61 protein-coding genes and 1 riboswitch (2 of these 62 only partly in view) are annotated in these 56,644 nt (G+C 43.0%); of the genes, 8 read left to right on the forward strand and 53 right to left on the reverse strand.

Translation table 11 applies throughout. From position 1 onward, the window contains the following. The 3 genes from WKT08_RS03170 to WKT08_RS03180 form a co-directional block, all read right to left on the reverse strand. Positions 1-253 carry the start of a phosphatase PAP2 family protein gene (locus WKT08_RS03170; protein WP_201089534.1) on the reverse strand. It extends 398 nt beyond the left edge of the window, so 253 of the gene's 651 nt are visible here — the first part of the coding sequence; its start codon is at positions 251-253; its stop codon lies off the left edge, out of view. Beyond that, a complete protein-coding gene (locus WKT08_RS03175) occupies positions 243-815 on the reverse strand; it encodes an ECF transporter S component (RefSeq protein WP_324252899.1) in 573 nt (190 codons plus the stop codon). The genes WKT08_RS03170 and WKT08_RS03175 overlap by 11 nt, the downstream gene beginning before the upstream one ends. Before the next feature lie 202 nt (positions 816-1,017). After that, a riboswitch (FMN riboswitch) is annotated at positions 1,018-1,167 on the reverse strand. Between the two features lie 80 nt (positions 1,168-1,247). Then, complete coding sequence (locus WKT08_RS03180) at positions 1,248-1,790, reverse strand: tRNA (cytidine(34)-2'-O)-methyltransferase (protein ID WP_024055209.1); 543 nt, start codon at positions 1,788-1,790, stop codon at positions 1,248-1,250. A 333-nt stretch (positions 1,791-2,123) separates the two neighbouring features. Between WKT08_RS03180 and trkA the strand changes: the two genes are divergently transcribed. Both trkA and WKT08_RS03190 read left to right on the forward strand, forming a co-directional pair. Next, positions 2,124-3,479, forward strand: a complete 1,356-nt coding sequence (gene trkA / locus WKT08_RS03185) for a Trk system potassium transporter TrkA (RefSeq protein ID WP_340279964.1) — start codon at positions 2,124-2,126, stop codon at positions 3,477-3,479. Between the two features lie 5 nt (positions 3,480-3,484). Continuing rightward, positions 3,485-4,924 carry a TrkH family potassium uptake protein gene (locus WKT08_RS03190; protein ID WP_201089530.1) on the forward strand — a complete coding sequence of 480 codons (1,440 nt, stop codon included), beginning with the start codon at positions 3,485-3,487 and terminating at the stop codon, positions 4,922-4,924. A 223-nt stretch (positions 4,925-5,147) separates the two neighbouring features. Here WKT08_RS03190 and yidD read toward each other — a convergent pair whose 3' ends face one another. The 14 genes from yidD to WKT08_RS03260 all read right to left on the reverse strand — a co-directional run bounded on the left by yidD (position 5,148) and on the right by WKT08_RS03260 (position 14,591). After that, on the reverse strand, positions 5,148-5,390 hold the full coding sequence (gene yidD / locus WKT08_RS03195) for a membrane protein insertion efficiency factor YidD (protein WP_049486129.1): 243 nt from the start codon (positions 5,388-5,390) through the stop codon (positions 5,148-5,150). Then, entirely contained in the window at positions 5,387-6,118 is a 732-nt protein-coding gene (locus WKT08_RS03200) for a pseudouridine synthase (protein WP_003005375.1), read from the reverse strand. The genes yidD and WKT08_RS03200 overlap by 4 nt, the downstream gene beginning before the upstream one ends. Then, complete coding sequence (scpB, locus tag WKT08_RS03205) at positions 6,108-6,677, reverse strand: SMC-Scp complex subunit ScpB (protein WP_009731504.1); 570 nt, start codon at positions 6,675-6,677, stop codon at positions 6,108-6,110. The genes WKT08_RS03200 and scpB overlap by 11 nt, the downstream gene beginning before the upstream one ends. Continuing rightward, complete coding sequence (locus tag WKT08_RS03210; RefSeq protein ID WP_024055478.1) at positions 6,661-7,380, reverse strand: segregation/condensation protein A; 720 nt, start codon at positions 7,378-7,380, stop codon at positions 6,661-6,663. Before WKT08_RS03210 ends, scpB begins: the two co-directional genes overlap by 17 nt. Next, positions 7,380-8,111: a site-specific tyrosine recombinase XerD gene (xerD, locus tag WKT08_RS03215; RefSeq protein ID WP_009731506.1), complete on the reverse strand. Its 732-nt coding sequence runs from the start codon at positions 8,109-8,111 to the stop codon at positions 7,380-7,382. The genes WKT08_RS03210 and xerD overlap by 1 nt, the downstream gene beginning before the upstream one ends. Beyond that, positions 8,108-8,569 carry a cyclic-di-AMP-binding protein CbpB gene (cbpB, locus tag WKT08_RS03220; protein WP_003008353.1) on the reverse strand — a complete coding sequence of 154 codons (462 nt, stop codon included), beginning with the start codon at positions 8,567-8,569 and terminating at the stop codon, positions 8,108-8,110. The genes xerD and cbpB overlap by 4 nt, the downstream gene beginning before the upstream one ends. Next, positions 8,566-9,087, reverse strand: a complete 522-nt coding sequence (locus WKT08_RS03225) for a metallophosphoesterase (RefSeq protein ID WP_003008356.1) — start codon at positions 9,085-9,087, stop codon at positions 8,566-8,568. Before WKT08_RS03225 ends, cbpB begins: the two co-directional genes overlap by 4 nt. Further along, a complete protein-coding gene (locus tag WKT08_RS03230; protein ID WP_340279972.1) occupies positions 9,060-10,040 on the reverse strand; it encodes a nucleoside-triphosphate diphosphatase in 981 nt (326 codons plus the stop codon). Before WKT08_RS03230 ends, WKT08_RS03225 begins: the two co-directional genes overlap by 28 nt. Continuing rightward, complete coding sequence (racE, locus tag WKT08_RS03235) at positions 10,037-10,831, reverse strand: glutamate racemase (RefSeq protein WP_070595334.1); 795 nt, start codon at positions 10,829-10,831, stop codon at positions 10,037-10,039. Before racE ends, WKT08_RS03230 begins: the two co-directional genes overlap by 4 nt. 77 nt (positions 10,832-10,908) lie before the next feature. Next, complete coding sequence (locus WKT08_RS03240; protein WP_003013425.1) at positions 10,909-11,154, reverse strand: YneF family protein; 246 nt, start codon at positions 11,152-11,154, stop codon at positions 10,909-10,911. Positions 11,155-11,209: 55 nt separating this feature from the next. After that, a complete protein-coding gene (locus WKT08_RS03245; protein WP_155167434.1) occupies positions 11,210-12,460 on the reverse strand; it encodes a diaminopimelate decarboxylase in 1,251 nt (416 codons plus the stop codon). Positions 12,461-12,555: 95 nt separating this feature from the next. Further along, a complete protein-coding gene (locus WKT08_RS03250) occupies positions 12,556-13,242 on the reverse strand; it encodes a Bax inhibitor-1/YccA family protein (RefSeq protein WP_003008369.1) in 687 nt (228 codons plus the stop codon). Between the two features lie 28 nt (positions 13,243-13,270). Next, on the reverse strand, positions 13,271-13,762 hold the full coding sequence (locus WKT08_RS03255; protein WP_003005617.1) for an HDIG domain-containing metalloprotein: 492 nt from the start codon (positions 13,760-13,762) through the stop codon (positions 13,271-13,273). Between the two features lie 82 nt (positions 13,763-13,844). Then, positions 13,845-14,591 (reverse strand): TrmH family RNA methyltransferase, encoded by a 747-nt coding sequence (locus WKT08_RS03260; RefSeq protein WP_155167432.1) that lies wholly within the window; start codon positions 14,589-14,591, stop codon positions 13,845-13,847. A gap of 73 nt (positions 14,592-14,664) precedes the next feature. On the opposite strand from WKT08_RS03260, the gene WKT08_RS03265 reads away from it, so the two are divergent. Together WKT08_RS03265 and yidC are read left to right on the forward strand one after the other, a co-directional pair. Then, on the forward strand, positions 14,665-14,943 hold the full coding sequence (locus WKT08_RS03265; RefSeq protein ID WP_023918900.1) for an acylphosphatase: 279 nt from the start codon (positions 14,665-14,667) through the stop codon (positions 14,941-14,943). Positions 14,944-15,020: 77 nt separating this feature from the next. Beyond that, positions 15,021-15,938: a membrane protein insertase YidC gene (gene yidC, locus WKT08_RS03270; RefSeq protein ID WP_340279980.1), complete on the forward strand. Its 918-nt coding sequence runs from the start codon at positions 15,021-15,023 to the stop codon at positions 15,936-15,938. A gap of 154 nt (positions 15,939-16,092) precedes the next feature. Here yidC and greA read toward each other — a convergent pair whose 3' ends face one another. The 18 genes from greA to WKT08_RS03360 form a co-directional block, all read right to left on the reverse strand. Then, entirely contained in the window at positions 16,093-16,575 is a 483-nt protein-coding gene (gene greA, locus WKT08_RS03275) for a transcription elongation factor GreA (protein WP_003005389.1), read from the reverse strand. A 57-nt stretch (positions 16,576-16,632) separates the two neighbouring features. Next, positions 16,633-18,162 carry an endolytic transglycosylase MltG gene (gene mltG, locus WKT08_RS03280; protein WP_445330258.1) on the reverse strand — a complete coding sequence of 510 codons (1,530 nt, stop codon included), beginning with the start codon at positions 18,160-18,162 and terminating at the stop codon, positions 16,633-16,635. Between the two features lie 59 nt (positions 18,163-18,221). Beyond that, complete coding sequence (locus WKT08_RS03285; RefSeq protein WP_340280105.1) at positions 18,222-18,731, reverse strand: GNAT family N-acetyltransferase; 510 nt, start codon at positions 18,729-18,731, stop codon at positions 18,222-18,224. A 12-nt stretch (positions 18,732-18,743) separates the two neighbouring features. Beyond that, positions 18,744-19,160 carry a GNAT family N-acetyltransferase gene (locus WKT08_RS03290; protein WP_201088017.1) on the reverse strand — a complete coding sequence of 139 codons (417 nt, stop codon included), beginning with the start codon at positions 19,158-19,160 and terminating at the stop codon, positions 18,744-18,746. 81 nt (positions 19,161-19,241) lie between these two features. Continuing rightward, the gene (gene murC, locus WKT08_RS03295; protein ID WP_155167426.1) at positions 19,242-20,576 is read right to left on the reverse strand and encodes a UDP-N-acetylmuramate--L-alanine ligase; all 1,335 of its coding nucleotides are present in this window, start codon (positions 20,574-20,576) and stop codon (positions 19,242-19,244) included. 9 nt (positions 20,577-20,585) lie between these two features. Next, complete coding sequence (locus tag WKT08_RS03300) at positions 20,586-21,236, reverse strand: cystathionine gamma-synthase (protein WP_155167424.1); 651 nt, start codon at positions 21,234-21,236, stop codon at positions 20,586-20,588. A 55-nt stretch (positions 21,237-21,291) separates the two neighbouring features. Beyond that, positions 21,292-24,390: an SNF2-related protein gene (locus WKT08_RS03305; RefSeq protein ID WP_340279988.1), complete on the reverse strand. Its 3,099-nt coding sequence runs from the start codon at positions 24,388-24,390 to the stop codon at positions 21,292-21,294. Between the two features lie 598 nt (positions 24,391-24,988). Continuing rightward, positions 24,989-26,299 (reverse strand): ribosome biogenesis GTPase Der, encoded by a 1,311-nt coding sequence (der, locus tag WKT08_RS03310; protein ID WP_003005632.1) that lies wholly within the window; start codon positions 26,297-26,299, stop codon positions 24,989-24,991. A 57-nt stretch (positions 26,300-26,356) separates the two neighbouring features. Further along, positions 26,357-27,070 carry a nitroreductase family protein gene (locus tag WKT08_RS03315; RefSeq protein WP_340279991.1) on the reverse strand — a complete coding sequence of 238 codons (714 nt, stop codon included), beginning with the start codon at positions 27,068-27,070 and terminating at the stop codon, positions 26,357-26,359. Next, the gene (gene dnaI, locus WKT08_RS03320; RefSeq protein WP_340279993.1) at positions 27,067-27,966 is read right to left on the reverse strand and encodes a primosomal protein DnaI; all 900 of its coding nucleotides are present in this window, start codon (positions 27,964-27,966) and stop codon (positions 27,067-27,069) included. Before dnaI ends, WKT08_RS03315 begins: the two co-directional genes overlap by 4 nt. Continuing rightward, entirely contained in the window at positions 27,967-29,145 is a 1,179-nt protein-coding gene (locus WKT08_RS03325; RefSeq protein ID WP_340279995.1) for a DNA helicase, read from the reverse strand. Further along, positions 29,146-29,619, reverse strand: a complete 474-nt coding sequence (gene nrdR, locus WKT08_RS03330; RefSeq protein WP_003005476.1) for a transcriptional regulator NrdR — start codon at positions 29,617-29,619, stop codon at positions 29,146-29,148. A gap of 164 nt (positions 29,620-29,783) precedes the next feature. Next, positions 29,784-30,596: an endonuclease/exonuclease/phosphatase family protein gene (locus tag WKT08_RS03335; RefSeq protein ID WP_340279997.1), complete on the reverse strand. Its 813-nt coding sequence runs from the start codon at positions 30,594-30,596 to the stop codon at positions 29,784-29,786. Positions 30,597-30,681: 85 nt separating this feature from the next. Next, entirely contained in the window at positions 30,682-32,874 is a 2,193-nt protein-coding gene (locus tag WKT08_RS03340) for a PTS transporter subunit IIBC (RefSeq protein ID WP_223142067.1), read from the reverse strand. Positions 32,875-33,110: 236 nt separating this feature from the next. Beyond that, positions 33,111-33,809 (reverse strand): response regulator transcription factor, encoded by a 699-nt coding sequence (locus tag WKT08_RS03345; protein WP_070595357.1) that lies wholly within the window; start codon positions 33,807-33,809, stop codon positions 33,111-33,113. 9 nt (positions 33,810-33,818) lie between these two features. Continuing rightward, positions 33,819-35,243, reverse strand: coding sequence for an NADP-dependent phosphogluconate dehydrogenase (gene gndA / locus WKT08_RS03350; RefSeq protein ID WP_003004949.1), 1,425 nt, complete (start codon positions 35,241-35,243; stop codon positions 33,819-33,821). A gap of 168 nt (positions 35,244-35,411) precedes the next feature. Further along, positions 35,412-36,890 carry a flotillin family protein gene (locus WKT08_RS03355; RefSeq protein WP_003005145.1) on the reverse strand — a complete coding sequence of 493 codons (1,479 nt, stop codon included), beginning with the start codon at positions 36,888-36,890 and terminating at the stop codon, positions 35,412-35,414. A 123-nt stretch (positions 36,891-37,013) separates the two neighbouring features. Next, complete coding sequence (locus WKT08_RS03360) at positions 37,014-37,553, reverse strand: YceD family protein (RefSeq protein WP_251457882.1); 540 nt, start codon at positions 37,551-37,553, stop codon at positions 37,014-37,016. A 204-nt stretch (positions 37,554-37,757) separates the two neighbouring features. Here WKT08_RS03360 and WKT08_RS03365 point away from each other — a divergent pair, with 204 nt between their 5' ends. The 3 genes from WKT08_RS03365 (at position 37,758) to WKT08_RS03375 (ending at position 40,119) form a co-directional block, all read left to right on the forward strand. After that, positions 37,758-38,618, forward strand: coding sequence for a helix-turn-helix domain-containing protein (locus WKT08_RS03365; protein ID WP_251457879.1), 861 nt, complete (start codon positions 37,758-37,760; stop codon positions 38,616-38,618). Positions 38,619-38,728: 110 nt separating this feature from the next. Next, complete coding sequence (locus tag WKT08_RS03370; RefSeq protein WP_162837396.1) at positions 38,729-38,905, forward strand: hypothetical protein; 177 nt, start codon at positions 38,729-38,731, stop codon at positions 38,903-38,905. Next, positions 38,902-40,119 (forward strand): MFS transporter, encoded by a 1,218-nt coding sequence (locus tag WKT08_RS03375; protein WP_340280005.1) that lies wholly within the window; start codon positions 38,902-38,904, stop codon positions 40,117-40,119. The genes WKT08_RS03370 and WKT08_RS03375 overlap by 4 nt, the downstream gene beginning before the upstream one ends. A 298-nt stretch (positions 40,120-40,417) precedes the next feature. Here the strand turns inward: WKT08_RS03375 and htpX are convergent, their stop codons facing one another. Further along, positions 40,418-41,314 carry a zinc metalloprotease HtpX gene (gene htpX / locus WKT08_RS03380; RefSeq protein ID WP_340280007.1) on the reverse strand — a complete coding sequence of 299 codons (897 nt, stop codon included), beginning with the start codon at positions 41,312-41,314 and terminating at the stop codon, positions 40,418-40,420. 1 nt (position 41,315) lies between these two features. Further along, entirely contained in the window at positions 41,316-41,876 is a 561-nt protein-coding gene (locus tag WKT08_RS03385; protein WP_023918932.1) for a LemA family protein, read from the reverse strand. 70 nt (positions 41,877-41,946) lie between these two features. On the opposite strand from WKT08_RS03385, the gene rsmG reads away from it, so the two are divergent. After that, the gene (gene rsmG, locus WKT08_RS03390) at positions 41,947-42,660 is read left to right on the forward strand and encodes a 16S rRNA (guanine(527)-N(7))-methyltransferase RsmG (protein WP_340280010.1); all 714 of its coding nucleotides are present in this window, start codon (positions 41,947-41,949) and stop codon (positions 42,658-42,660) included. 329 nt (positions 42,661-42,989) lie between these two features. Here rsmG and WKT08_RS03395 read toward each other — a convergent pair whose 3' ends face one another. The 16 genes from WKT08_RS03395 to WKT08_RS03470 all read right to left on the reverse strand — a co-directional run. Beyond that, positions 42,990-43,892, reverse strand: a complete 903-nt coding sequence (locus WKT08_RS03395; protein WP_049488424.1) for a carbohydrate kinase family protein — start codon at positions 43,890-43,892, stop codon at positions 42,990-42,992. Between the two features lie 83 nt (positions 43,893-43,975). Next, complete coding sequence (locus tag WKT08_RS03400; RefSeq protein WP_045759779.1) at positions 43,976-44,728, reverse strand: SDR family oxidoreductase; 753 nt, start codon at positions 44,726-44,728, stop codon at positions 43,976-43,978. A 4-nt stretch (positions 44,729-44,732) separates the two neighbouring features. Continuing rightward, entirely contained in the window at positions 44,733-45,563 is an 831-nt protein-coding gene (locus tag WKT08_RS03405; RefSeq protein ID WP_049485614.1) for an energy-coupling factor transporter transmembrane component T family protein, read from the reverse strand. Next, positions 45,535-47,238 carry an ABC transporter ATP-binding protein gene (locus tag WKT08_RS03410; RefSeq protein ID WP_340280016.1) on the reverse strand — a complete coding sequence of 568 codons (1,704 nt, stop codon included), beginning with the start codon at positions 47,236-47,238 and terminating at the stop codon, positions 45,535-45,537. The genes WKT08_RS03405 and WKT08_RS03410 overlap by 29 nt, the downstream gene beginning before the upstream one ends. After that, complete coding sequence (locus WKT08_RS03415; protein ID WP_129299790.1) at positions 47,239-48,012, reverse strand: nucleoside phosphorylase; 774 nt, start codon at positions 48,010-48,012, stop codon at positions 47,239-47,241. Positions 48,013-48,169: 157 nt separating this feature from the next. Then, a complete protein-coding gene (locus WKT08_RS03420; RefSeq protein WP_129299791.1) occupies positions 48,170-49,075 on the reverse strand; it encodes a DUF4299 family protein in 906 nt (301 codons plus the stop codon). 99 nt (positions 49,076-49,174) lie between these two features. Next, the gene (gene trhO, locus WKT08_RS03425; protein WP_129299792.1) at positions 49,175-50,158 is read right to left on the reverse strand and encodes an oxygen-dependent tRNA uridine(34) hydroxylase TrhO; all 984 of its coding nucleotides are present in this window, start codon (positions 50,156-50,158) and stop codon (positions 49,175-49,177) included. Positions 50,159-50,309: 151 nt separating this feature from the next. Then, the gene (locus WKT08_RS03430) at positions 50,310-50,801 is read right to left on the reverse strand and encodes a DUF6773 family protein (protein ID WP_340280022.1); all 492 of its coding nucleotides are present in this window, start codon (positions 50,799-50,801) and stop codon (positions 50,310-50,312) included. Positions 50,802-50,811: 10 nt separating this feature from the next. Continuing rightward, entirely contained in the window at positions 50,812-51,294 is a 483-nt protein-coding gene (locus WKT08_RS03435) for a DUF6773 family protein (protein WP_340280024.1), read from the reverse strand. A 28-nt stretch (positions 51,295-51,322) separates the two neighbouring features. After that, positions 51,323-51,517: a helix-turn-helix transcriptional regulator gene (locus WKT08_RS03440; RefSeq protein ID WP_003005328.1), complete on the reverse strand. Its 195-nt coding sequence runs from the start codon at positions 51,515-51,517 to the stop codon at positions 51,323-51,325. Positions 51,518-51,656: 139 nt separating this feature from the next. Further along, complete coding sequence (locus WKT08_RS03445; RefSeq protein ID WP_340280026.1) at positions 51,657-52,208, reverse strand: ECF-type riboflavin transporter substrate-binding protein; 552 nt, start codon at positions 52,206-52,208, stop codon at positions 51,657-51,659. 13 nt (positions 52,209-52,221) lie between these two features. Further along, positions 52,222-53,070, reverse strand: a complete 849-nt coding sequence (locus tag WKT08_RS03450) for an SAM hydrolase/SAM-dependent halogenase family protein (RefSeq protein WP_340280028.1) — start codon at positions 53,068-53,070, stop codon at positions 52,222-52,224. Continuing rightward, positions 53,060-53,656 (reverse strand): MptD family putative ECF transporter S component, encoded by a 597-nt coding sequence (locus WKT08_RS03455; RefSeq protein ID WP_340280030.1) that lies wholly within the window; start codon positions 53,654-53,656, stop codon positions 53,060-53,062. The genes WKT08_RS03450 and WKT08_RS03455 overlap by 11 nt, the downstream gene beginning before the upstream one ends. 12 nt (positions 53,657-53,668) lie before the next feature. Next, on the reverse strand, positions 53,669-54,361 hold the full coding sequence (locus WKT08_RS03460) for a methionine ABC transporter permease (protein ID WP_129299796.1): 693 nt from the start codon (positions 54,359-54,361) through the stop codon (positions 53,669-53,671). Next, a complete protein-coding gene (locus WKT08_RS03465; RefSeq protein ID WP_340280034.1) occupies positions 54,358-55,425 on the reverse strand; it encodes a methionine ABC transporter ATP-binding protein in 1,068 nt (355 codons plus the stop codon). Before WKT08_RS03465 ends, WKT08_RS03460 begins: the two co-directional genes overlap by 4 nt. Next, positions 55,418-56,644 carry the 3' portion of a M20/M25/M40 family metallo-hydrolase gene (locus WKT08_RS03470; protein WP_340280036.1) on the reverse strand. 147 nt of this gene lie beyond the right edge of the window, so the window shows 1,227 of its 1,374 coding nt (coding positions 148-1,374); the start codon falls outside the window, past its right edge; its stop codon occupies positions 55,418-55,420. The genes WKT08_RS03465 and WKT08_RS03470 overlap by 8 nt, the downstream gene beginning before the upstream one ends.

A 56,644-nucleotide genomic window follows, 5' to 3' on the forward strand; every position in this document is an offset into this window, starting at 1 on the left:
TGTACCATTTCTTGTAACCAAAGACCGCTAGCAGAAGACACACCCAGATGACAATGATCTTGGTATCCATGACGTGGGTCACCTTGGTAAAGAAGGCCGTCAGTGCTGCAGGCAGATCGCCTCGAATAGCAGATTGAATGGTGCTATCAAAGCCTGTTAATTGTTGCGGGTAAAAGCGAATCACATACCCGAGAATCACAAAAATGAGAAGGGCGAAGCTTGCCTTCGCCCAATGTTGTTGTTTATTTTTCATATTTTTTCAAAATCGGTTGCAATAAGGTATAGATCAACCCAAATGCGATGGCCCAAATCACCCCTTCGATCAGGTTAAACGGTGCAACCATTGCGGCTAAATAGTGGACAAGCCCTAGTGTTTTCGAAATATCATAGTTCATAAAACGAGCATACAAAGGGATTGCATAGACATAGTTCACCAACACCATCGTGATACTCAAGCTGATCGTTCCAACAATCGTTGCCAGGACAAATCGACCATGGGTCCGTTCTTTGTTCCAAATCCAAGCAAAAGCAAGGACAAAAACAAGAACACCAATGATATTGATTGGTAATCCGATCAAGGTTTCAAGCCCCTTATTATTAAGGGCTAATTTAAGAACAGATCGGATCAAGGTCACCCAAACGGCACTTTTAAAGTCCAACAGGACCAAGGCCAACAAAATGGCGATGATACTCAAATCAATTTTGAAGAAATCTATCAAGAAAGAAAATTGATAGAACATCAAAATAAAAGATAAAGCGGATAAAACAGCCACTAGGGTCAGTTTACGTGTATTTGTCATAACAGGTTCCTCCAATTTTTTAAAAATTAGAGAAGCTGGAAAGACGTCTACTCCATCATTCTACTCTAAACTATTTAAACAAAGCTTAAACTAGAAACTATTCTAGTTACTTTAGCTGGTCTCCATCGAAACATGCCGTTAGTCAGTCTTAGACTCCAAGGTACTATTCCCATGCATCAACTCTAAACAGATCAGAATAGCTGTCAGTCTATTCGTCTCTCGTCTTCTCCCATCCAGACTATACTGTCGGTTGTGGAGTCACACCACATCAGCTTGCGCTCGCGGACTTCTTTTAGAGTATGGAAAAGAACATTTCCTCGTAAAAGTCACCGCCGGTCGGGAATTACACCCTGCCCTGAAGACCCTTTTATGATAACAAAAAAAACTTGCCTAGGCAAGTTTTTGTAACGTCATGGATTACATCGTTCGGGTTTTAATTTTTCGTTCTTATTTGAGCTTGTCGTGCTCATAACGATGGCTCAACTCCAGCCCCTTAAAACCTTGCTGGCGGAGTGCCTCATAGACAATCATACAGACGGTATTGGAGACATTTAAACTACGGACATGCTCATCATTCATCGGAATGCGAATGGCCTTCTCTTCGTGCTGGCGCATAAATTCTTCCGGCAATCCTTTATCCTCGCGTCCAAACAAGAAATAATGGGACTTCCCATCCTGATAAGAAACGTCCGAATAGGTCTGATTTGCAAACTTGGACACTAGGTGTACCTGACCATCGCTCGCTGCTTCCATAAACTCTTCTAGGCTATCATAAAAACGGACATCCAGCTTGTCCCAATAATCGAGTCCTGCTCGCTTCATTTTGCGATCATCGATCGGAAAAGCCATGGGTCGTATGATATGCAAGGGGGAATTGGTCGCCGCACAAGTCCGTGCAATATTTCCCGTATTTTGTGGAATCTGAGGTTGGAACAAGACGATGTGGTTTTGAGCAGCTGACTCTTGGTAGTCCAGTTCTTCAATATTCATACTCGATCTCTTTCTGATAAAAAAATAGCCACACTGCCCGGAGTCAAGCTCAGCAAACAGCGTGGTTACAGCTTCATTAACTTAACTCACAACAGGTTTGAGGTAAATCAACGAAGGTACTTTCTAAGTATAACACTTTTGAAGCTCCTGTCAATAGTTTTTTTAGATTTTTTTAAGAAACTTTACCAAAGTTTTCAATCCCTCCTCGTTCTACTCTTTTGACGATTTTTCCTACTTGTTCTTAGCTTCTCAAAATTCCACCAGAAAATCCTTAAAAAAGATGAATTTTTCTTGAAAATAGAGTATGATAGAAGCATACTCTGGAGGTATTCTATGAAAATTATTGTTGTTGGTGGAGGAAAGGTCGGAACGGCCCTTTGTCGTTCTCTCGTTGCTGAAAACCACGATGTTATTTTGATCGAAAAAGACGAATCCGTTCTTAACCATATTACCAAACGATTTGATATCATTGGAATTTTAGGAAATGGGGCAAATTTCAAGATCTTGGAGCAAGCGGATGTTGAAGACTGCGACATCTTCATTTCCATGACCGAGTACGATGAAGTGAATATGGTCTCTGCTGTTTTGGCTAAAAAAATGGGAGCCAAAGAGACCATCGTTCGGGTACGGAATCCGGAATATTCTAATTCCTACTTCAAGGAAAAAAATATCTTGGGCTTCTCCCTAGTTGTCAATCCGGAATTGCTGACAGCACGTTATATTGCCAATATCATTGACTTCCCAAATGCCCTTTCTGTGGAGCATTTTGCCAATGGTCGGGTAGCCTTGATGGAATTTAAGATCAAGCCAGATAGCAATCTCTGCAATATGAGCCTCTCCCAATTCCGGAAGAAATACGGAAATGTCATTATTTGCGCAATCGAGCGTGGCAACGAACTCACCATTCCAAACGGGGATTTTGTCTTGCAACCTCAAGACAAGATTTTCGTAACAGGTAACCGGATCGAGGTCGTTCTTTTCCACAACAATGTTCGTCCTCAAGTCATTAAGAGCATGATGATCATTGGTGCTGGGAAAATTGCCTACTACCTACTCAATATTCTTCAAGATGTGCGCCGCAAGATCGATCTCAAGGTTTTAGAAGTCAATCGTGAACGAGCGGAATTCTTTAGCCAGGAATTTCCTGATCTCTATGTCGTCCATGGAGACGGAACTGCTAAAGACATTCTTTTAGAAGAGAGTGCCAATAACTTCGATGCTGTGGCTACTTTGACAGGGGTCGATGAAGAAAACATCATCACCTCCATGTTCTTAAATTCTGTCGGAGTCAAAAAGAACATTACCAAGGTCAACCGAACTAGTCTGTTGGAGATCATTGGCGATCAAGATATGACCAGTATCGTTACGCCAAAACGCATCGCTGTAGATACCATTATGCACTTTATTCGTGGACGCTACAATGCACAGTTCTCAAACCTAGAAGCCTTGCACCATGTCGCAAACGGCCGGATTGAAACCTTGCAGTTCCAAATTAAGGAAGACAATAAACTAACCCAATATCCCCTCTCTGAATTGAAATTGAAAAAAGGCGTCTTGATCGCTGCCATTATTCGAGACGGCAAGGCTATTTTCCCAAATGGAGATGACCGTTTGATGGTAGGAGATCGGATTATCGTAACCACCTTGATTCAAAATGTCACTAAAATCTACGATTTAGTTGAGAGGTAAACCTGATGAATAGAAGCATGATTCGTTACCTCTTGTCCAAGCTCCTCTTAATCGAGGCAGCGCTCCTGATCGTTCCCTTAGTGGTCGCTGCAATCTATCAGGAACCTGCCAAGGTTTTTGTCTCAATTGGGGCAACCATGGCCATCTTACTTGGGCTGGGGCTCCTTGGTAGTTTTCACAAACCAAAGGACTTTCACATCTATGCTAAAGAAGGAGTCCTGATTGTAGCACTCTGTTGGATCCTCTGGTCCTTCTTTGGTGCCCTTCCCTTTGTCTTTTCGGGGCAAATCCCCAACATTATCGACGCCTTTTTTGAAGTCAGCTCTGGCTTTACAACAACAGGGGCAACGATTTTAGATGATGTAGGTGCCCTCAGCCATTCTCTCCTCTTTTGGCGCAGTTTCACCCACTTAATTGGAGGGATGGGAGTATTGGTCTTCGCCCTTGCCATTATGGACAATAATAAGAACAGCCACCTTGAAGTCATGAAGGCGGAGGTTCCTGGTCCAGTGTTTGGCAAGGTCGTTTCCAAATTAAAAAACACAGCTCAAATCCTCTACTTCTTGTACTTGGGCTTGTTCTTCCTTTTTGTGGTTCTTTATTTCCTTGCTGGCATGCCCCTTTATGATAGTTTTGTCATCGCCATGGGGACGGCTGGAACCGGGGGCTTTACCGTTTTTAACGACGGAATTGCCCACTACAATAGTAGTTTAATCACCTATTTGGTCAGTATCGGGGTTTTAGTCTTCGGGGTTAACTTTAACCTCTACTACTTCCTCATGATCCGAAAATTCAAGGCCTTCTTTAAAGATGAGGAATTGCGGACCTACATCACCATCGTCCTCGTGTCCAGTGTCTTGATCGCCTACAATGTCCTTCATCTCTATGCCAATGTCGCTAAGAGTTTTGAGATTTCCTTCTTCCAAGTTTCCAATATCATCACCACTACCGGTTTTGGTTATGGAACGACGGAAAAATGGCCTCTCTTTTCTCAGTTTATCCTCTTGATGCTGATGGTCATCGGTGGTTCTGCTGGATCGACCGCTGGGGGGCTTAAAGTCATTCGGTGCTTGACCTTATGGCGAATCGCAAAAAATCAGGTTCTTTCGACCTTGTCTCCGAATCGCGTTCTGACCTTGCATGTCAATGATACGGTATTGGATAAGGATACACAGCATCAGATCCTCAAGTACTTTACAATATACAGTTTTATCACGATCGGCCTACTCTTTGTAGTCAGTCTAGACAATAATAACTTCATGACGGTTGTCAGCGCTGTCTTTAGTTGTTTCAACAACATTGGACCTATGATTGGAACAGGTCAAACCTTCTCCATCTTTAGTCCGATTTCAAAACTGTTACTTTCCTTAGCCATGATTGCCGGACGGCTTGAAATCTATCCAATGATTCTACTCTTCCTCCCTAAAACATGGTCTAAACGCTGATAGACAACTCTAGTACAAAATCAACGAGAGTGGGACAGAAATCGGTAATTCGTTAGAATTCGATTTCGTCGTCCCACCTCCGCACAGTTGAGTAGGGCTGTAAAAGCTGATGAAATTAGCGTAGTAGAGCCCACTCAACCACTGCGTCTTGCTCGACAATCCAAAAATAATTGAGAGGCTAGGACTTTTGTCCCAGCCTCGTTTCTGTTTATTTGCGATCGTCCTATTTTGATTCTTCATTTCGCTTCAGACTAAAATGGTCTGGCAAGGGGTCCGGTCCTGCTTTGGTTCCAGGATGGCAACGTAGAATCCTCGCAATCCCCATCAAGACACCTTTCACACCAAAACGTTCAATCGCTTGGATCATATAATTGGAACAGGTCGGTTGAAAGCGACAAGAAGGCGGAAATAGGGGAGAAATCCATTTTTGATAGCCTCTGACCAGTGCAATTAGGATTGTTTTCATGCTTTTTTAGATTTAGTTACTGCTAGATTGTGCAGTTGGCTGATTTCTTTTTTGTTCAAGCGACGGTATTCACCCGGACGTAGCCCTGAGACGTCCAAATTTCCAAACTGGGTCCGGGAGAGTTTATCCACTAAAAGTCCCACCGCTTCAAACATCTTTTTAACCTGGTGGTTACGCCCTTCATGAATGGTCAACTGAACCACTGAACGGTTCTTTTCAACATCGACTTTTAAAATCTCGTAAGTCGCTGGCTTGGTTTTCTTTCCATCAATGGTCACCCCTCGCGTCAAGGGACGCAAGTTTTCCTTATTGGCAATCCCTTTGACACGCGCCACATAGACCTTATCAATTTCATTGCGCGGGTGAATCATCTCATCTGTAAAATCACCATCATTGGTCAAAATCAAGACACCAGATGTATCCCAGTCCAAACGTCCCACTGGGTAGATGCGCTCTGGTACTTGAGATAAAAGGTCAACGACTGTTGTCCGCCCTTTATCATCTGATACACTAGAGATGACGCCACGTGGCTTATTTAAAAGATAATAGACCTTTTCTTCGTTATAGATTGGAGTCCCTTCTACTTCAACCTGATCACCGGTTTTAATGATAGTCGCTAATTCACGCACAACTTGGCCATTGACCGTCACCAAGCCTTGCTTGATCAGTTCTTCGGCCTTGCGACGACTAGCCACGCCTGCATGGGCAATATATTTGTTAATTCTCATCTAGTTCCTCTGTTCTCTCTGAAAATAATTGACCTTCTTCTGGATCGATATCCACTTCCTCAACCTTTGGCAATTCCTCCAAATGATTGATCCCCATATAATCCAAAAAATACTCCGTCGTGACATACAAATTAGGACGCCCGAGGACTTCTTTTTTTCCATCTTCGCGGATCAGATCAAATGACAGTAGTTTGGTAATGGCCCCACTGGAATTGACGCCTCGAATATCATCGACCTCCACGCGGGTGATCGGTTGCTTATAAGCAATGATTGATAAGGTTTCAAGGGCAGCCCGAGACAAACTTTGGTTCATAGGCGTTCTAGAATAGTCTCGTAAAACCGAAGCGTAGTCTGCCTTTGTCACCAATTTATAACGGGAAGCTGTCTCCATCAAACAGAGACTGGTATCTGTATCCTCCTGGTATTTTTGGCTTAATTTTTCTAAACTTTGCACCACACCTGTTGGGGGTAAAGAGAGAAGATCTGCGATTTGTCTGGCAGTAATTCCTTCTTCACCCGCTACAAATAAGAGTGCTTCAATTTCAGCTAATTTGCTCATGTTCAATCCTATTTAAGTAAATTTCTCCAAAAGCCCTATCCTGTACCACCGTGACCTCTTGAATCTTGATTAATTCAAGGGTTGCAAGAAATAAGGTAATGACCTCTTGGAGATCCGCTGCTTCTAGAAACAAGTCCTGCAAGAGAACTTGTGAGCGATCGTGGAATCGGTGACGCAGCTGGTCCATCAGATCCTCAATCTTGTATTCATCCTTTACAATGGTTGTATGGTTCTGGCGGAATTCTTCTTTTTTCTTGGTCAATAGTTTTGAGAAAGCCAAGAAGAGATCCACCGTGGTGCGATCATGAAGTAATTCGGTATCGTCATAGACCAATTCCATCTTTGGTTTCGAATAATAGAGGGCGCGCTCCTCGTGCTGCGAGGCCATCAACTCTCCTAATTGCTTGTAAGTACGGTACTCTTCCAATTGAGAAAGGAGGTCCTGCTCTAGATCCTCTGCTTCATCCATCTCCTCTGCGACCTTAGGAAGAAGTCTACGACTCTTGATCAGGGTTAATTGACTAGCCATCAGCATGTATTCCCCAGCTACCTCTAGTTTCATAGCTTGGAGAGTCGCTAGATAAGCCAGGTACTGTTCGATCACCTCAATCAAGGGGACCTCATAGATATCCATCTGGTATTTAGAGACCAAGTGGAGCAAGAGGTCCAAAGGCCCTTCAAAATCTTTAATTTTAATATCCATTATTTATATTTTTCTAATGTCACCATGGTTTTTAGGCCCAATTCACGCGCAATACTAAAGAGATCCACACCGAGTTCCCGTTGTTTCAAAATATACTGCTCACGAATCGATTGTGCCGAAAGGTCTTGGTTGCCTTTTTCGATCAAGAAGGCTTCTAATTGTCGGAATCCCCACTGACGAGAGTATGATTTTCCTTTATTATCAAAGAGATAAATACCATCTAGGAAGAGTTGCAACTCATCCAGTAAAGGCTCTGGAACTTTTAAAACCCGTTTTTGGCCATCTTTGCCCACTCGAATGACATGAAAGTCCAGCTGAATATCTTCGACCTTGACTTGGAGGATCTCACTTGGCAATAAGCCCATCTCCAGAATCAATAAGGCCATCAATCGTCCCTGTGGATTGGTTGATTCTTCCCAAAAATGGGTCAGATCCAACAATTCACGATCATGGGTCTTGGCCGGTTGAATTTTAGGCAAGACCAAACGATGGTATTCAGAAATAAAGCGTTCTTGATACAAATAATATAAAAATTGGTTAACAGCGGATAATTTTCGTTTTTGAACCGCCGGTTTAAAATCTTTTATCGAAGCTTGGTAAATTCTCAAATTCGTCGGCGTCACTTTTCCATGAATTGATTCAATAAATTGGTCCAAATCATAGAAATAGGCTGACTGAGAATTTTCACTTAGTTCTTTTTGATCAATAAAACTTGCAATAAATTCTTTCATTTTGGAATCATCTCGTATTCATTTGAAAAATTATGCATGAGCGAATTGATGGCTTTGAGGATCGATTTCCGCGTAATAATCCCTTGGAAATACCCTTCTTCATCCACCACTGATAAGAAGGAGTCATCCACTAACTTGTGAAGGACTTCTGTCAAATTGAAGTCTAAGCCGATGACCCCGACCTCCTTCTTTGCAACGTCTACGATATCCATCGAAGCAAAAGTCTCCTCAGGAATCTCGTGTTTCAATTGATAAGATAGAATATCCGTTAGGGAGATCGTCCCCACAAACTTGCGTTCATCCGTTACTACTGGGATGCGACTATAGCTAATCTGGCTCAACAGCAAGACCGCATGGTCTACATTGTGGGTATCAATCAAGACCGCTAAATTTTTGGCAGGAGTTAAGAACGTCTCTTCCTGCGCCAGCAAGAAACGTTCAAATTCCTTTGCTATCATCTGCTAAACTCCTTTGTCAATTCAGGGTACAATTCATGATCTCGCGTATAATACTCTACCTTGAAGTTCGAATCGGTAATCTCTATCTTGGCATACAAACACTCTCGAATCAGACCACGTGGTTGACTAACGGATCCAGGATTCACAAAGAGGGTTCTTCCTTCCTTCCAAGCATCTGGGATATGAAGGTGGCCGTATAGACAGATATCTGCTTCCTCCTCTTGGGCCCACAGATCCAATTTTTGAAAACTAAAATTGATCTGGAAGAGATGCCCATGGGTCTGGATGATCCGTGTCGGCCCTAGTTGGGTCACCAAGCGTTCCGGATAGCCATCATAAAAATCCATATTTCCTTGGACAACGTGGATCCCTTCCCAGACAGGATCGTCACTTTTTAGTTCAGAATCCCCATTGTGAAAGATCCCATCGACCTGACCTAGGTATTTTTCTTTAATAGCTTCAACAATGGAGCGGTCTCCATGCGAGTCACTCATAACGATGATTGTTTGCTTTGCCATGATGGAAATACCTCCAATAACTTTTTAACAGCTAAAGCACGATGTGATTGTGTATTTTTTTCTTCTAGCGTTAATTCAGCAGCAGCACGGCCCGTTTCCCCAACTAAGAAGAGAGGGTCATAGCCAAAGCCATGTTCCCCTTTGGGCTCAAAATTAATATACCCTGGCCAATCTGCTTCCACCACTAGGCTTTCCTTGCCTGGTCTTGCAACCACCAAGGTCGTATGGAACTGAGCTGAACGATCTTTCAAGTCAAAAACCATGGCCAATTCGTGCAACAATTTCGCATTGTTTTCCGCATCTGTCGCACCAACTCCCGCAAAGCGAGCTGACCAAACTCCTGGTAAGCCTCCCAAGATATCCACCTTCAAACCTGAATCATCCGCTAAGACTGTTTTCCCAGTTAGCTCTGCAATGGTTTCAGCTTTTAGGCGGGCATTCTCTTCAAAGGTCATCCCTGTCTCTTCGACTTCTGGAAGCTCTGGGTATTGATTGAGATTTTCCACTTCAAAGCCCAGCTTTTCAAACATATTGCGGAATTCTTTGGTTTTTCCCTCATTTCGAGTCGCAATGAGAATCGTATCTTTGACCTTGTCTTGACCTAAGAAGGCTTCCACATCCACCCCATCACTTGGCAAATGCAAGTAAAGCAATTTCCCTTTTTCAACCAAGAGCAAGGCTCCTTGACGCTGTACGATCTCAAAAGCTCTTCCCTTGACTTCATTCAAGATTTCGGTCAAAAAGGTCAGAAAACGAAAGGCTGAACCATAGCGCATCACCGATAGATTGAGAGGGAATCCTTCAGGATCCTTGGCAAAGAGAAGTTCCAGCTGATCTAACAGAGTGGAAGCTTCCGCAGGTACTTGACTAAATTGGTTGTAGTCTGCATCATCTCCCCATTGGGCAATATACCAATCTTGGGGATCTTTGTATTCAAATAGTTTGTCACTCATAAATTTACATGCTCCACATTCACTGAACGTTCTAGCCATTTTTCGGCAATCGCTGCAAAGCTATTGGCATTTGCAGTGGTATAAAAGCTGTGGGTCTGCTCTAAGAGTTCGCGACTCTTATTGAGCTCAAAATAGTTTAATAAGACGGAAATATCCCGAACACACTCTGCCCCACTATCAATCAATTTGACATCCGGTCCCATCACATTTTGAATGATCGGTTTTAAAAGGGGATAATGGGTGCATCCCAAGACCAAGGTATCAACCTTTCCAACTAGTGGTTTTAGGGTTTCATAAACCACCTTTTTGGTCACACTGGATGCCAACTCGTTTGATTCCACTAAAGGAACAAACTTGGGACAAGCTAAACTGCTGACTTCCATGTCTGGTGCTAGACTTTGAATCTTCTCTTTATAAATTCCAGAAGAAACCGTCATCGGTGTCCCAATGACCCCAATTTTTTGATGGGTCGTCGATTTAATGGCTGCAGAAGCTCCGGGCAAGATCACTCCCAAAACGGGAATATCAAGTTTCTCCTTGACTTCTTCCCAAACCACTGCCGTCGCTGTATTACAGGCTAAGACAATCATCTTGACATTTTTGGTCAGAAGGAAGTTCACCATCTGCCAAGTATACTCGCGAATTTGGTCTGCTGGTCTAGGACCATAAGGTGCACGCGCTGAATCTCCAATATAGACGACATCTTCGTGAGGAAGCTGACGGAGCAATTCGCGGACAACAGTCAGGCCACCTACTCCAGAATCTAAAAAACCAATCGGTCGGTTATCCATATCTCTTCCTTCCAAAAGGAGGGACTAAGAAATTCCTCCAAGCCCCTCTCATTTATTATCGTGAGATTGCCCCACTCTTATTTTTTCTTGTTTTTCGCCATTGCTGATTTTTGTTGGTTCACAATTTGGCGATAGACTTGTTGAACTTTTGCTTCGCTTGGACGTTGGCCGCTGGCACCTAAAAGCGTACGGACTGCTTCAACATTCAAACGTGGGTTTGATGCAAATTCTTTTTCAAATTGACGACGAAGCAAGAACATTCCTGCAATCATCCCACCAAAGAAAGCTAAAATAATCAACAAAATTCCTAAAAAGAGATTCATAAAATTTTCTCCGATCCATTATTTTTACATAACTATCATTATATCAGACAATCGCTTATTTTTCAATGTCAAAGCCGTAGAGTGTCGCAAGATAATCTTCTGGTTTTTCTGCGCGACGAATCAAACGGGCCTGCCCATCTTCTTGAAGCAAAACTTCTGCTGAACGCAACTTAGCATTGTACTGATACCCCATTGAAAATCCATGGGCTCCAGTGTCATGGATCACGAGCAAATCTCCAATCTCCGTCACAGGTAGTTCTCGTTGTTTGGCAAATTTATCGTTATTCTCACAGAGACTTCCCACGACATCGACCACTTCAGTCAGTTCCTCTGGACGATCCATATTGGTAATATGGTGATAAGCACCGTACATAGCCGGTCTAAGAAGGTTCACAGCTGAAGCATCAACCCCGACATAAGTCCGGTAAGTTTTCTTTTTATGCGTCACTCTGGTTACTAAGAGGCCGTGTGAAGCCAGCATAAAGCGACCAAGCTCGGTATAGATTTTCACATGACCAAGTCCTGCCGGTTTGAGAATCGCATCAAAGACGCGGTGTACGCCCTCCCCAATAATGGCAATATCATTTGGTTCTTGCTCTGGCTTGTAATTGACCCCAACCCCACCAGAAAGGTTGATGAAGCCCAAGTGGACACCTGTTTTCTCGACGACTTCTACTGCTAATTCAAAAAGTTGACGCGCTAGCTCTGGATAGTAGTCGTTGGATACAGTATTAGAAGCTAATAAAGCGTGAATGCCAAACTCTTCCACACCTAGTTCTTTCAACTCGATAAAGGCTTGGATCAATTGCTCCTTGGTCATTCCAAACTTGGCTTCTTCAGGATTGTCCATAATATCGGTTCCCAGTTCAAAAACTCCACCAGGATTATAGCGGCAAGAAATGACCTTGGGAATGCTAGTCACAGACTTCAAGAAAGCAATGTCTTCATAGGCGTCCAGATTGATCGTTGCCCCTAATTCTCTAGCATAGACAAATTCATCTGCTGGCGTATTGTTAGAAGAAAACATGATCTCTTTTCCACTAAAGCCCAGTTTATCCGCCATTAACAATTCCACGTAGCTGGCGGTGTCGACACCACAGCCCTCTTCTTGCAAAATTTTTAGGATCGATGGGTTAGGAGTCGCCTTGATGGCAAAGTATTCTTTAAAACCTTCATTCCAAGCAAAAGCTTGATGGAGAGCACGAGCCGTTTCACGAATTCCTGCTTCATCATAGAGATGGAAAGGGGTAGGAAATTCTTGGGTCAGACTTTCTAATTGTTCACGGGTTACAAAGGGTGTTTTCATAAGCGCTCATTTCTATTCTTTAGTCACTATTAGTATAGCACAAGTCGAAAGACAAAAAAAGCCGAGGCAACTGCCCCAGCTCAATCTCTCTTTGATTAGTCGTTTCTTCCGAAGATACGAAGAAGGCTGATAAAGAGGTTGATAAAGTCAAGATAAAGTTCCAAAGCCATCGCTACTGCCCAACCTGTAGCAGGTTGACCATTTGTTTGATCATAGACATAGCGAATCTTTTGGTTATCCCAAGCTGTCAATCCTGCAAAGAGGAAGACAGAGATAATACTCAAGATATAGTCCATTCCAGAACTTCTCAAGAACATGTTCACAACAGAAGCAATGATCACACCGATCAAGACTCCCATCAAGGCACGTCCCATTCCAGACAGGTCTTTTTTCACGACGCGTCCGATAGCTCCCATGACAATAAACATCAAGGCACTGACCAAGAAAGCCTTATAGACAGTTGCTTGCATGTAGCGAGCAATGATAAAGCTCAAGGTAAAGCCATTCAAAGCTGAGTAGATCAAGAAGATCGGAAGAGCAGACGGGCTATTTTTAACAGCCTTCCCACTTGCAACAAAGACCAAGATCAATTCTACAACCACTGCTGCGTAGTAAACCATTGGTGCGGTTGTCAAGATTTGTACGAAGAAGTCTTGAAAGACTGTCATCATCAGGCCAGACACAAGGGCTGAAATCCCCACACCGATCCCAACTAATGAGTAGATTTTGTTATAAAAAGCATTCAATCCACTTTGTTCTTGGATTACTGAATCATTATACATATTAACAAGTTCCTTTCAAATTTGTTTACTACGATTTTAACATTTTTCGATGAAAAAATCTCCTTTTAGCCATCTTTTTACGCCATGGTTCTGAAGCTTCTTTAACAGCCCAGTATTTATCCACCATGGTCACTACGAAGGATTCTTTGTAGCGAGGCGGGGCAAGGGTAGCTCCCCACATGTGTTTAATGATGATGTCTTCTTCCTTGGCATTGAGATCTGTAATCTTTCGCGCATTTCTCACGGCGATGCGGGGATGGATCCAGGCGTGACTCTTGGTAAACTTGGTCTCGCGCCAATCATAGTAAAAGAGGTCATGCAAGAGCCCACCCCGAGCCGTACTTTTGGCATCCCAGCCAAATTTTTTTGCCAATTTATAACTAGTATAGCTAACATGAATGGAATGCTCCAAACGATTGGAATGAATATGGTGGGGAATGTCGGCTAATTTTTGAACCTTAGGATGCTGGATCAGATGGCCTACATAGGTCATGTATTCTTTGTCACGATGATATTGCATAAGATAACCACCTTTCGTTGATAAGCTCTCCCAATAAGATCTCCATCAACTTCTTCTTACAGGTTAAGTATACTTCTTTTTCTCAAAATTTCCTTAAAGAAAACATCAAAATTCCTGCTGCCACTGCAACATTCAAACTCTCGGCCCGACCTGGCATAGGAATATGAACCAGCTGGTCTGCTTGTGCCGCCATTTCCTGGCTGATGCCATTTCCTTCATTCCCCATAACCAGAATAAACTGATCGGTCTGAGAAAGCTGACGGTAGTCAATGGAAGCTTCTGAAAGCGTCGTTGCGAGAACTGCTAGATGAGATTGCGCAGCTCGCTCCAATAGTTCTTCTCGATCCAGTTTCCAGATAGGAATATGGAAATGACTGCCCTGCATGGATCGAAGGGTCTTGAGACTGTATAGATCTGCGGAGGCTTTCGAAAGCATGACGCCATCAAAACCTGCTGCATCTGCTGTTCGAATCATCGTCCCTACATTGCCAGGATCCTGTACATCCTCCAAATAGAGGAAGCGTCCTTGAAGCTGATCCGGAAGCTCTGGCTGATCCAGAGCGATCTCTGCGACAATCCCTTGCGGAGTCTTCGAATCTGCCAAGAGACTTAAGATCTCCGGAGTCACGACGGTGACTTTTTGGATGTCCTCTACCCGGTCTAAATAGGCTTCTAAAACAAAGACCTGCTGAATCTTCGCTTGATTTTCTACTGCTTCTTCAAACAGATGCCAGCCTTCAATGAGATAAGAATCTGTCCGGTATTTTTTTTGATGTAATTTTTTAGCATTTTTGATTACATTATTGGATTTAGACGTTATAATATTCATAGAACTATTATAGCACAAAGAAAAAGAAGAAATCATGCCTCAGATAGATTTCTTCGAGTCAAGGAGGTCGCACATGCAAAAGGTAAAAATGATTGCCCAAGGACGGGTTCAAGGGGTTGGCTTTCGCTGGGGAGTGTACAGTCTTGCTTTAGAGATCGGTGGGATTACTGGCCGTGTCTGGAATAATGACGACGGAACGGTTGGCATTCTGGCCCAGGCAGAGTCTAGTAGCCAAATGGCCAAATTCATTCAAGAAATTCGCAAAGGTCCTACACCTTTTGCACATGTAACTTATTTAGATGTTACGCTCGCAAACTTTGAAAACTATACAGACTTTAAAATTGCAAATTAAGACTAGAGAACTATTGTGTATTTTAAAAAAAAACAGTAGAATAGAAAGGTAACATTTTAAAAAAGAAGGAACTATTTGTGAAAAAAAATAAACTTGCATTACTTGCATCGATGGGACTAGCTTCGCTTGTCTTCTTGTCAGGATGCGTGAGTGTCGATCGGAAAACTGGAAATCCGACTGGATTGATCTGGAATCTTCTTGGCCGTCCGATGGGCGAAGCCATCAAATTCTTTGCCAACAACCTTGGCTTGGGCTTTGGGATCGGGATTATTATCGTCACCTTGATCGTGCGGTTAATCATCTTGCCACTTGGTTTGTACCAATCATGGAAGGCAACCTACCAATCTGAAAAGATGAACTACTTAAAACCTATCCTTGGGCCAATCCAAGAGCGCATGAAGAACGCTAGCACACAAGAAGAAAAGCTATTGGCGCAACAGGAATTAATGGCTGCTCAACGTGAAAATGGAGTTAGCATGTTTGGTGGAGTTGGGTGTTTGCCACTCTTGATCCAAATGCCATTCTTCTCAGCTCTCTTCTTTGCAGCTCAACACACCAAAGGGGTAGCAGATAGTAGCTTCCTTGGCATTGCTCTCGGCAAACCAAGCTTGCTCTTGACAGCAATCGTAGCAGTTCTTTACTATATCCAAAGTATGCTCTCTCTTCATGGAATTGAAGATGAAACCCAAAAGGAAAGCATGCGCAAAGCATCACTGATGAGTCCGATTATGATCGGTGTCTTCTCATTGATCTCTTCAGCCGGAGTGACTCTTTACTGGGTAGTCGGTGGGGTGATCCAAATTATCCAACAATTTGTCATCAACTACTTGATTCGTCCAAATCTTCGCAAGCGCGTCGCTGAGGAATACAAAAACAATCCTCCAAAAGCGACTAGTCACCGCGTGAAAAAAGATGTCACACCAACTGCGGCCACACAAATCCAACACAAACCAAAAAATAACCGCAATGCAGGAAAACAACGCAATAGAAAGTAGTACAAACTACTAATTCTAGCGGTATACAGTAGCACTTGAACCCAAGGTTCAAGTGCTTTTTTTGATATCGTTCAGTCAGCAAAGAATTTTCACTCTCACAAAAAGATTAAGAGCACAAAAAAACAAGCCCTCTTGGAGGGCTTGCGTTTTATAGTTACGCTGTTTTTTCTACGTTCAAAATTTTCACTTGGTAGCTTCCAGCTGGTGTCTCAACAGTGACAACGTCACCTGTCTTCTTACCAATCAAAGCGTGACCGATTGGGCTTTCGTTAGAAATCTTTCCTGCAAAGGCATCTGCCCCTGCTGAACCAACGATGCTGTATACTTCTTCATCTGTTTCGCCAACTTCTTGAACTGTAACGGTTTTTCCAATCGCTACTTCGTCTACTGCAACAGCGTCACTATCGACGATTTCCGCATAACGGATTTTTGTTTCCAAGCTAGAGATTTGACCTTCCACAAAAGCTTGTTCATCTTTTGCTGCTTCGTACTCAGAGTTTTCTGAGAGGTCACCATACGAACGAGCGATCTTAATCCGTTCCACCACTTCAGGTCGACGGACCAATTTCAATTCTTCTAATTCTTGTTCCAATTTTTCTTTTTCTGCTAGGGTCATTGGGTATGTTTTTTCTGCCATTATTCTTCTCTTTCTATTATTTGAATGAAAAAGCTGTGGACGCGCCACATGCTTTTTCTAGTTTGAACTTGCTTGTGTCAATTTACTATTGACATGTTCTTCAACATTTTTATTGTGTTCTTCGTATGTCTTAGCGAAGAAAACTTCACCATTTTCGACATTTGCGACAAAATACAAGTAATCGGTCTTACTTGGGTTCACCGCCGCTTCGATCGCTGATACTCCAGGGTTATCCACTGGGCCAGGCATCAAGCCGGTATTCTTATAAATATTATAAGGTGAATCCAGCTCTGTATTGATCGTTGCATCTTCTTTTAAGGTCGTCTTTTGACCAAGTTTCCCTTCTGCATAAAGAATTGCAATATTACTTTGCAAAGGCATGTCTTGGTTCAAACGGTTATAGAAGACACTCGCGATATCTTTGCGGTCCTGATCCGTCGCCCCTTCTTTTTCAACCAAGGAAGCAAGAGTCAATACTTCGTTTACATTGATGTTCTTGCTCTCAAGTGTTTCATAGTATGGGCTTAAGTTTTGATCCATTGCCGCAAGCATCTGATCGATCATCTCTTTCACTGTGGTATCTTTCCCATAGTTATAAGTTGCTGGGAAGAGATAACCTTCTAAACGGTAACGAACACCAGAATCCTTACTTGGCAGATTCGCCAAGAGCTTAGGATATTTGGCCACCATCTTCTCAATAAAGGCATCGTCTTGGACAGCCTTCAAGAAATCTTCTTTCTTAAATGGAGTCTTGCCTGCCTTCTTAGTGGAGACATCGGTGGTGATAGCCGTCGCAATCTGATCGATCGTATAACCTTCTGGAATCGTGACCTTTCCAAGAACTGGAGCCTGAGGAGTTTTGGTTCCCTCTTCTTGCAGTTTTTGGATGATGGTTTCTAGATCCATGCTCTTTTGCAAATTGAAATAACCAGATTTGAAATTGCTATAGTTCTTGAACTTGGTATAGTAGTTAAAGAACTGACCATTTTTCACGAGTCCTTTTTTCTCAAGGATCGCGCCAATCTCACGATTACTTGAACCTGCTGGAATCTCAACCGTTACGAATTCTGTTGCATTTTTATCCATCGGCTTGACAGCTGAATGGATATAGGTCACAGCAAAGATCCCTGTAGCCACGATCACAATCAGCAAAAGGCTGACCACTGTCCGCACAATTCGTTTAGCGATTTTATTTTGTTTCTTTTGTTTTTGTTGGCGCTGGTTACGAGAAGAGCGCGATAAGCTTTCCTCTACCGGTTCCTGACTTGGTTCTTTTTTAGCAGGCTTTGTAAGCTCACTCTTTTCTTCCACAGCAGGAGTCGCCTTTACCGGCTCCACTGGTTCTTCTTTGGGAGCCAACGCAGATTCTTCTACTTTTGGAGGTGGTGTTGCTTCTTCCTCCTCTTTCAGTGAAGAAGGGGTTTCAATGCTTCGATCAGGTAGATCATACTCTTTTTCGATCTTTAGAAGTTGCTCATTGGCCTCTTCTAAGTCTCTGAGGATCTGCTCTTTGAAGCTTAATAACTTCTCACTGTCTTGTGATTTATCAGTCAAATAATTGACCTCCCTCATCATAATCCTTAATATTATATCTTAAAAGATTTAGAAAAGCAATACAAATCGCCCTTCTTCTTCAAAATACCTATTTAATCAAGGTTTTCATTTTCCCAGACCAGATTGTACCAAACTTCACCCGCATATTGGGATTCTGAAAGACCTTCATTGGTAAATCCTTGCTTTTCGTAATAAGGGATCAAATAATCATGACAGGTCAAATTGATCCCTTGACGGCCATCCTTAATCGCAATCTCTTTCATCGCTTCAAGCAAAAGGGTTCCCACTCCCAGTCCTTGAGCTTCTTTAGCAATGGATAGACTCGTAATGGAAATAAAGCCCTGTTCTAACTGACTTAGATCTTCAACCTCTGAAAAAGAGGAATCGATCAAATAGCGCTCCAGTCTAACAGGTCCTTCTAAATAGCCTAAAATCTGACCTCGGCACTCTGCTACAAGAAATGTCGTTTGAATCTTTTCGATGTGATCTTTTAAAATCTCACGCGCAATCGCTTCTTCTTCTGAGAAATTTTCAAGCTCAATGCGCTCGATGGCATCCAAATCCTGCAGCTCTGCCTGTCTAATGTGAATCTTTTCTTTCATCATTTACTCCTTCTATCGTTCCCAAACCATATGGACACCTCGATCAGACTCAGCTTCATCTCGAAATCCTTGCTGGGAAAAATAAGATAGTAAGTCTTCTGGGCAATCGATCCAAATGGCTTCCTTTTCCTTTTGAACAGCTAGATCCTTTAAAGCAGCGATCAAAATAGAACCATAGCCTTGACCTTGAAAGGCTGGTCTCACTGCTAGTCGCAATACAATTAGGTCTCTTTTTAAAGGCTGGTCTTCTGTCGCCAACAAGTAAGCCACAGCATCCCCCGCCTGCTCTGCAAGCAAAGAAATGGCTTCCTTCGAACCTAGCGCTTCCTCAAGAGTGGCCCTGTGCTCCTTTCCTTCATTGTCATGAAGTTCTTCTTCTAGCAAGCCCAGCTGTTCTTGATCAGCTGGGGTGATTGATCGAATCATCATCCTGCTTTCCTCATCTCATACTCCTTCAGTGGACAGATAAATTTGAGTCTGGAACCAATCGATTCCAGACTCAATCATCTCTTATTGTACACTATGTGTCAAACTAGATAATAAACGCTCAAATGAGTATTCATAGGTTTGAATATCTCCTGCTCCCATAAAGACATAGACTGCATTATCATGGTCAAGAAGAGGAGAAACATTCTCAGCTGTAATAATCGCTGAGCGTTTGACAATTTTTGCTTCCAAATCTTCAACTTTCACATCGCCGTGATCAACTTCACGCGCAGAGCCATAGATCTGTGCCAAGTAAACAGCATCTGCTTGATTCAACGCTTCTGCAAATTCATCTAACAAGGCAATGGTCCGTGTAAAGGTATGTGGTTGGAAAATGGCCACAATCTCTTTGCTTGGGTATTTTTGACGGGCCGCATCCAAGGTTGCAATAATTTCCGTTGGATGATGCGCAAAGTCATCGATGATCACTGTTCCATTGACTACTTTTTCAGTGAAGCGACGTTTCACGCCAGCAAAGGTCTTCAAATGTTCGCGGACTAAATCTAAGTCAAATCCTGCAATGTAAAGCAAGCCAATGACAGCTGTGGCATTCATGATGTTGTGACGACCAAATGTTGGGATATGGAATTGCCCCAAGTCTTCTCCACGGAAATGAACGTTGAAGGTTGAACCAGTCGTTGAACGAAGCAGGTTGCTTGCCACAAAATCGTTCGTCTCCTTATCAAAACCATAGTAATAAATTGGTGCTGATGAGGTAATCCGACGCAATTCTTTGTCTTCTCCGTAGATGAAGAGGCCTTTACTGATTTGTTTGGCATAATCATTAAAGGCATTAAAGACATCTTCCAAGCTCGTGAAATAGTCTGGATGGTCGAAGTCAATATTGGTAATGATGCTGTATTCCGGATGGTAAGGCATAAAGTGGCGTTCATACTCATCTGATTCAAATACAAAGTATTTGGCTGCTGCAGAGCCACGACCTGTCCCGTCACCAATCAAATAACTGGTATCAGTGATATTTGATAAGACATGCGAAAGCATCCCTGTTGTTGAGGTTTTTCCGTGTGCTCCGGCAACCCCCATGCTGACGAAGTCACGCATAAATTCACCAAGGAATTCATGGTAGCGTTTATAGTTTAGGCCATGCTCATCTGCATAAGCAATTTCCACATTGTTATCTGGACGGAAAGCATTCCCAGCAATGAGGATCTTGTCGCCTTCCAAATTTTTCACATCAAATGGATAAATTTGAATTCCTGCTTGTTCCAAGCCACGTTGCGTAAAGTAATACTTCTCAACATCTGACCCTTGAACCGTATGTCCCATTTGGTGAAGCATGAGGGCTAAAGCACTCATCCCTGCTCCTTTAATTCCAATAAAATGGTATGTATTAGACATGTTTTCTCCTTATTCTTGATCTAGATGGGTTAAATCCAATTCTTGTTTGATTGGCTGTGGTTTCAACTTGTGCTGATCTTTATTGTATATTTGGCTAGTCTTTAAGAAATCATAATTGTTTTTCTTTTCAGTCGGTTCTGCCACTTCTGGTTCTCCTGCAGATTCGAACTCTGCAAGGATCAACTGATCTTGTCGTAATCGTTTGCTATATTTCAATAATTCACCCGGATTTTCCTTTTGGAAGGGAGCCGTTGGCTGACCAGGTTTCCGTTCTGAAATAAACGGTTTTTTCCGCTTACTTGTAGTAGCTGCTGGATCCGTTGTCAGATAGGGGGCTGTGCGTTTCTTTTTCAGATCTTCACGCGCACGCTCTCTCGCTTCCTCTGCATAACGGTTGGCAGGACTTTTTTTATCAATCGGCTCTTTAAAATCAGGTTTTCTTACTGGCCGTCTTTTCGGTAGGGGCTCTTCTAGTGGTTGATGGTAAGGATGCTTAGGTTTGGTGTTTTCAGCAATCGGTTGCCATTCCAAATAATTTTTATCCACATAGTCGCCTGTAATGTTACTAATCAAGTCTGTTTCATCATACAGGTTCATGTGGGGCATCTCTTTTAACATCAACTCATTATCCCCTACTTGAGGAAAATATTTTTCTGTCATGCTTTCTTCCTTTCGACACTCCATTAATTATAAACTATTCACAGAATTTTTCAAGCTATTCTGACTGAATTCCAAGAATCTCACGAATTTCCTCAACAGATAAGCTGGACCGTGTTTCCGTTCCATCTAAAATTGTTGAGACCAAGTGTCTTTTAGATGCTTGAAGTTCCTGGATTTTTTCTTCAATCGTGCCACGAGTAATCATACGGTAAACTTCAACATTTTGTTCCTGTCCCATTCGATGGGCACGTCCAATAGCCTGGTCTTCCACTGCAGGATTCCACCACAAATCGACTAGGATGACGGTATCGGCTCCCGTGAGGTTCAAACCGACTCCTCCAGCCTTCAAAGAAATGAGAAAAGCATTACGCTCACCTGCATTAAAGGCATTGGTCATTTCTTGACGATCTTTGGCCGGAGTGGATCCCGTGATTTTGAAGGAGGTCATGCCAAGCTGGTCAATTTCCTGCTCTAGGATATCCAGCATGCCTCTAAATTGAGAGAAGATCAAAACCCGGTGTTCGCCATCCTTGATTTGACCCAAAAGATCTCGAAGGCTCTCCAATTTCCCACTATCTCCTTGATAGTCTTCCATAAAGAGGGCGGGGGTATCACAGATTTGGCGAAGGCGCATGAGACCAGAGAGAATTTCCACCTTGCTCCGATTTAGTTCTTCCTCACTAGAGGTTCGAACCCGATCTTGAATTTGTTTTAATTGAGCCAAATAGATCGTTTTTTGACTTTCATCCAACTCATTGTGGTATGTTGTTTCAATTAAGTCCGGTAATTCTTGGAGCACTTCATCTTTTTTCCGTCTCATGACGAAAGGTTTGACAAAACGCGCAATGGTCTCAGGACTCAATTTTTGAAATTCTCTTTTAGCTGGGAAGAGCCCTGGAAGGACAATTTGGAAAATAGACCAGAGTTCACCCACATGATTTTCAATCGGTGTCCCAGATAAGGCAAACACATGCGGAACCTCAAAGCCACGTAAGTGTTGGGCAATCTTGGTTTGGGCATTTTTCATGACCTGGGCTTCATCTAGAATCAAGTACTCATACTGATTCTTCTGGTATTCCTCCACATCTTGACGGAAAGACGCGTAACTAGTGATAACTACCTGTGGATTGGTTGCGATGAGTTCATCTCGGTGCTGCTTGAGACCATAGACGACTTCCACTTCCATCTGAGGAGCGAATTTTGAAAATTCTTGTTTCCAATTGTAGATGAGACTAGATGGAGCTAGAATCAAGATTTTAGTTTCTTTTTTTGCAACACTGGTCAAGAAGGAAATAGTCTGCAGGGTTTTCCCAAGCCCCATATCATCCGCTAAAATACCACCAAAACCATAATGATTTAACATGGAGAACCATTTGACCCCTGTTTCTTGGTAATCCCTTAGGGTCGCTTGGATTGTCATCTGAGGGAGTTGGAAGTCTTCTGGATGAGTCAAATCATGAGCTAAATTTCGAAAGTCTTCTGAAAAATGAACATTGTCTTGATCTGCCAACAAATCAGATAGCTGATAAGCGGCAATCCGGCGGGCTTGTAGTTTCCCACCCTTGCTCATTTTCGCCCGCAGATCTGCTAAGGCTCGACTGATCTTCTTGGTTTCTTCATCAAAGACAAGAACTTTCCCTGTATGGCTGACAAAATAGTCTTTTTGCCCTACTAGAGCTTTGAGGACCTGGTCCACTTCGGCTGGATCCACACTTTCAAAGTCAAAACCGATCTCCAGTAGACTGCCATTGGTTTTAACATCAATTTTTGGACGCTCCACTTGATAAAGATCTAAAAGGCTATCAGAGAGGGTAACCTCTCCTAAGGCTTCAAAAGTCGGGATCTGTTGGTGAAAGAATGGATAGATTTGCTCACTTGATAAAGGACTTCTTTGGGAAGAAAAGTCGTCTGTAAAACCTGCTGCTAGCATGGTTGAAAGGACTTCTTGCTCCTTATCGAAATCACTGGAATAAGGAAGATTGAGGAGTTCCTCACGCGTGGTCACCACACGATCCTGGTATTGAAAGACAACATCCAGTAAAACAGTCTGGTCCTGTGCTAGATCAAAATGAAATTCTGGAGTGAAATCGTGGATTAAAAAGCTGGTCGGAGCTGTTATTTGCCCCAGTTTTTTGAACTCTTTTAAACTATAGGAAAGCTTTGTTTGATCCGTTGGATCAAAATGCAGGCGTTTTTTGCGATCCTGATCCATTGGAAGATCTTGGATGGCCTTCCATAGGGTTCGCTGTTGGGGCGTCAGGTGATAGAAAACACCATTTCGAAACAGGTAAACAGCAGACTCGACAACCTTCACTTGTGGCTCCGTAATGATCAATTCGTAAAAATCACCATGGTCTTCCACCTGAAAATGAAAGAGTTCTTCCTCCCCATGGACATCCTGAAAATAGACTTCAGAAAAATCGTACATGCTGTATTGCAAGAGGAAGGAATCCAAATTCATCAATAATTCTACAGCTTCTTCAAAGAGAGTCGGTGGAAAATAAAGATGGCGTCCAGCATTGGGAAAGAAATCTTGCTCTTTCGATCCACTATCTATGACCAAGCCTTGTAGGAAATTGATCACATCCTGACTAGACCCATCAAATTCTAAGTAAGAAATGGGTTCATAGTAACTTTTGCCAATTGCAAAATGGCCTTCTTTCTGAAGGGTCTGCAAAAAAGCTAGTACATCTCTGATCACATAAGAGCGCTCGTCTGGCAAGCGACGAATGCGAAGAGTCCACAAGAATTGACCAGAGTATTCATCCTCCTGCCCGACTGCTGATAAGACATAGCGTGTTTCTTTCTTTTCGATTTTTGGAAGGACCTGGTCTAAAAACAAACTTCCAAAAGAGACCTTCTCCTGCGTTTCTTCAGTCGCCGTGGCGTCTTCTTCAAGGCTTGTAAGAGCTGCTTTCCCACTGTCATCATTCTTCAAAAAAGCTTCTACAGCTGCTAGATGCGTACAGAATTTTTTCTTTTGAAAGAAAGCACAGCTACAAAAAACGGCATCGTCGTCCAAACTGTACCGCAAGCTTTCTTCTTCCACCCGAAAATACAGGTATTTTTCTTTTACTTCCTGAAGGGAAACTTTCCCAGCTTCATAGAGAAGGCTCCCTTGTGAACGAACCTTCCCAGGAATTAATTTTGCCATGTTTACCACCTTAGATTAATCCCTTTATTATACCATATTTAAGATAAAATTAGAAAAGATAATTTTACTATTAAAAGGATTTTAACTTACTTTTAGAAAAAACTGAGACAGTCTTGTCCCAGATTTTCACCTGATTTCGTAATAGAGTTACCTCAATCAGCTATCCATGATTTTTCTCTTTTAACCGTCTGAGCGAACAATAGACAGAATAGCTAAATAGAGAGGAGAAAGATCCCGATAGCCCACAAAAAATACGACCTATTTTTTAATAAAATCCCCAACAATAGGATCAAGAGCTCCAAGCTTACGATCGAACCGAGAAACAAGAGATACAGATAGATTTTAAATAATAAGTACACAAACCTAAAGCTCTCATGATCTTCATGAGTTTACTCTACTCATCCTTAAAAAAAGCATAAGGAATAAAGAATATCCGGACCATGATACTACGCATCTGACTATCCTCCACTTCATTTTACCAGCTTATTAAAAAAAGCAACGCTTATGCGCTACTTTTAGTTGTTTTCATAGTTGGAAGAATGAGCGTTTTATCATTTGAAATATCCTTCTCCACTTTGATCCATTTGTCTCGTATTCCCTACTTCCGTTTTCGCGCAATCAAATGGATTGGAGTTCCTTCAAAAACAAAGGCCTTGCGAATTTGGTTCTCCAAGAAACGGAGGTATGAGAAGTGCATCAGTTCTTCTTCGTTAACAAAGACCACAAAAGTTGGCGGCTTGGTTGCCACTTGTGTCGCATAGAAGATCTTGAGGCGTTTTCCTTTATCGGTCGGAGTTGGATTAATGGCAATGGCATCCATAATCACATCGTTCAAGACAGCTGAAGGAATCCGTGTATTTTGACTCTCACTGATCTGTTTGATCATCTCTGGCAACTTGTGCAAGCGTTGTTTGGTTAAGGCAGAGACAAAAACAATCGGCGCATAAGAAAGGTATTGGAATTGATCACGAATGTCATCTTCCCACTGCTTCATGGTATGGTTGTCTTTTTCAATAGTATCCCATTTGTTGACAACAATGATCATCCCTTTACCAGCTTCATGAGCAAAGCCAGCGATCCGCTTATCATACTCCCGAATCCCTTCTTCGGCATTGATAACCATCAAAACCACATCTGAACGGTCGATGGCACGCATGGCACGCATGACAGAATATTTCTCAGTGTTTTCATAGATTTTACCAGATTTGCGCATACCAGCTGTATCGATCATGGTAAATTCTTGACCATCTGCATCGGTAAAATGGGTATCGATGGCATCCCGTGTAGTTCCAGCAACCGGGCTTGCGATGACCCGGTCTTCCCCGAGAATCGCATTGATCAAGCTTGACTTCCCAACATTTGGACGACCAATCAAGCTAAATTTGATGATATCTGGATTTTCTTCTTCTGTTTCATTCGGAAGATTTTCAATGATGGCATCGAGCACATCCCCAGTTCCGATCCCGTGGACAGAGGATACCGGTAGTGGCTCACCCAGTCCTAAGGCATAAAAGTCATAGATATCATTGCGCATCTCTGGGTTATCCACCTTGTTGACTGCAAGAATCACCGGTTTATGGGTCTTATACAAGATACGAGTGACATATTCATCCGCATCCGTGATCCCTTCTTTTCCAGAAACAACAAAGACGATCACATCTGCTTCGTCCATAGCAATTTCTGCTTGATGCTTGATTTGCTCCATAAATGGGGCATCTACGTCATCAATTCCCCCCGTATCAATGATACTAAATTTTCGATTCAACCACTCAGCTGTTGCATAAATGCGGTCACGAGTGACTCCTTCTACATCCTCAACGATGGAAATCCGCTCACCGGCAATCCGGTTAAAGAGTGTAGATTTTCCGACATTGGGACGGCCTACAATCGCAATAGTTGGTAGGGCCATGATTTCCTCTTTTCTAATGAAAGGCGAGACTTCAGTTCAAGAACGCCTCTCTTCATTTCATAATAGTTTGTGTTTTTCTAGTAGTTTTTTGGTCTCTTCTTGTTCAGGTTGACCAAATTGAGCTGCAAGGCGCTCGCTCCAGCTATCTGTTGCACGCGCTCCAGCATAATCTGCCTGAACCTTGTCATAGGCAGTCACAACTGATAGGTCTTGTTCTTGGTATTCTTCTTCAAAAGCAACCTGCTCCAATGGCAAACGTGGTTTCACCGCATGTTGCTGGTTGGGTACTCCGAGAGCAATCCCAAAAACCGGATAGGTATAGTCTGGCAGACGGAAGAGTTCTGCGACTTCTTCTGAACAGTAGCGCAACATGCCGATGATCACTCCACCATAGCCGAGACTTTCAGCTGCCAATAGCGTGTTTTGAGCTGCCAGAGCCGCATCCACTGAGGTGATCAGTAAGTTGTCCACCCCTTCAGGATGGAAATCCTGCTCATGAAGTTTGACAGCTTTTTCAGCACGGTTTAAATCTCCAACAAAGAGGAGAAAGACATCTGATTGGCGAATCGCTTCTTGAGGAAGCAAGTCGTAAAGAGCTTCTTTCTTTTCCTTGCTTTTGACCACAATCACAGAATAAGACTGAAAGTTTTTCCAACTTGATGCCATCTGCCCAGCTGATAAAATTTCCATGAGGTCAGCTTCTTTGATGGCTTCTTCCTTAAAACGGCGAACAGAAAAATGAGATTTCATTAAACGGATGGTTTCATTCATCGGCGATTGACTCCTTCCAGATGGATTTCCTTGGCTAAAAATTTTACGCGCTCCATAACACGTTTGGCCTGCCAGGTTTCATCTCCATTACGCGAAGCTGCAAAATGACGTTCCAACTCTTCAAAATTAAAGTTAGAAGTAAAGAAGGTTGGGAGATTTTCCTGCATTCGGTGCTGCAAAATCACCTGTAAGATTTCATCTCGCACCCAGGCTGACATCTGTTCCGCACCGATATCATCGAGAATTAAAATTTCGGCTTTTTTCACCTGATCGACGGTTTCTTTGACCAAGCCTGAACTGATGGCATTTTTGACATCGATCGCAAAACTTGGGAAATGTAGTAGAGTGGTAGAGGCCTGACGTTTTTCGGATAAATCATGAGCCAAGGCTGCCATCATGTAGCTCTTTCCTACTCCAAAATCACCATAGAGGTAGATCCCCTTTTGATATTCCGGATAGTTGGCCACAAAATTAGCTAATTCCTCAAAGGCCACAAATCTTCCCTTATCATCGAGTTCTACCTTGGCTAGACTCGCTTCTTTCAAGGTTGAAGGGAGATTGATCAAGTTGAGACGTTGGTTGATCGCAGCTCGTTTTTGGGCTTCGATTAACTCTGGCGTTTCCTCATAAGCGACATCCGCATAGCCTTCATTCATGGTGAGGATGGGCTTATAACCTTTGGCAATATAATCCGGATCTCCCAATAAGAAACGGTTGCGTTCACTAATGTATTGATTAAATTTTGAAATACTCCGTCGAATTTCTTGTTCAGACAAAGACTGGTCCTTGATAAAAGCAGCAACTTCTTGGTCTGCCAAGATCTGTGCGACCAAATCCTCATAGTTAAATTGACGCGCACGGTTCATGTGAGACATGGTTTGACCTACACTTTCCATCTACTCACCTCCTTGATTCAGTTTTTCTAATAGGCGTTGTTTCTCTTTAGCAAGATCCACCTTTTCTGCTTGACTGGTTTGATTTTGATAGTTTGGTTGGCTCCACTTGGGAACATTGCTGTTCTTGCCCTTAGCTGATGTAGGACTCGTCCCCTTGTTTCCTTGAGCTTTAGCTTGTTCCTGGCGTTCTCGAACTTTTAAAATCGCTAGTTCTGCACTGTTGACCCCTTGATAAGAAAAATCATTTCCCACCTTCAAAGCATACTTTTCATTGAGATTAGCAGACTGGGTCTTATTAAAGGTCAACAATAAGATGATATTGATCACCTCATCTAATAAGCCTAGATCAGCTAACTTGGATAAAGTCTTGCGTTCGCTCTGCGTAATGGTCGCATTGCGCGCCTTCTTAATCTCCGCTAGAAATTGTAGGCTGGATTTTGCCTTAGCTTCCCTCAGAATAGTTTCTTCCTGACGGCTATAGGACATGCGGGGTTGCTCTTGGCTAGCCTGAGCTAATTTTTGTTTCATTCTCTTTGGAGAGACGGTACGGTCTACAGCTGTTTCTTTGGCTAAAAGATACGTTTCATACCAGGTCCATTGCTGCTCTTCTGCAATGGCAAAGAGGGCAAGAGTCGCTTCTCCTTCATCCGCAAAACGAAGTCCATCACGCCCCATCATTCGCTTAAACATCTCCATATCAAACTGCTGTTTCTTGCTTGGAAGAACGGTCACCTCACCAGCATCTAGTCCAAAGACTTGAGAGAAGGAAACTTGCCGTCTAGTTCCTAAAGAGCGTGCTGGGATCAGATCCTCAACAGCCTTTTCCCCAATCTTTTTTTCAAGCAAGCGTTTGAAAATAGCATTCGAAAAAAATTGTTCTGATTCAAGAGGAGCATGTAACTGGATGGTGATCCCAACTTCTTCCTCATAGAGATCCATCAACCCCATAGCAATTAAACGATCAAAGGCGAGTAGCAACTGTGGAAATCCTATATTCAAGTGATTGAGGATTTGAGCAAGTAAATATTGTTTTTCACCCTGATCATAAGAGGCGAGCAGATAACGATAAATCGCTACTGTTTCTGTCTCTAAAATAGGCAGGTAATACTGCTCCAATGCAGCCCCTGCCGGTGGAAGAAGATTATTTTTTAAAAATGCGAAAGGCGTATTGGGCTTCATCTATTTTTCCTTTTTCTTCTTGGTTCCCTTCGTAATTTGTTTCAAGAGGGTTTCTAACTCACCGACATCCTTGAAACTCCGGTAAACACTAGCAAAACGGACATAGGTGATCTCATCTAGATCTGCTAACTCATCCATGACCAACGAACCAATATATTCACTGTTGATTTCATTATCACTTTGGCTGCGAACCTTTTGCTCGATCCGGTTTACAATTTCTTCAATTTCGTCACTAGAAACAGGCCGTTTTTGAGCTGAGCGGATAATACCATTAAAGATTTTATCACGAGAAAATTGCTCGCGTGTCCCATCCTTTTTGACAACCACTAGGGTCCGCTCTTCCACTCGTTCGTAGGTAGTAAAGCGATAATGGCATTCTTCGCATTCCCTGCGACGACGGATGGTGTTCCCATCTTCAGCTTGTCGACTATCCACCACACTAGACTTACTTCCACCACATTTTGGACAACGCATTTGCTACCTCCTTAAACTGTTTTAACACTTCATTTTACCATAAATTGAATCGTAAAGAAAGCAGAAGAACAGGAGAATCCCCTATGCTTGCTCCTCATTGATCCATAAAAAAGAGTCGAAGGAAGATTGAATAAAATCGTTTTCCTTTCGACTCTCCATTTATATTAAAGTGATAATTCAGCTTCTAAGCCATAGTGATCACTGACATGGGGTTTGTTTTGATCATCAAAAATGACATGTAGACGCTGGATGTCCCATTCTGGACTTGCAAAGACGTAATCGATTCGCAATGGAACTTGATTGTCCGTCCAGCCATCGATTCCAGGACCTACAGTATAAGTCCCCTTTGTTTCTTTGGCTTCAATAAAGCTATCTTGAAGCTTTAGCGAACTGGATAGAATCGTTTCATACCCTTCTTGACCAGCAGGATTATTGAAATCACCAGCTAGAATAAAGGGTTTGCCTACTTGGCTGAAGTAGTTCTCAATGCGTGGCCACTCAAATTGGAAACCTTTGTCCCACCAAGAAAGATGGACGCTGGCAACAGCAATCTCTTTGCCATCTATACTTGTATGGGCAACGGCTACTCGACGAGTATGGTAGTCCGTTGGATCATCCATATTGGATACCAAAATCTCATCCGCCTTCAAGGGTTGACGCGAAAGAACGGCCACACCCTCATTGAGGTGATCATAGCCAATATGGTTGTAGGCCCAAGTCCAATAATAGTGGAGTCCATGAGCAGCTAACTCTTCTACCAATACGCGAACAAAGTGATCCTTGTGAATCGCTACAGATGATGGCAAAGCTTGATAATACTCATCTGTTTCGACTGTTTCTGAGGCCATTTCTTGATTGACCTCTTGGAAACAGATCACATCATATTGCGCTTCTAAAATTTGTTCCTTGAGGGTTTCAAATTTTTGCTGAGCATTCTCTTCCATCCAACTATGGGAATTTAATGTTAAAAATTTCATCCCCTGATTTCTCCTTCTCTCCAAATCAAGAAACGGCAAGAGGCCGGGTGCACTGACCCAACCTCATTTTCTTTGCCGACGTCTCTTATAATTCTACTGTTGCAACTGGCGCATTTGCTGCCAATTTACCAGTATGTTCGACCTTAACAGATTTAATCGCATCTGCATTTGTGAAGACAACAATTGTTGAAGTTTCACGACCAGCTGCACGGATTGCATCAAGGTCTGCTTCCACCAAGAGGTCTCCAGCAGCCACTGTTTGACCTTCAGAAACTTTAACCTCAAATGGTTTTCCTTCAAGACTAACAGTATCTAGACCGATGTGAACCAAGACTTCCAAACCATTATCTGTTACCAAACCAAGGGCATGTTTGGTTGGGAAGACGCTAGTAACTTTACCAGCAACTGGTGAAACGATGTGGCCATTTTCAGGCTCAACCGCAAATCCGTCACCCATCATTTTTTGTGAGAATACAGGATCTTTCACATCTTCGATGTTAATCACTTCACCATCTGCAACGGAGTGAACTTCATCCGTCACACCTTTAAAGGTTGCTTCAGCCTTTTGAACTGCTGTCATTTGGCTAGGAAGTGTTTCAGGAATGACTTCACCTGAATCAAGAACGTCTTGGATATCAGACTTCAATACGTCAGCTTTAGGTCCGTAGATCGCTTGGACACCTTGTCCTTTCATGACAAGACCCATAGCGCCTTCAGCTTTCCATTGTTCTTCTGTTCCGACTTTTTCAGCGTCCTTAACGGTTACACGAAGACGAGTCATACATGCGTCAACATCTACGATATTGGCACGTCCACCAAGAAGGTTGATAATGTTAATGACTTGTGAGCTTGCTGAGCTTGTAGCAGCACCTGCTGCTGCACCATCTCCTGCAGGGGCATCATCATTTTGTTCATAGTTACCGTTACGTCCTGGAGTCGCATAATTGAATTTCTTAATCATGAAGTTAGCAATGAAGTACATGATAAATCCAAAGAGGACTGTTACCCATACAAAGTTAAAGATATCTAGTGCCAAACCAGCGTTGATGGCCATTGGTGTACGTGTCAAGAACTCGATTGAACCGAATGAGTGAACACGAAGGTGAACCAAGTCAGCCATTGCAAAGGCAGCACCTTGAACAAAGGCGTAGATCAAGTACAATGGTGTTGCAATGAACATGAACATGTATTCAATTGGTTCAGTAACACCTGTCAAGAATGTAGCAAGGGCAGTTGCAAAAAGCATCCCTTTGTATTTTTCTTTCTTATCTGGGTCCACATTGCGATAGATAGCAACTACAACCCCCATCAAGATACCAAATGATCCAATCATTTGACCAACTTTGAAACGAGCTGGTGTGTACGCATGAAGCAAGTGTTGGTATTGGCTAGGATCTGCCTTCTTCAAGTTAACAAGGTCTGTTACCCAAGCTAACCAAAGTGGATCTTGTCCAAATACAGTTGTTCCTTTGGCAGCACCTGTAAGAACTTGGTAGCTACCACCCAATTGAGTATAGTTGATTGGAATGGTCAACATGTGGTGAAGACCAAACGGCAAGAGAAGACGTTCCAAGGTACCAAACAAGAATGGTGCCAATACTGGAGCTGTTGATTGTGAGTTGGCGATCCAGACACCGAATCCATTAATTCCTGATTGAACCACTGGCCACAAGGCTGCCAAAACCAAGGCTGTAAGAGCTGAACGAACGATAACAACGAATGGGACAAAGCGCTTCCCGTTAAAGAAAGAAAGGGCTTCTGGAAGTTTACGGTAGTTATAGTATTTATTGAAAGCAGTTGCTCCAACAAAACCTGAGATAATCCCTACAAACACCCCCATATTAAGTGCCGGTGCTTCAAGGACACTAATGAAGTAGTCTGCAACTTTAATTGATCCACCTAAGATCGTATGAACGGTAGCATCCTTATCAGCCAACATTGCAGATGTAACTCCAAAAACTGCACCGGTAATACGGTTAATCAAGATGAAAGAGAGACCAGCCGCAAAGGCACCCCCAGCACGCTCTTTGGCCCAGCTACCACCGATAGCGAGTGCAAAGAGGATGTGAAGGTTACCGATAACCCCCCAACCGATTTGTTCGAGAATCCCACCTGTAATAACAAGTGGAGATAAATTCGGGTTGATCATAGGGATTGATTTCCCGATTGAAATCATCAACCCAGCAGCTGGCATGACAGCGATAACGACCATCAAGGCCTTACCAAACTTCTGCCAGAATTCAAAGCTAAATAAACTTTTGAATGATCCTTTATTCATCATTCAACCTCCTTATATTGTTTAAGGCTTTTGTTTTTAAGAAAACGTTTGCGCTTAATTTGTTTCTAGTATACCACATTTTAAAAATTTGTAAAGCCTTACATTCATTTTTTTCTCTAAATTTTATCTTTTTTTATCTTTTTTTAGCCAAATCCTTTTTAAAACCCATCCTTTCCAAACGCAAACGTTTCCCTTGGGTCATAAAAATATTCGAACCCTCTAAGTGTTCGAATATTTTATTCTAATGTGTCTTGCATGGCATAGCCAATCCCACGAACGGTCTTAATATAGCTTTTTTGACCGGGTAGATCAATTTTCCCACGGAGATAACGGATATAGACGTCCACAATATTAGTCTCACCTGTACTCTCGTACTTCCAGACACTCTCCAATAACTGATCTCGTGTCACCACCCCTTTGCTTCCCATCAGAGTCGCTAAGAGATCATACTCTCTGCGGGTTAAACTAATCATGTCTTTCCCACGATAGACGGTATGGTGTTCCACATCAATGCGCAAATTGCGGTATGATGTTGGGATTTTCATCTGGCTACAATGTTGGTCAATATAATCACGTCCTCTAAAAATGGCTGTGATCTTATCTACCAAATCGCTGATAATAAAGGGTTTGACCATATAGGAAACGGCAAAGCGCTGAATACTCTCTTTGTGCTCAGCAATTTTTTCGCGGCTATCCAAAACAATCAAAACAGAAGCTGGACGAATCCGACTGATTTCCTCTGCGAATGTTTCACCAGACATATCTGACAAATCGTAATTAAACAAGATCAGATCATATTTGGTCGCAGCAATCAAGGCCAGACCCGCTTTTCCATCCTCGACCACATCAACTTGATACCCCTCTTTTTGAAGTTCCAAATCAATGAAGCGAGCGATTTTCTTCTCATTTTCTACTAGTAGAACTCGTTTGACCATAGAGCAAGATTATTTTTCGTCGTACCAAGAATAGTGGAAGGTACCTTCTTTGTCTTTACGTTGGTATGTGTGAGCACCAAAGTAGTCACGTTGTGCTTGGATCAAGTTCGCTGGAAGGTCCGCTGAACGGTAGCTATCGAAGTAAGTGATGGCTGCTGAGAAGGTTGGTACAGGTACACCTGCTTGAACAGCAAGAGCTACAATGTCACGAACTGATTGTTGGTACTTAGCAGTGACATCCAAGAAGTACTCATCCAATAGAAGGTTAGCAAGATCTGCATCGCGGTTGTATGCATCTGTGATCTTTTGCAAGAAACGAGAACGGATGATACATCCATCGCGCCAGATAGATGCGATGTCCGCAAATGGCAAGTTCCAATTGTTTTCTTTAGAAGCGACGCGCAATTGAGCAAAACCTTGTGCGTATGAGATGATTTTTGAGAAGTAAAGGGCTTGACGGATTTTTTCAATCAATTCAGCCTTATCTCCTTCAAATTTGAATGCAGCTGGTTTTGGAAGAACCTTGCTTGCATGAACACGTTCTTCTTTGTAGGCAGAGATGTAACGGGCAAATACTGACTCAGTGATGAGTGACAATGGCACACCAAGGTCAAGCGCTGATTGGCTAGTCCATTTACCAGTTCCTTTGTTTCCTGCAGCGTCCAAGATGTAGTCTACGATTGGTCCATCTTGACCTTCGTCGTCTTTGCGTTTCAAGATATCCGCAGTGATTTCGATCAAGTAGCTGTCCAATTCACCCTTGTTCCATTCAGTGAAGATTTCAGCCATGTCTTCTGCAGAAAGGCCAAGCAAGTGTTGCATGAGGTCATAGCTTTCTGCGATCAATTGCATATCCCCGTACTCGATCCCGTTGTGGACCATTTTCACGTAGTGACCAGCTCCATCAGGACCGATGTAAGTCACACATGGTTTTCCATCTTCAGGCGCTTTTGCAGAGATTTCTTCAAGAACGTCAGCTACCAAGTCATATGCTTCTTTTTGTCCACCAGGCATGATAGAAGGACCTTCAAGGGCACCTTTTTCACCACCAGATACACCTGTACCGATAAAGTTAATCCCTGAGTTCGCCAACTCTTCGTTACGACGGATGGTATCTTTATAGAAAGTGTTTCCTCCGTCGATCAAGATATCACCTTTATCCAAATGTGGAAGAAGGGCTTGGATAGTTGCGTCTGTACCAGGTCCTGCTTGAACCATGAGCATGATACGACGTGGTTTTTCGATTGAGTTTACGAAGCTTTCGATATCATAGCTTGGCACAAAGTTTTTATCAGGATGGCAAGCAATCACATCTTCTGTTTTTTCTTTACTACGGTTATAAATGGCAACTGTATAGCCACGAGATTCGATATTAAGGGCAAGGTTACGACCCATTACGGCCATACCAACAACACCAAAGTTTGCTTTAGTCATGTGACACTCCTCTTTATAGTTTGCCTTTATTCTACCATTTTTCCTCCTCAAAAGAAAGCAGAAAATAGCTTCCCGCCTTCTCTAGAGGGAGAAGATCATGCAAGTCATTTGATCTTAAAAACAAAAGTGCCCGAGAAACAGTTCTCAGACACTTCTTGATGAATGGCATTAATCTTCTTTAGAAGCTAACTCCTCTGCTTCAATGACCGGTTGTTCTCCTTCTTTGAGTTTATTGACCGTCATATTGACCCCAAGAGCTCCTGCTAGCAATTGACGAATATCAAATCCGGCTCCTTGAGAGACTTGGTCGATACTTTGCATAATATCGCCCACCATCTTAGAAGCATTGCCTTCCCCGTACATGGTGATCTTATCCACCTTGGTTAATGGTTCTGCGACAGCACGCGCAATTTCAGGCAACTTGTCAACGACCATTTCAGTAATGGCTGCTTCTTGCATTTTCTTCATCGCTTCGGCCTTTTGGTCTAAACCTTTGGCTTCGGCTTCCAGTTTCAAGCGAATGGCTTCAGCCTCGGCACGACCTTTAGCCTCAATAGCTTCGGCCTCTTGCAATTGGGCAAATTTCTCGGCTTCGGCTTGAGCTTTTCGAGCTTCGGCTTCTTTTTGTGTTTCGAAGAGTTCTGCTTCCGCCTTGCGTTGGCGTTCGATCAATTCTGCTTCTGCAGCTTGTTGACGGGCATATTTTTCAGCTTCAGCTTGTTTGCGGATGTTGGCATCCAATTCTTGCTCACGAACCTTAACTTCGCGCTCTTTGACTTCTGCTTCTTTTTCTTGCTTCATGATATTGGCTTCGGCTGCCACGCGCTCTTGTTCACGACGTTGCACTTCTGCCTCAATTCCTTTAGCGGCATCTGCTTTTGCTTGGGCAATGTCTGCTTCTTGCTTGAGGGCTGCTTGTTTGAGTTTCAGTTCATTTTGTTTTTGCGCAATTTCAAGATCGGCAGCGACGCGTTTGTCGTTAGCCAATTTATCTTGTTCTGCTTCGACTTCCTTGCGTTCACGTTCTGCTTTGGCTTTGGCAATCAAGGCATCTTTCTTAATGGTTTCAACATTTTCAATCCCGAGGTTATCGATGACTCCCCCTTCATCAGAGAAGGATTGAACCGTAAAGGCGATGACTTCTAGACCCATTTTAGCCAAGTCTGGCGCTACGTTGTCTTGCACTTTTGAGGCAAACTCTTGACGGTCATTGACCATCTTACGGAGCTCCATCTGACCGATCACTTCCCGCAAGTTTCCTTCCAAGACATCTTGGACAGAATTGGAAATATCTGTCGTATTCCAGTTCAAGAAGTTTTCTGCAGCCCGGGCAATCATTTCATCGGTTGTACCAATTTTTAATTTAACAGCTGCATCGGCACGGACGTTAATGAAGTCCAGTGTTGGGACTGCTTCTGACGTCCGAACATCTGTCGAGAATTGCTCAATATCAAGATAAGAGCGTTGTTCGACAAAGGGAATCATAAAGCCAGCTTTCCCACGCAAGTGACGTTGCTTCCGAAGACCGGTAATGACCACGACTTCGTTGGGTTTAGCGTTCACATAACCTTTAACAAGCAAAATCAAAATAATAACTGCGACTATTAGGCCGGTAATCAACCAACCTGGAATAAATAAAGTATCCATACTTTTTCTCCTTTTTAGAGGTCTCCCCTCTGTTGTTTATTAATCCTAGTATATCAAAAGAAGGCCTTTCCTCAAAGGAAAGACCTGTATTTATGTCTAAATTTATCAAATGCAATCTCTAGCTTATTCTTCGTCAAACAAGCCATTTAGACCGGCGAAAGGACTGTTTTCTTCTTTCTTAATCGCTTGAGCGGCTTGGTATTCTTCTTCGGATAGGATTTTCCAATCATTGCCTTCAATAAAACCTTGTCCAGCCTCTTCTTCTGGAGTGAGAACCTTGAGAGGAATATTGAGCAGGATATTATCCGCTACGCTTTCACTCAGGTCAATCTTCCCACCTTCGATTGGAAGGATCAAGTCTTCCTCTAGGGCCTCGATATCTGCGTCAGACTGTACATCCTCCGCAAACACCTCTGTTACAGGATAGCTCTCTTGAAGCTCAACAGGCTCCATGCTTCGGCTAGATGCCAAAACGATGGTATAGCTCAACTGGTAATTCAAGACATAGAGGCCTGTATCATAGGCTACTCGTCCTGTCGCTGTCACATTCTTTAAATCAAGAATTTCTGGATTACGCTTTTGCAATTCTTTGAGCAAATCCAACTCTTGATCAAAGGCTAGTCCTTCAGGATTTTTACGGATTTCTTGTGTAAATAGGTTCATTCTTTTGTCCTCAAATCTTCTAGATACTACTAGTATATCATGAAGCTGCCCCTCAACCAAGAAGTCTCCTCAAAAATTTGTTATAATCATGAAAAAAGATACAGTAACTAGGCCAATTGGTGTTGTACACAAGGTCCCACCATCTCTTGGACAAAAGAGGGTCACTTGCTAGGGCATTGAGCAATGTTAGATAGAGGAGAATTCATGAAAGATATCGGAGCAGTTTTTCGGCAAATACGTGAAAGTCGTCACATCTCTTTAGAGGAAGCTACAGGTGGCGAATTTTCGCGCTCCATGTTATCTCGATTTGAAAGAGGAGAAAATGACCTGACGACGCAACGGTTTTTTCAGGCTTTGCAACAGATCAAAACCAGCCTCAGTGAGTTTTCTCATCTAGCAGGAATCGATCAGCACTCCTTTATTCCCAAATTGTTGAAAGAGCACTATGAAAACATGAGCTTGGAACACGATCAAGACTTGTACCAAAGCTACCAGCAAGCCTATCAGAAATATCAGAAAAAAGAAGACTTCTTAGCCAGCATTATTCTCAAAGTCCAAATGCTTGGCTTCTATCCTGAAGTAGAGCTCACCGCTAGCCAAGAGGAACTCGATTTCCTCCATGATTATCTCTTCTCTGTCACAATCTGGGGAAATTTTGAATTAAACCTGTTTTCTCTGACCTCTCCACTTTTCTCTAGTCAGCTCTATCGACAATACACAGAGGAGTTGGTCCAAAGGGAGGATTTCAAGCTTCTCCTAGATTCCTCTCGTCCTGCCATCAATTCTATTTTCCTTAATGGCTTTTTTCTGGCCATTAGTTCAAATGAATTTGAAGATGCATGTTTTTTTGACCACCTAATTAACGACCACTTTTACTCTGAGAACGAAGCCTACCTTCGGACGGTTTATCTCTACGCCAAAGGAGAATTTCTCTATCGAAAGGGAGAAAAAGAAATCGGTCTTGAAAAGATGGAACAGGCCATCCAGGTTCTCTCTATTCTGGATTGTAAGGACAGTGCCAACTACTACAAACAGGGCCTGCAAGAACTGATCAATAAATCCTAAAAACTCACAGATCTACTCTGTGAGTTTTTGTTGAAAATATGCAACATTAATTTTTTCTTGCTTTTTAGGTTTACAATAGGACTATCAAGTAAAGAAAGAAGGTTCTTCCCATGATGACCAAACTAAAAAACCACTTCCTCCGCTTTCTTCTCTCACATACCAGCGTTTATCTGAAGGATCAGGAACTTCTTCTCTCTGATGATGAGAAACTAGACCTCTTCAAACAGATCGTTCGATCTATCAAACAAGTCCTAGCAACTGATCACGTGAAGGAGGAAGGCTTATGAAACTCTTAGCTCGTAATAAAATTTTTGCCTTACTCAGCCTTTCTCGCTTTTTGAATACCCTTGGTGCTGCCATCTACAATCTGGTCTTTGTGGTCTTTGCTGCCAGCATGCCGCAACCGAGTCTGGCTGTTGGAATTGCTAATCTGATTGTGTTTATTCCTAGCCTCTTTACCATTTTTGTCGGGATGAAGGCTGACCATACGAAGAAAAAAGCTAACTGGTTGATCCGCATTGGCTATCTTCAAGCCATCCTCTTCATCCTTATTGCGCTCATGACCAAGATTCCGGGTTACCTTGCCTTTTCGATTGTTTGCTTCTTAAACATCGTTTCAGATTGTTTGAGTGATTATCGCGGAGGCTTGCAACTCCCTATCATGAAAAAGAATATCCCCGACGAGGATTTGATGGAGGCCTATTCCTTCAATCAACTACTTAGTATGGTCTGTTCGATTTCTGGACAAGCTCTAGGAGTTTGGCTACTAGCCATCAGCCATCAAAATTTCGCCCTGGTCGCTTCGATCAATGCAGTGACTTTTCTCCTGTCTTCCACTTGTCTCCTGATGAGAAAAAAGCAGCTGACACATGATTCCGTCATTGAGCCCAAAAGCAAGAATTCTTTGATACACGAATGCCAAGAGATGTACCAGAACGCTAAAAGTATTTTTGCAGATGAGGAGGTCCACCACTTTGGTAAGTTGCTCTTCTCATTGGTTCTCATCAATGCTCTTGGGGGATCCATCTCAGGTATCTACAATTTGCAACTGCTTCACTCCCCCTTCTTTCAGTTGAGCTTTAGCCAATCCCTCTTGATTTTAGAGGCAGTGACTATTTTAAGCATGGTCTGGGCTAGCCTGACACCCCACGACTATTTTTCCAAGCAATCACTCCACCATATCCTCCTGTGGATCGCAGGTGGGCTCACCATACTTGGGCTCACAAATATCCTAATGCACTGGGACATTCTTTCCCTTCTACTCATCACTTTCCTTGGTTATCTTGTAGCAAAAATCAACCCAAAAGTTTCCAGTCTTTTAATGAGCAAATTACCCGCTGAAAAATTAGCTTCTACGTCTAGCTTTTTGGGACTGATGGTCAGCTTTGCCATGCCACTTGGGACAGCTCTCTTTTCTAGTCTAGCTATCTGGAGCCTTCCCCTAGCGTGGGGGATGTTTGCCATTCTCGGTTTCGGCACCGTCCTCTTAACAACCAAATAAAAAATCCACCGTTTGGTGGATTGATCTTGAAGACAAAGTTATCTTAAAAACTTTCCTTAGGTGAGGACGGACGTCAGCGAACTTCTTCGAAGTTCCATGACTTAGTTTTGGACACAAGGTTCCAAAACTCCCGAGTGCTAGAAACAAAAGTGTTTCTAGCACTTTTCTCACAGCGGAAAGTTTCAATAGATGAGTTAATAATTCTAAAGAATAAATTTCTTTTATTTGTATAGAATTTATTAGATTTATAAAGAAAAACAGTTTTCCCACACTCTCAATCCTACTAATGGTGGATTTTTTACATTTTTCTTAGGCGAGCTACCCGTTCAGCAATGGGTGGGTGGGTATAAAAGAGTTTTTGCAAACCGGATTCTTTTTTAGGATCGTTGATAAAAAGAGCACTGCTCGCATCATCGACATGTCGTTGCATTGGTTCGCTATTGTCTAGTTTTAACAAAGCATTGATCATCCCTTGAGGATTCCGCGTCAATTCAACACTTGAAGCGTCTGCTAGGAACTCCCGTTGACGAGAGATGGCTAACTGGACCAGGGTCGCTGCTAATGGTGCTAAAACGATGGCAAGCAAGGAAAGAATCAACATAACAATCTCCAAACCACCGCTACCTTCTCGATCATCGTCCCGGCTACGGCCACCGCCCCACCACATCATCCGACCACCAATGCTAGAAAGCATGGTGATGGCACTAGCAAGGGCAACTGCAATCGTAGAGATGCGAATATCGTAATTGCGAATATGGCTGACTTCGTGTCCGATGACTCCCTCCAATTCCTCACGGTTCATCACAGCTAGAAGACCTGTCGTTGCTGCAACAGCAGCATTTTGAGGATTAGACCCTGTCGCAAATGCATTCATAGAAGGATCATCTACAATATAGACCCTAGGCATGGGGATCTGGGCTACCATAGCCATATCTTGTACAATATGGTAGAGTTGAGGGGCTTGCTCTTCCGTTACCTCATGCGCCCCATTCATCCGCATGACAACTTCGGTGGATTGAAAAATCATGCTAAAGGCATAGATTCCACCAATAATCAAAGCTAGGATGACGCCACCAAGGGAGGAGCCTAACCAGAGGTAACCAACGGCTGCTCCGATAAGAGCTAAGAGTATGAAAAAAGCAATAAGGAGAATCCAAGTTCTCCTTTTATTGCTTGCAATTTGGTCAAAGAGCATATTAGTCTCCTAATCCGCTAAAGTCCACCTTTGGTACTGCTTTTTCTTCTTCAGGCACTTGAAGAAATTCGGCTTGTCTGAAGCCAAACATTCCAGCAATTACGTTTGTTGGGAAAGTTTCCAATTTCACATTGTAGTTGCTTGTGACACTGTTGTACAATTGACGGGCATAAGAAATTTTGTTTTCTGTATTGGTCAATTCTTCTTGCAATTGCATGAAGTTGGTGTTAGCTTTCAAGTCTGGATAGTTTTCAGCAACCGCAAAGATGCCTGCCACTTGACGGGAAAGAGCATCGCTGGCCGCCATTGCTTCTGCAGGTGAAGAAGCTTGAGCCACTTGTTGGCGAAGTTGAGTGACTTTTGCTAGTGTATCTCCTTCGTACTTGGCATAGCCTTTAACGGTTTCGATCAAGTTTGGAATCAAGTCATTCCGACGTTTCAATTGTACATCAATTTGACTCCAAGCTTCACGAGTTTGCATGCGGCTTTTCACCAAACCGTTGTAAACTCCTACTACAATCAACACAAGGACCACAATGATCCCAAGAATAATCCAAATCATTTTATTGAATTCCTTTCATTTCTTTCTACCAGTATATCAAATTTCCCTTATTTTGTGGTAAAATAATAGCATGAAACCAGAAGAATTTTATGCCCGTTTAGCCGAACTCGGCTTTCCATTAACTGATCGTCAAAAAGAGCAATACGAACGCTATTTTGAGCTCCTCGTGGAATGGAATGAAAAGATTAATCTCACCGCCATCACCGAAAAAGACGAAGTCTATCTCAAGCATTTTTATGATTCGATCGCACCCATTTTACAGGGCCTGATCGAAAACCAACCCATCCGTCTCCTGGATATCGGAGCTGGCGCTGGCTTTCCCAGCCTACCCATGAAGATCCTTTTCCCTGAGCTGGATGTGACCATCATTGATTCCCTTAATAAGCGGATCAATTTTCTCCACTTGCTGGCTGAAGAGTTGGGCTTAAATGGGGTTCATTTCTACCATGGACGAGCTGAAGACTTTGCACAAGACAAGGCCTTTCGTGCCCAATTTGATATCGTAACTGCCCGCGCTGTTGCCCGCATGCAGGTCCTCTCTGAACTGACCATCCCTTACCTGAAAGTAGGAGGACGGCTTCTTGCTCTCAAGGCCAGCAATGCTCCAGAAGAGTTGGAAGAAGCCAAAAATGCCCTCAACCTGCTATTTAGCAAGGTTGAAGACAATCTACAGTATGAATTGCCAAACGGGGATCCACGCTTTATCACTCTTGTAGAAAAGAAAAAAGAAACCCCCAATAAATACCCAAGAAAAGCAGGCATGCCCAATAAGCGTCCATTGTAGTAAGATACAAAGGGCTAAGCGGATAAAGTCAAAATAGGGAATTCGACGCAGAATCCAAAAGATTCTAGGAGGATTCATCTTTTTGACACAATCCGCAGCCCGTGTTCATTTCAGTAAGATACAAAGGGCCAAGCGGATAAAGTCAAATAAGAGGCTGGGACAAAAGTCCTAGCCTCTCAATTGTTTTTGGATTGTCGAGCAAGACGCAGTGGTTGAGTGGGCTCTACTACGCTGATTTCATCAGCTTTTACAGCCCTACTCAACTGTGCGGAGGTGGGACGACGAAATCGAATTCTAACGAATTACCGATTTCTGTCCCACTCTCTTTTTTATTTTTGTTTCAATTCTGTTCGCAGGGCTTCTTGTTGCTCTTTTGTCAGATGAACGCCCTTACTTGCAACAATCTGGCTAGAGACTTTGTTAGCAAATCTTAAGGCTTGCGTCATATCTAAACCTTCTAAACGAGCGGATATAAAGGCTCCCACATGGCTATCTCCAGCACCTACTGTATCGACAACTTCTGTTGGAAAACCGTCTGCTTCATACCAGTTGCCATCATAGGCAACCGCTCCGTTTTCACCCAAGGTGACAATGACTAATTGTCCCGTTCTCTGATACAAGTGTTCGATGGCTGGCTGGATCTCTCTACACCCTGAAAAAGCCAGTGCTTCAGCCTCATTAACATGGAGAATTGGATGCAGATCATAAATTGCTTCCAGTCGATCCTTTGGAATCAAGAGTCCGCGTGGCCCTGGTGCAAAAATCACCTGACCTTCTAGTTGCGAAACAGACTGGACCAATGCAAGACCGGTTGGCTCCTCGACTTCAAGGCCACATAAGTAGATGTAATCAAACCGATCTGTCTCGAGCTCTTTTAGCCACTCTGCTTGAAAGCTGTACTCCACTCCGTGATCCGATAAGAAGGTCCTCTCACCATCAGACTCTACAAAGCAGTAACAGCAACCATTGTCCCCTTCTAATGAGATGCTAGAGGAAATCCCTAATTGTTTTAGCTCTCTCCGAATAAAATCACCATATATTCCAGAACCGACTGGCGAGACAAACTGGTAGGGTTGCGACAAAAAATGAAGGATATTAACGACATTAAAGGCACAACCTCCCACAGACCATTGCTGGTGATCAATATGGGCATCTCCTTCACGACTCGGCAAACGATCCAAGTAAATCATCACATCACAAACTGTAGAACCAATAATTAAGGCAGCTGTCATCTTTTTCTCCTTACTTTGCCTTCTATTATACCAGAGGAAAGATAAAAAACAACCAACCCCATGTGGAGTGGTTGCTTCTCTTTTTAGTCACGATAAACAGGTTGAGGGCCAAAGGTTTGGGAAACCGGCATGATTTCAATCCGATTGACATTGACATGCTTGGGCTGTTGGATCAACCAAGCTACGGTGTTGGCAATGTCTTCCGGCTGAATGGCATGGGCACCTCGATAGAGGGCCTCTACCCGTTTTTCGTCTCCTTTAAAGCGAATAGAAGAGAACTCTGTCCCTTCGCAAAGACCAGGTTCAATATTGCTGACACGAATCTTCTTGCCAGCTAGATCCGCCCGAAGATTGAGGGAGAATTGCTTGACAAAAGCCTTGGATGCCCCGTAAACATTGGCCCCTGGATAAGGCACAGTCCCTGCTGTAGAGCCCAAATTGATAATATAGCCATCATTTCGTTCCACCATCTGGGGCAAGATTTTCCTTGTCAGATAGGTCAGGCCGACAATATTGGTCTGAATCATGGTCAGCCAGTCTGCAATCTCTGCTTCATAAGCTGGGGCGAGGCCTAGAGCTAAGCCAGCATTATTGACCAAAACATCCACTCTCTCCCAAGCTTTTGGCAAACTGGCAAGTGCATGATCTACCTGAGAAAGATCCGTCACATCCATTTGCAGGGGATAAAAGGCTTCTCCCAGCTCTTCTTGAAGGGCATGTAATTTATCGATGCGTCTAGCTGATCCGATCACACGATATCCATCTGCTACTAAACGACGGCAAATCGCTTGACCAAAACCAGCTGAAGCTCCTGTTACTAAAATCGTTTCTGACATGTCATTACCTCCATGGATTGTAAAAACGTCCTTGATTGACAAAGATCAGGACAATACTCAAAACCAGAACAGCCAAGGCTGATAGAATCATCCCATAATCTTTCATTTCCATGGCTTGATGAGAATACCAGGTCCGCTTTTTATTTTTACCAAAGCGACGTAATTCCATAGCCGTAGAAATGCTGTCAATCCGCTCAAGTGAGCTAAAGATTAAGGGAGAGATGATTTGCAAATTGCCTTTGATCCGCTTGATCAGCTTGGCCTTTTTGGACAATTCCACCCCTCTGGCTTCCTGAGACAATTTAATCGTTTGATATTCTTCTTGTACATCAGGAATGTAACGCAGAGTCAAGCTGACAGAATAGGCAATCTTGTAGGATACGCCAATTTGGTTGAGGCTTGAAGCAAACTGACTAGGATGGGTCGTCATCAAAAAAATCAAGGCTAGAGGTATGGTACAGACATACTTAAGAGCTAAATTAAAAAGATAAAAGAGTTCCTGCGAGGTGATACTATAGGAGCCCCACCCCTTCATCAGTACCGTCTTTGCCCCGTAGATCTCTACACCATACTGGGGGGCAAAGAGATAGACCATGACAACATTTAACAGTGCAAAAACAAGAGCAAATGCAAGTACAAATGAAATATCCCGAAATCGAATACGAGCTGTAGAGAATAACAGTAAGGCGCCCACACCAATTCCTAGAAGGAGCCGGGTATCATAACTCAACATGGCCGCAAGAGATACAAAAAGAAGAAAGAGTAACTTACTCGCACCTGAAAGGCGATGAAGAAAACTCGTCCCCTCATGGTAGCCGACTAATCGATGATTCATGACCTGCTCCTTTCTGTTGCATATAAAACTGCGTTAGCGCCAAGGGATCCATTCCTAATCGATTGGCTAAGGCAAAAATCGAAGTCTCTTTGAGATTAGCCTCTTGTAAAATATCCGGATGAGTGAACAGCTCTGCAGGTGGGAGATCTGCTAGAATTTGTCCGTCTGATACTACAAGGGCACGATCAGAATAATCCAACATCAGCTGCATATCATGGGTAATCATGACAATGGTATGGCCTTTTTCTTGCAAGCTATCTAGAAATTCCATGATTTCAGTGTAATTGCGCTGGTCCTGACCTGCTGTCGGCTCGTCCAAGACCAAAATTTCTGGTCCTAAAACTAGTATAGAGGCGATGGTCACCCGTTTCTTCTGCCCATATGAGAGAACAGAAACCGGCCATTTACGAAACTCATAGAGACCACAAGTTTTCAGTGCTTGATAGACACGCTTCTTAATATCTTCTTCCGATATCCCCCGCAAGCGCAAACCTAGAGCGACTTCGTCAAAAATCATATTGGTCGAAATCATTTGATTGGGGTTTTGTAGGACATAACCGACTCGCTCAGCCCGTTCCTTGACACTCTCCTGCTTGATATCTTCACCTCTAGAGGTGTATTGCCCTTCTGTGGTAATGAATCCACAGATGGCTTTCGCAAGAGTTGATTTTCCTGCCCCATTCTTCCCGACAATCGCTAAGCGCTGCCCCTTAGGTATACTGAGGGATATATTTTTTAAGATCGGATGATTTTCTTGATAGGCAAAGGAAATCTGCTCCAACTTCAATAGTTCTTCTGCTTCACCAGTTTTAGTAAAGGTCGCTTCTGGAATGGAACGATTCACACCAGTAAGTTCGATATCTTCTAGACGATCTAGATGCTCCAATTGATCGATATCCTGACCAAGCTGGCGAAGAGTTGTTAAATAAAGAGGTTCTCGAATCCCATTTTCAGCTAGCAGTGTCGTCCTCAACAACTCATCTGGTTGACCATTATAGAGAACTTGTCCTTGATTGATCAAGATAACCCGATCAACAGGACGGTAGAGTACATCCTCTAAGCGGTGTTCGATAATAATGGTGGTCGTCCCCTGTTCTTCATGAATCTGATCAATCAGATCAATAATATCCTGACCCGACTTGGGATCTAGATTAGCCAGTGGCTCATCAAAAAGGAGGATCGGACTTTCGTCAATCAGTACACCTGCTAAGCTCACTCGCTGTTTTTGCCCACCGGACAAATCTTGTGGCCGATGATCCAAGAGCTTCATCAAATCTAAGCGTTCTGCCCAACTCTGCACACGCTCTTTCATCGTTCCCAGATCCACCATGTCATTTTCAAGGGCAAAAGCCAAGTCTTCTGCGACACTCAAACCGATAAACTGGCCGTCTGTATCTTGCAAAACCGTACTGACCAAATGAGATTTCTCATAAATACTGAGATCAAAGGCTTCTTTCCCCTGAATGAGGAATTGTCCACTACTGGTTCCCTTATAGATATTGGGGATAATCCCATTTAAGCACTGGCCAATGGTTGACTTCCCAGAACCAGATGGCCCAACAATCAGAACCTTTTCCCCCTTATAAATGGTTAAGTTGAGATTTTTTAAAGTTGGCTCAGACTGTGCCTTGTATTGGAAGGAAAAATCCTTCAGTTCAATCATTGCTTCTTTCATTTAGTTTGCCTTTTCCCAAAAGAGCGCAAATTGGATGGCCAAATCCGCGATTCGATCCTTGCTATCTAAATCCTCATGACTAGATAAGGTTCGGATATCCCATTTTTCTTCCGAGAGGTGGTCTGCTGCGTAGAAGAAATGGCAGAGCTCAAAGCCCCTATAAGCTGCTAAGGCTGCCACTGCCGAACATTCCATATCCACACAGATGGCTCCTGCTTCCTTTCGTCGCTTCATCTTGTCGATGGTTTCCCGGTAGGGTGCATCTGTCGTCCACACTTTTCCTGACTGATAAGAAACCTTGTGACTGTCCAGAAAGGCTTGGAAGAGAGGGAGGGTTTTCTTGTTTACTTCCACTTCATCACTAGCCGGAAGATAGTGGTAACTGGTCCCCTCGTCGCGAAGAGCAGCCGTTGGAATGATGATGGAGGTTGCTTCGATATCACGGTCTAAAACCCCACAAGTCCCAAAGAGCACTAGTTTTTCCATCCCAAATTGAATCAAATCCTCTATAATCCCCACACAGGAAGCAGCCCCAACTGGGGCATTAAAGGCAGTAATCTGTTGGTCTTCAATCGTAATCCCATAGACTAGGACTTCAAAGTTGGCCATGGAGGTTCTTGCAATGACCTCATGATCGTAATTTTCAAGGAGGCGCGCAAAAGTTACTCTTGAAAAGCAAGAGATGACTACTTTGGGAAATCCTTCAATTGGTTTGTGTAAGTCTTGTGGATTAATAATAGCCTGTCGGTTGGCGTCAAATTCTTCTAACAACATCTCGGGCACCTCATTCATTCTACTTCTAGTTCTCTATTATACCACAATTAGCCTGCTCGATGGTTTTTGCTCAAAAGAAGAAACATAAAAAAGAACTGCTCCCAGACGTTAAATTTTTCGGATCAAACGTCGGAAGAACAGTTCACTTCGATATTTTTTACTTGTTTTCCAATTGCGCTAATTCTAGCAAGCGTTCTTTGGACAATTTTTTAATTTCAATTTGACTAGCATCAAGCAGCTGGAATTCATCTGGCTCTAAGGCCTCCAGTAAGTCCTTCAGAGCAAGAGAGCCAATTGGATGGTAATTTTCTGGCTTATCCGGATCTCCATCGATCGCAACCAATAGCACCCGCCAATCAATGATACCCGCTAAGCCCACGATTTCTACATATTCTGCAGGAACATGTGGCACCCGTGGCAAGACTGTATCCGTATCTTCTGTCAAGCTATAGCTGGCTAAGAAGGCTCCTGTCTCCTCCTGTTGGTAAAAACGGACTTGACTGAAATAAGCTGCACTATATTGAATCTTCTTGATAAAGGCGGAGTAGGCTTCTAGGGGATGGACATGGTTCAAGACTTCCTGCACTGTATCCCGATCCAAATAGACCGGATGAGCGAAGCCTTGTACTTCAAACTCTTTTAGATCTTTTTCCTTGGTCAAATTCCCCAGCGTTTCTAGGATAACGACTTCATAATCAAAATGGAAAATAGAATCTGGAGTATAGCTCACGCCGTCGCTCGATACAATCTCGGTTCCCAACACTTCTGCTAAACGACTGATCCAGCGCAGGGCCAACTGCCAATCTTCTTCTATCGCAAAAGAGGGCACCTGAATTTGATAGGACTCTTCCTCATCAAAATAGCGTAACTGCAGAGGAAGACCACTCTTTCTATACACGATACAGTTCAAGCCTTCAAAATCATTTAAGGGACGATGAAGAGTAGCAGAATCATAGTTGTAGGTTGTTAACCCCTCCACTAATTTAAGAACTTCCTGTGCTGCGAGTACTTTCTGATAGCCAAATAAGCTCTTTTTATTTTTGATTGAAAACACGATACTCATTTGTTTTCTCCTTTGTGAAATCGCTTACCTAAAGTATAGCACAATTTTCAATCAATTTCCATATAAAAACAGCCTGAGCTTTCAGACTGTTTGTTTCCATTATGCAGGTGCTCCATCAAGCGTCTCACCGATGACTGCTAAACGCTCACGAACTTCTGCTTGTGACAAGTTGTGTTCTTGGACATAACGATTGCGAGGGTGAACCCGGCACTCATGTGAGCAGCCACGGAGGTACTTGTCTTCATTTTCTTCTGAGGTCAAGATCCGACGGTTACAGAAAGGATTTCCACAGTTGACATAGCGTTCACATGGTGTTCCATCAAACCAATCTTTTCCGACAACACTTGGATCGACATGGTTGACATCGACTGCAATCCGTTCGTCAAAGACGTACATTTTCCCATCCCAAAGTTCTCCTTGAACTTCTGGGTCTTTCCCGTAAGTTGCGATACCGCCGTGTAATTGACCAACATCTTTGTATCCTTCACGCACCATCCATCCTGAGAATTTCTCACAACGGACTCCACCAGTACAGTATACGACGACACGCTTGTCCATGAATTTTTCCTTGTTATCACGGACCCATTGTGGCAACTCACGGAAATTGCGGATATCTGGACGAATAGCCCCACGGAAGTGTCCAAGGTCGTACTCGTAGTCATTACGAGTATCAAGGACAACTGTATCTTCGTCTAGAAGGGCTTCTTTAAATTCTTTTGGCGACAAGTAAGCACCTGTTGTTTCAAGAGGATTGATATCGTTATCGAAGTTATCATCCTCTAATCCAAGGTGGACGATCTCTTTCTTATAGCGGACGAACATCTTCTTGAAGGCTTGTTCTTCTTCCTCATCCATCTTGAACCAGAGGTCTTCCATACCTGGAAGGCTGTGTACATAGTCCATGTATTTTTGCGTTGTTTCGTAGTCACCAGAAACAGTTCCGTTGATCCCTTCATCAGCCACTAGGATACGGCCTTTAAGACCGATTGATTTACAGAAGGCCAAGTGGTCGGCTGCAAATTGTTCTGCATTTTCGATGGGAACATATTTATAGTAAAGTAAAACACGAATAGGTTTTGCCATAAGATTCTCTTTTCTAAGATTAAATTATCAGAATTTTTCATTCAACTATACCAGTATACTCTCCACAGAAAACGAATGCAATTTATTTGACTGAAAAATAAAAGCCTGGGGTTCCAGACTTTTTTTACGACGAAAATAAGGTTCCAACTAACTACTCTTCTTTTTCCAACTGATCCAGATAGGCTTCATAGCGTTTTTTCTCTACTTTGGCTAGGAGCATCACAAGGAAATTCATCCCCCATACAATTGGAAGATTCAGTAAAAAGGTAATAGGTAGCACCAGTAAGAATTTTGAATGGAAAGGATTTGAGTGATAGACAGCCTGGTTTAATTGAAAATTTTGAGCCCAGATGAACAAGGAAAGAACAAGGGTTACTGCTACAATTCCCATCACATTTAGATAGCTATAATTGATAAATCTCACACCCAATCGTTGACAACGAACCGAATAATAAAATCCTGAGGCGATGAGTAAGGCTACCACCATGATTGGACTTAACCCCACCTTAGACGTAAAAATGGATCCCACACTAAAAACAGTTAAGGCAAGAAACAGAAAACCAGCCGTCTCAGCTCCAGCCTTATTAGCTAAGCCTTCTTCTCGTTCATCTATGATTTGTTTGTTCAGAAATTGTAATCTCATTGCTTTCTCCTTATTCTTCATCCTCTAACTCTGCCTCTATCTTCTCTTGTTTTTTCCGATTGATAAGAGCAAGTGGTTTTTCAAGCAGATAAGTCAAGATGGCAAAGACGACGATTTCTAATAAAATTTTGACCAGATATTTGAGACTCAAGATAAAGCTCGTTGCCTCTCGCTTTCCAATCACATCCATGGCTATCATCAGCACAGCAAAGACTAGACCTGACCCAAGGCGGCTCAACCAGCTATCTTTTTCTAACATATCTCGAACATCAATCCCTGAACTGATCCTTCTCACAAAGGCATAAGCTCCCATGACAATCAAGAGAATGAGATCTGGAATATAGGCTATTAGGTCCAAATCCAGGATACTAGCTTTCACAAAGGCAGAGACTGCAATAAAGCAGGTCATCCCAAGGACAAGTTCTCCTGCGATTTTTCCATCAAGCAGCATGGTCCGCTCATCTTTTACAATTGGTTCTTTCTTTTGTTTCATTTATTTCCTCTTTCTATTGTTAAAACTGTTATTCCCAGAACAGTTGATCCAGCGTCTTATCCAAGGTCTTACAAATTGCTAGGCAGAGGCTGAGGGTTGGGTTATATTTCCCCGCCTCAATCAGGCCGATGGTCTGACGCGTCACCCCGATGGCATCTGCAAGATCCCCCTGGGTCATATCATGTTCGACCCGGGCCATTTTTAATTTGAGATTTTTCGCCACATGTTTTTCCTTTCTTGTTTTTATAGCTCTATTATACACTATATTTTCTATTTTGCAATATATATATTACATTTTGTAAAAAATATTTTTGATAAACAAAAAAAGCCTGGTTTCCCAGGCTTTCTCTTCTTATTTATAATTAGTCTTTAGACAAACTTCCGTCTTTTGTTTGGGTACGAGCATAGGCAATCAAGAGAAGAGAACCTGCAATAGCTACAACTAAAGCATTGACAGAACCTGCTACAACACCCTGAAGGAAGACCTTGTTGGCACTTTCTTTGTAGATCATCACATCCCCAATCGGAGCAATCAATCCCCAAATAAGCAAGTTGGCAATGACTTGCACAACGTTAAAGACGATCAATTCTTTCTTCGTCACTTCCCCTTTAAGTTCACCGATTTGCTTACGGAAGAAACCAATAAAGAGTCCAAACAAACCACTTGAAATGATCCAAGTCCACCATAGACCACCTGACATAGCATCCTTAATGGCATGACCAATTAAGCCCATTAAGAAACCAACAATTGGTCCAAAAACTACACTGAAGAGGGCCTGAAGGGCATATTGCAACTGAATACTCGTATTCGGTGCAGGTGCCGGAATTGGAATCATCGCAATGACCACAAAGAGGGCTGCTCCAACCCCAATGGCTACAACATCCTTAATTGAAAAAGCTTGTTTTTGTTTCATATTTTATCTCCTATTAATTTTCTATTTTTCTAATTTCGATATGCCAAGAAGCCCCAACTCCTACATTATAGGCCTTGGCAAAGGATCCCTGGTTGATGGCAAGACCAACACGGTAAAGGGAATTGATATAAAGGATTGGCTGTCCAATCCGCACGTCGGCGAAAGACTTGCCGTAGGTTACTTGGTTTTGATAAACCAGCATGTCATTGTTATAGATGGTCACTTCAAAACGTTCCCCAAATTCAGGTGACAAATGATTGAACTCTTCCCGAGTAATGGAAGTCCAAAGAGAACCAAAGCGCACATCTAGGATGTCAACTGCACCTTTAACAAGATTATCCTCAAGAACCGTCTCAACCACTGGGATTTCCACAATATGTTCGACACTGAGTTCTGGTCCGACTTCTTCAAAACTAATATGGCCACTGGCCAACTTAGCTCCTGTATAGGCGTAGACATCACGCCCATGGAAGGTATAAGAAAACTCTGTATTGGCCCGGCGGTTCTTCACTTCTGAAATCTCACGGATAGCAACAATCCCTACATGTTTCTTGATAAAAGAGAGAGTTCCATTATCCGGAGTGACAATGTATTGATTTTTCGCCGTTTTAGCTACGACACTCTTTCGTTTGGAACCGACACCAGGATCGACCACCGAAACAAAGGTTGTCCCTTCTGGCCAGTAATCTACTGTCTGAAAGAGACGGTAACTCCCTTCAAAGATATTGTAGGGGGTAATATCATGAGTTAAGTGGTGAATTTTAAGGGTTGGTGATTCTTCTAAAGCAACCCCAATCATAGCTGATACTGCTCCATCCACCAAACCAAAGTCTGACTGAAGAACTAGTAAATTATTGTGCATCTTTATCTCCTTTTTTGGCCAATAATGGAAGAAGGATGTTCGATAGTCCCCATCCTAATCCAGCACCCAGTATGACCGTGAGGACAAACCAAGTGATGGTCGCTAGATCTGGTGATACCATCACCCGATTGACATAGTCTATCGATTTACCACGATCCAGTAACGACATGCGGTAACTGGCTGGATAGAACCACATCATAAGAATGGGCCCTGTCGTCACAAAGGCAAAAATGACAAAAGACAAGGCATTTCGTAAATTCGAGCGAAAACGACTACTTGAAGCAAGCATCTCCGCAAAACTCCCTGCTATCAAGGCTGGAATAAAGGCACCTGCACCGTGACGCGAAAAGAGGAAGAAGGATCCGATCACGCAGCCAACTAGAAAGATGGCGCCAATTGCTTTGATTCTTTCCAAGTAATAGCGGTAAATAGGACCGCCAATAAGGGCTGAAAAGGCGGGCGCATAAAACATATTTCCTTGGTGATCCACCAGGTTTCCAACTAAGACCCCCAGTCCAATCGCAAGAAAATAGAGGAAGGCGAAGGCTCCAACTTGTTTCATCTGATTACCATTTATTCTATTCATAGGACACCGATCCTAACGGTGGCTAATTTTCTTGGATAGGAAATCGCCCATAAATTGGACCAGAACGATCAGAATGAGAATCAATAAGGTCGCTACAAAGATGACATCATTGTTAAACATGTTTTTCCCGTAGTTAATGGCTAAGGTTCCTAGTCCTCCTGCACCAACGGCACCAGCCATGGCGGTTTCCCCGATCAAGGAAATGATGGTCACGGTTGTTACGCGGATCAAATCTGGAAGCCCTTCACGAAGGTAGACACCGACAATATCCCAGAAGGTTGCCCCACTGGCTTGGGCCGCTTCAATCACGCCTCCATCCAATTCGGACAAGACAACTTGAACTTGGCGGGCAAAGAATGGAAAGACAGCTAGGGACAATGGAACAAGGGCTGCTGTAGGTCCGATGGTATTTTTCAAGAGCAAGTAGGTCAATGGATTAATAAAGGCCAACAAGATAATGAAAGGAATGGCGCGGAACAAGGAAGTAATCTTATCCAAAATTTGGAAAACGATTCTATTTTCGATGACACCACCTGGACGGGTCAAGACTAACAAAAGTCCTGTCACCAAACCTAAAAATCCACCAATAATGAAGGAAATAACGGTCATGTAAAGAGTCAAGTAAATAGCGGTTCCCCATCCATACTGGCCAGACCACCCTAATTTATAGACATTTGGTAAATATGTTTGAATTAACTGGATCATGCTTTTCTCCCATCTTTCACAATAGTCACGGAAACTCCTGCATTTTCTAACTCAGCTTTGGCCGTTTCCAGATTTTGATTTTCACCTGATAAGATGACCACCAATTCTCCAACAGGCGTGTTATCAAGGATCTCGATGTTCCCAAATAAAATATTGGCAGATACTTGGTACTGCTTGTAAATATCATTGATGATGGCTGTATCTGTAACAGAACCTGCATACTTGAGATGCGCCAAAATCGAATCATCAGGCAAATTCTTTACAATCGCTTGTTGATTGATTTTTACCATGGCTTCATCGATTCCTGTTGCAACTGTGATAAAGTCTTGCGTCAAAGCATTTTTCGGATTCGAGAAGATATCTAAAACAGACCCTTCTTCAATCAGTTCGCCATTTTGCATGACAGCTACCCGGTTGGCAATATCTTTGACAATTTGCATCTCATGGGTGATCAAGACAATGGTTAAGCCAAGTTTTTTGTTTAACTCTTGCAACAAAGCTAGAATTTGTTTGGTCGTCTTTGGATCCAAGGCTGAAGTTGACTCATCTGAGATCAAAATTTTTGGATCGTTGGCAAGGGCACGCGCAATCGCTACCCGCTGCTTTTGACCACCAGACAATTGTGCTGGGTAATTCTCTGCACGGTCAGCTAGACCAACCAATTCCAACAATTTCGCCACTTTCTCATTCTTTTGTTCTTTGTTTAATTTAGAATGTTTAAGAGCAAAGGCCACATTTTCTGCGACAGTCATTTGAGCCATCAAGTTGAAGTGTTGGAAAATCATTCCGATATCCCGACGTTTCTCCCGAAGGGCAGCCGGTTTTAGGGTCACCTGATCTTGATAAATCACATCCCCATCCACAGTGATGGTTCCGGCACTAGGCACTTGCAAGAGATTGATCACCCGAACCAAGGTCGATTTTCCGGCTCCGGAATACCCTACAATCCCATAGATATCGCCTTCATTGATCTGAATGGTCACATCTTTGACGGCTTGGATCTGACGTTTCTTTTGCTGGAAGGTCACATCAATGTGGTCCAGCTGAATCATTGCTTTACTCATAACTTGTTATTAACTCCTTTATCAATTCAATATGGGTGTAATAATCGGCGATTTTCACATTTTCGTCGCCCCCATGATCACGGCTATTGGCATTGCCAATTCCAAAGGCTGCCATCGGTACCTGCAAAGCCTCAAAGACCGTATGCATTGGCCCTGTCCCCGCTGTTGTTGGAAGAACAGAAACTCCTTCTCTATAGAAGTCTTTGGCTAGCCGAATGACATTTAAAATCGATGGGGCACTCATATCACTTCGGTAACTCATTTCGCCGAGAGTATAGACCAATTCGACCTGATCATAGCCATTTTTCTTCAATTGCTGCTTGATCTTTTCTAATACATCCTTGGGATCTAGTCCTGGAACCAAGCGCACCTCCATCTTGGCACGTGCCTCTGCCGGAAGAATCGTTTTAACACCTTGTCCTTGGTAACCAGAGCCAAAACCTTCAATATTCAGGGCTGGTTCAAAATAGAAACGGCGCAGGAATTCTTTTCGATCTTCCTTCAAGATTGGGAGGGTTAGACCATAGGTTTCCGCTACATCTTCTGGCCCTTTGTTGGCATATTGGTCGATCAAAGCTAGCTCGCGTTCATTGGGTTCTTGGATCTGATCGTAAATCCCATCCACCAAGATTCGGCCTTCTTTGTCACGAAGACTGGCGATGGCATTTAACAAATACCAAGAAGCAGAGTCCACCACACCGCCATAGCTGGAATGAATATCCACTTCTGCACTCTTCACCACCATATCAAAGGTGACGATCCCTTTGCTACCACCGGAAATTTCCAACTGACCCTGATTATTTCGGGTACCTTGTTCCCAAACTAAGAGGTCTGCCCCACGCAAGTATTTCTTGTGTTTGGCCAAGTATTTATCCAAGTCAGTTGATGCAGACTCCTCTGCCCCTTCGATGATAAAGGTAATATTGACTGGCAAATCGCCACTTTCACGAATGTATTTTCGAAGAGCTGTGAGACGAGCCGTGATATGTCCCTTGTCATCATCAACCCCTCGACCATACATGGTCCCATAATGAACTGATAAGGTAAAAGGGTCTCCCGTCCAAGGTTGGTCTCCATCAGCTGGTACCGTATCATAGTGATTATAAAAAATGATGGTTTTGGCTTCAGGATTTGGCGAGAAAAATTTGGCAATCACAAAAGGTGCTGTATAGCTATCATCCACTTCGACTTTGGCTCCTGCAGCTGTAAAAATTTCCCC

It is taken from the genome of Streptococcus sp. HCA-5024, assembly GCF_037890265.1.
In the GTDB taxonomy this organism is placed as follows: Bacteria; Bacillota; Bacilli; order Lactobacillales; family Streptococcaceae; genus Streptococcus; species Streptococcus lingualis.

What these genes read in the sequence shown, in the direction of transcription:
- WKT08_RS03405 (WP_049485614.1), bottom strand. Translation starts at nt 45,563, where the DNA reads ATGAATCATCGATTAGTCGGCTACCATGAGGGGACGAGTTTTCTTCAT.
- WKT08_RS03365 (WP_251457879.1), top strand. Translation starts at nt 37,758, where the DNA reads ATGAAAGATATCGGAGCAGTTTTTCGGCAAATACGTGAAAGTCGTCAC.
- WKT08_RS03335 (WP_340279997.1), bottom strand. Translation starts at nt 30,596, where the DNA reads ATGAAATTTTTAACATTAAATTCCCATAGTTGGATGGAAGAGAATGCT.
- gndA (WP_003004949.1), bottom strand. Translation starts at nt 35,243, where the DNA reads ATGACTAAAGCAAACTTTGGTGTTGTTGGTATGGCCGTAATGGGTCGT.
- htpX (WP_340280007.1), bottom strand. Translation starts at nt 41,314, where the DNA reads ATGCTCTTTGACCAAATTGCAAGCAATAAAAGGAGAACTTGGATTCTC.
- WKT08_RS03430 (WP_340280022.1), bottom strand. Translation starts at nt 50,801, where the DNA reads ATGAGATTACAATTTCTGAACAAACAAATCATAGATGAACGAGAAGAA.
- WKT08_RS03200 (WP_003005375.1), bottom strand. Translation starts at nt 6,118, where the DNA reads ATGAGAATTAACAAATATATTGCCCATGCAGGCGTGGCTAGTCGTCGC.
- murC (WP_155167426.1), bottom strand. Translation starts at nt 20,576, where the DNA reads ATGTCTAATACATACCATTTTATTGGAATTAAAGGAGCAGGGATGAGT.
- dnaI (WP_340279993.1), bottom strand. Translation starts at nt 27,966, where the DNA reads ATGGAAAGTGTAGGTCAAACCATGTCTCACATGAACCGTGCGCGTCAA.
- WKT08_RS03225 (WP_003008356.1), bottom strand. Translation starts at nt 9,087, where the DNA reads ATGGCAAAGCAAACAATCATCGTTATGAGTGACTCGCATGGAGACCGC.
- WKT08_RS03230 (WP_340279972.1), bottom strand. Translation starts at nt 10,040, where the DNA reads ATGAGTGACAAACTATTTGAATACAAAGATCCCCAAGATTGGTATATT.
- WKT08_RS03420 (WP_129299791.1), bottom strand. Translation starts at nt 49,075, where the DNA reads ATGAGTATCGTGTTTTCAATCAAAAATAAAAAGAGCTTATTTGGCTAT.
- WKT08_RS03395 (WP_049488424.1), bottom strand. Translation starts at nt 43,892, where the DNA reads ATGACAGCTGCCTTAATTATTGGTTCTACAGTTTGTGATGTGATGATT.
- WKT08_RS03290 (WP_201088017.1), bottom strand. Translation starts at nt 19,160, where the DNA reads ATGATGATTCGATCAATCACCCCAGCTGATCAAGAACAGCTGGGCTTG.
- WKT08_RS03465 (WP_340280034.1), bottom strand. Translation starts at nt 55,425, where the DNA reads ATGAGTAAAGCAATGATTCAGCTGGACCACATTGATGTGACCTTCCAG.
- WKT08_RS03250 (WP_003008369.1), bottom strand. Translation starts at nt 13,242, where the DNA reads ATGTATAATGATTCAGTAATCCAAGAACAAAGTGGATTGAATGCTTTT.
- WKT08_RS03445 (WP_340280026.1), bottom strand. Translation starts at nt 52,208, where the DNA reads ATGAAACAAAAACAAGCTTTTTCAATTAAGGATGTTGTAGCCATTGGG.
- WKT08_RS03325 (WP_340279995.1), bottom strand. Translation starts at nt 29,145, where the DNA reads ATGAAGCCCAATACGCCTTTCGCATTTTTAAAAAATAATCTTCTTCCA.
- WKT08_RS03450 (WP_340280028.1), bottom strand. Translation starts at nt 53,070, where the DNA reads ATGCACAATAATTTACTAGTTCTTCAGTCAGACTTTGGTTTGGTGGAT.
- WKT08_RS03340 (WP_223142067.1), bottom strand. Translation starts at nt 32,874, where the DNA reads ATGAATAAAGGATCATTCAAAAGTTTATTTAGCTTTGAATTCTGGCAG.
- WKT08_RS03370 (WP_162837396.1), top strand. Translation starts at nt 38,729, where the DNA reads ATGATGACCAAACTAAAAAACCACTTCCTCCGCTTTCTTCTCTCACAT.
- WKT08_RS03410 (WP_340280016.1), bottom strand. Translation starts at nt 47,238, where the DNA reads ATGAAAGAAGCAATGATTGAACTGAAGGATTTTTCCTTCCAATACAAG.
- trhO (WP_129299792.1), bottom strand. Translation starts at nt 50,158, where the DNA reads ATGGCAAAACCTATTCGTGTTTTACTTTACTATAAATATGTTCCCATC.
- WKT08_RS03300 (WP_155167424.1), bottom strand. Translation starts at nt 21,236, where the DNA reads ATGACAGAAAAATATTTTCCTCAAGTAGGGGATAATGAGTTGATGTTA.
- cbpB (WP_003008353.1), bottom strand. Translation starts at nt 8,569, where the DNA reads ATGATAGCAAAGGAATTTGAACGTTTCTTGCTGGCGCAGGAAGAGACG.
- WKT08_RS03345 (WP_070595357.1), bottom strand. Translation starts at nt 33,809, where the DNA reads ATGGTCAAACGAGTTCTACTAGTAGAAAATGAGAAGAAAATCGCTCGC.
- rsmG (WP_340280010.1), top strand. Translation starts at nt 41,947, where the DNA reads ATGAAACCAGAAGAATTTTATGCCCGTTTAGCCGAACTCGGCTTTCCA.
- WKT08_RS03415 (WP_129299790.1), bottom strand. Translation starts at nt 48,012, where the DNA reads ATGTTGTTAGAAGAATTTGACGCCAACCGACAGGCTATTATTAATCCA.
- xerD (WP_009731506.1), bottom strand. Translation starts at nt 8,111, where the DNA reads ATGAAAGAATTTATTGCAAGTTTTATTGATCAAAAAGAACTAAGTGAA.
- WKT08_RS03315 (WP_340279991.1), bottom strand. Translation starts at nt 27,070, where the DNA reads ATGAATGAAACCATCCGTTTAATGAAATCTCATTTTTCTGTTCGCCGT.
- WKT08_RS03385 (WP_023918932.1), bottom strand. Translation starts at nt 41,876, where the DNA reads ATGATTTGGATTATTCTTGGGATCATTGTGGTCCTTGTGTTGATTGTA.
- WKT08_RS03190 (WP_201089530.1), top strand. Translation starts at nt 3,485, where the DNA reads ATGAATAGAAGCATGATTCGTTACCTCTTGTCCAAGCTCCTCTTAATC.
- nrdR (WP_003005476.1), bottom strand. Translation starts at nt 29,619, where the DNA reads ATGCGTTGTCCAAAATGTGGTGGAAGTAAGTCTAGTGTGGTGGATAGT.
- trkA (WP_340279964.1), top strand. Translation starts at nt 2,124, where the DNA reads ATGAAAATTATTGTTGTTGGTGGAGGAAAGGTCGGAACGGCCCTTTGT.
- WKT08_RS03240 (WP_003013425.1), bottom strand. Translation starts at nt 11,154, where the DNA reads ATGAATCTCTTTTTAGGAATTTTGTTGATTATTTTAGCTTTCTTTGGT.
- WKT08_RS03285 (WP_340280105.1), bottom strand. Translation starts at nt 18,731, where the DNA reads ATGAAAGAAAAGATTCACATTAGACAGGCAGAGCTGCAGGATTTGGAT.
- WKT08_RS03435 (WP_340280024.1), bottom strand. Translation starts at nt 51,294, where the DNA reads ATGAAACAAAAGAAAGAACCAATTGTAAAAGATGAGCGGACCATGCTG.
- WKT08_RS03245 (WP_155167434.1), bottom strand. Translation starts at nt 12,460, where the DNA reads ATGAAAACACCCTTTGTAACCCGTGAACAATTAGAAAGTCTGACCCAA.
- greA (WP_003005389.1), bottom strand. Translation starts at nt 16,575, where the DNA reads ATGGCAGAAAAAACATACCCAATGACCCTAGCAGAAAAAGAAAAATTG.
- scpB (WP_009731504.1), bottom strand. Translation starts at nt 6,677, where the DNA reads ATGAGCAAATTAGCTGAAATTGAAGCACTCTTATTTGTAGCGGGTGAA.
- WKT08_RS03305 (WP_340279988.1), bottom strand. Translation starts at nt 24,390, where the DNA reads ATGGCAAAATTAATTCCTGGGAAGGTTCGTTCACAAGGGAGCCTTCTC.
- der (WP_003005632.1), bottom strand. Translation starts at nt 26,299, where the DNA reads ATGGCCCTACCAACTATTGCGATTGTAGGCCGTCCCAATGTCGGAAAA.
- WKT08_RS03180 (WP_024055209.1), bottom strand. Translation starts at nt 1,790, where the DNA reads ATGAATATTGAAGAACTGGACTACCAAGAGTCAGCTGCTCAAAACCAC.
- WKT08_RS03460 (WP_129299796.1), bottom strand. Translation starts at nt 54,361, where the DNA reads ATGATCCAGTTAATTCAAACATATTTACCAAATGTCTATAAATTAGGG.
- WKT08_RS03265 (WP_023918900.1), top strand. Translation starts at nt 14,665, where the DNA reads ATGCAAAAGGTAAAAATGATTGCCCAAGGACGGGTTCAAGGGGTTGGC.
- WKT08_RS03375 (WP_340280005.1), top strand. Translation starts at nt 38,902, where the DNA reads ATGAAACTCTTAGCTCGTAATAAAATTTTTGCCTTACTCAGCCTTTCT.
- WKT08_RS03260 (WP_155167432.1), bottom strand. Translation starts at nt 14,591, where the DNA reads ATGAATATTATAACGTCTAAATCCAATAATGTAATCAAAAATGCTAAA.
- WKT08_RS03400 (WP_045759779.1), bottom strand. Translation starts at nt 44,728, where the DNA reads ATGTCAGAAACGATTTTAGTAACAGGAGCTTCAGCTGGTTTTGGTCAA.
- WKT08_RS03355 (WP_003005145.1), bottom strand. Translation starts at nt 36,890, where the DNA reads ATGGATACTTTATTTATTCCAGGTTGGTTGATTACCGGCCTAATAGTC.
- WKT08_RS03360 (WP_251457882.1), bottom strand. Translation starts at nt 37,553, where the DNA reads ATGAACCTATTTACACAAGAAATCCGTAAAAATCCTGAAGGACTAGCC.
- WKT08_RS03210 (WP_024055478.1), bottom strand. Translation starts at nt 7,380, where the DNA reads ATGGATATTAAAATTAAAGATTTTGAAGGGCCTTTGGACCTCTTGCTC.
- WKT08_RS03255 (WP_003005617.1), bottom strand. Translation starts at nt 13,762, where the DNA reads ATGCAATATCATCGTGACAAAGAATACATGACCTATGTAGGCCATCTG.
- WKT08_RS03455 (WP_340280030.1), bottom strand. Translation starts at nt 53,656, where the DNA reads ATGAATAGAATAAATGGTAATCAGATGAAACAAGTTGGAGCCTTCGCC.
- racE (WP_070595334.1), bottom strand. Translation starts at nt 10,831, where the DNA reads ATGGATAACCGACCGATTGGTTTTTTAGATTCTGGAGTAGGTGGCCTG.
- yidD (WP_049486129.1), bottom strand. Translation starts at nt 5,390, where the DNA reads ATGAAAACAATCCTAATTGCACTGGTCAGAGGCTATCAAAAATGGATT.